Raw genomic sequence first — 57,671 nt, forward strand, 5'->3', positions numbered from 1 at the left:
CTCGCCGGCTCCCGCCGCGGTGCCGAGCGCCCCCGTCGCCCCGGTGCACGCGCCGGCCGTCGCCCGCCAGTGCGCCGCGGTCGTCGCCGACGCCCTCGACGACACCGTCGCCACCCTCGGCCGCACCCCGAGCGCGCAGTGGACCGGCGTCCTCGACGCGCGCGGCGACGCGCTGGCCGCGACCTACGGCGAGACCTCGCCCGAGCACCGCGCCTTCGAGCGCGGCGCCGACGACATCCTCGCCTGGATGCGCGCCGACACCTCGGAGGACTACGGCGCCGTCACCATGCGCGTCGCCCGCTCCGTCGCCGCGACCTGCGGCGCCTGACCCCATGTGAGCGGAATTCCCGGCTATAGCCGGGAATTTCGCTCACGTACGGGGCGGCGCGGGCGGACGATGCCCACCGCGGCCAGGAGGGCGGAGACGCCGCCGGTGGCGACGGCGACGTGCTGCAGCACGATCGGCAGGAACACCACACCCGTCGAGCCCTCGGAGATCAGGGCGCACCGCATCTCGCGGATGCCCGGCTTGCCGGCCGCCGCGTCGGCGGGCGGCGTGCCGCCGGCCGCGGAGGGGTCGGTGCCCTCCGCCGGCACCGGGTGGGTCGGCGCGTTGTCGGCGGGCGCCGTGTGCGGCGGGGCCGTGTCGGTCACGAGCATCTCGTGGTCCGAGTCGCTCCACGCGTCCTCGAAGGTCGCGCGCGGCACGACGGACACCGCGCCGCTGGGGTCGCCGGGGTCGGCGAGGTAGACGTTCTCGTCGTCGATGCCGGTCACGACCACCGCGTGGTTGGCGTCGGTGCCGCCGTCGGCGGCGTCGTCGTCCTGGTGGTACCAGATCTCGTCGGCGTCGACGTAGGCGATGATGTCGCGGTCCTGGTCGAGCAGGAGCTCGAGGTCCTTGAGGCTCCCGTGCGTCGTCGTCGCGGGGATGCCGTAGCTCTCCAGCAGCGCCTCGCCCTCGGACGAGGTCATCCCCGACGCGTCGTCGGGGCGCCCGTCGCCGTCGGCGTCGGTGGTGGTCAGCCAGCCGTGCGCGACGGCGCGGTCCACGACCTCCTGCTCGCCGACGTTGTGGCCCTGCCACTCGCCCACGACCTGGGCCACCGACGCCGGGACGCAGTAGCCGTTGGTCGACTGCGCGTACCAGTACGACGACGCCTGCGCCGGGTCGCCGTGCATCCCGTCGTCGCGGGCGGCGGAGGCGTCGGCCGGGAGGGCGCCGTCGCGGAAGTTGTCCTCGTGGCGGTACCAGTCGGTCGACCAGCCGCCGGTGATCGGGTGCACCTCGTCGTCGGTGACGAGCCCGTCGCCGTTCGCGTCGGTCCAGCCGAGGTCGAGCACGCCGTCACCGTCGGTGTCAACCGCGGTGACGTCGACGCGCCCGTCGCCGTCGAGATCGGTGAACAGGTCCATGGGCTCGGGGGCGTCCTCGGCGACCATCTCGGTGACGTCGTCCACGGCGCTCTCCCTCGTCGGCGACGCCGCGCCCCTCCGGCACCGGCGTCGGGCCTTCGACGCCGGGGCGGACCGGGATTGTTCCCGGCTCAGGCCTGCGAGATCAGGGCCTCGGTGCGCACGGCGTTGAGGTGCCGCTCACGCGCGGTGCGACGGGCCCGGTCGGCGGCCTGGTTCTGGGCGACGGTGACGCCCAGCAGCGCCCCACCCAGGAAGATCACACCGACGACGACCACGGCCACGATCACGAACATCCGACTCTCTCCTTCGTCCCCCGAGCGCCGGGAACGCCCCGCACTCACGGATCCAGACGGGTGTCGGGCCTTCCGGTTGGCGGTCACGCTGCGTCGGCAACGTCACGACCGCCGACCTGACCGGTGGACGCAACCTCACCGCCGTGACGCGCCCGTGACCGGACACCGGCCCGTAACACCCGCGAGCGCATCCCCACCGGCCGGCCGGGGTAGGCAGTGCCGTGATGGACAGCGAGCCCCGCACGCCTGCCGAGAGGGACCTCGACGCCGAGGAGGGCATGGACCGCCCCGAGCCCACCGACGACACGGCACCCGACGCCGACCCCGACGAGGTCGAGCCGGCGTTCGACATCGACCTGGAGCCCGACGAGCAGGGCACCGCCGAGGCCGGCGAGGAGCCGACCGGCTAGCTCACGAGCACACTCACCAACCCAGCAGCGCCGGGATCCGCTCGCCGACGACCGGCCCCATGGTCCGGCTGTACGTCGCCGAGACGTGGTTGTCGTCGAGGTAGACGAGCACGTTGCCGATCTCGGGCGGGCAGCTCACCGGGCCGCACAGCTCGTTCGAGAGGTCCAGGAACGCCACGTTGCCCGGCACGCCCGGCGTCGACGTCCAGGGCGGATCGTCGGCCAGGAGCTCCGCGCGCGGGATCGCACACTCGTCGGCGCCCCGCCCGTAGGACTCCAGGCACTCCGCGGGCTCGTGGTCGAAGCGCGGGTTGTCGCGCACGGCGAGCACCGGGACGCCGGCCTCGTCGAGGCGCTGCCACCCGGCGACGAACCCGTCGGGGGTCTGCTCGGTCAGCCCGGCCCGGACGTCGCGGGTGGCGCTGACGACCACGGCGTCCGGCGCGTCGGCCGCGAGGTGCTCGATCGCCGCCGCGTTCCAGTCGACGCACGTCGCGTCGGCCGGGTCGGTCTCCGACGTCGTCGCGAACGGGCACCGGGCGCGGACGAGGGTAGTGACCTCCCAGTTCTGCTCGCGGGCGACGGGCTCGAGCGCGGGCAGGAACTGCTGCATGTGGGAGTCGCCCACGACCGTGATCCGCCGCGCCGGCTCCCCCTCGGCACGCACGGGGACGCACTGCTCGAGGACGGGGTGGTCGGGCACCGGGGCGCAGCCGTCGCGGTACTGCGCCCAGTCGTCCTGGACGCGGGCCACCGACGGCTGCACCGGCACGCTCTCCTCGGTGTCAGCGACGTAGTCCGGGCCGAGCGCGACGGCCCCGGGGTGGCGCTGGTCGCCCACCTCCGGGTCCGGACCGGCCGCGACGACCGCCGACCACACACCCAGGGCGGCCAGCGCCGGCGCCAGGCACGCCGCCACGACGAGCGGCGCCCGGACCGGGCCGCCGAGACGCTCGCGGGGCAGGCGGCGCAGCGGCTCCTCGAGGACGTGGTGGGTGCCGACCGCGAGCGCCACCGAGATCGCGACGACCACCAGGCCGCCGGTCACCCCCGCCGTCGCGCTGCCGGTGAGCACGAGCAGGGTGACGAGCACCGGCCAGTGCCAGAGATAGAGCGGGTAGCTGATCCGGCCGAGGTACTGGGCGGTCGCGCCGGTCAGCAGCCGGTCGGCGACGCCCGCGCGCCCGGCCACGATGACCGCGACCGCCGAGAGCACCGGCCACAGCGCGAGGTAGCCGGGGAACGCAGCGCCGACGTCGAGCACCGCGCCGCACGTCACGAGCCCGGCGACACCGAGCACGCCGAGCACCGCGCGCGTCGCCCGGCCGAGCCGGATGCGGTCGGCGACGAGAGCGAGGACGCCGCCGAGCGCGAACTCCCACACGCGGGTGCGGGCGTCGAAGTAGGCGACGGCCTGGTCGGACGCCGTCGCGGCCACGGAGTACGCGAACGACGCGAGGCCGGCGCCGGTGAGGACGACGAGCAAGGCGGCGCGCACGTCGAACCCCCGCCAGCGCGCCCACCGCGCGACGAGCAGCACGAGGACCGGCGCCAGCAGGTAGAACTGCGCCTGGATCGACAGCGACCAGAAGTGCTGGGCGACGCTCGCCGAGCCGTGGTTCGCGTAGTAGTCGACGGCGTCGGCCGCCAGGCGCCAGTTCTCGACGAAGAACGCCGACGCCAGCAGCTCGTGGAGGTTCCGCGTCCACGTCGAGGCCGGCAGGAGCACGGCCGCGACGACCGCGCTCACCGCCAGGACCAGGCCGGCGGTCGGAACGAGGCGCCAGAACAGGCGCGTCCACGTCGCGGCGACCTCGACGCGCCGGCCCCGGATCGCCGTGCGGGAGAGCATCCCGAGCACGAAGAAGCCCGAGAGCAGGAAGAACACGTCGACGCCGCCGGAGACCCGCCCGACCCACACGTGGTAGACGACGACCAGGACGGCCGCGAGTCCCCGCAGACCCTCGATCTCTCCGCGGCGCTCGGTCCGCGAGGTCGCGCCGGAGGTGCCGGACGTGCCGGCCGTGCCGTGGTCGGCGGTCGCGAGCCGGCTCACGTCCCCTGGTCCTCCTCACGATCACGGATCTCCGCGGCCCCCAGCCTCCCCGACGGCCCCGAGCGGGCCGACGGCGGGCAGGTCGCCGGAGAGATCATCCAACCGGGACACTGGTCGGGTGAGCGTGACGCGGCGCCTCGTCGTCTGCTGCGACGGGACCTGGAACACGGCCACCGACCGCACCAACGTCCGGCGGCTCCACGACCGGCTCGCCGCGACCGACGACCAGGTGCCCCGGTACTTCCCCGGCGTCGGCACCGACGGCGGACCCGTCCGGCGGGTGCTCGACGGCGCGCTGGGCCTCGGCCTCGCCGCCCACATCGCCGAGGCCTACCGCTGGCTCGCCGAGACCTTCCGGCCCGGCGACGAGCTGGTGCTGCTCGGGTTCAGCCGCGGCGCGTTCACCGTGCGCAGCCTCGTCGGGATGCTCGCACGCTGCGGGCTCGTCGCCTTCACCGCCGACCAGGACGACGCGGCGCGGGACGCGCTCGTGGCGCGGATCTACGCCGAGGGCTACCGCGCGCGGCACGACCTCGACGGGCTCACCTTCCACCCGGGCTTCGGTCCCGACGACCGCGCGCCCGTCGCGTTCCTCGGCGTGTGGGACACGGTGGGCGCGCTCGGCGTCCCGAAGACCTTCGGGCTGGTGTCGTCGGTGGTCGGCGGCGAGCGCGTCCAGTTCCACGACCTCGAGCTCACCCCCGACGTCCGGCACGCCCGGCAGGCGCTGGCCCTCGAGGAGATGCGCGGACCGTACGTGCCGTCGGTGTGGCGGACGCCGCCCGAGGGCCGGCACGACTCGTTCGCCCAGGTCTGGTTCCCGGGCGGCCACGGTGACGTCGGCGGCGGCAAGCCCGACACCGACCTCTCCGACGGCGCGCTGCGCTGGATGATCGACGAGCTGGACGCGACGGTCGCGCCGCGCTGGGCACCGGACGCCCCGGCCCGCCCGGAGGGCCGTCCGTGCGGCGCGCTGGACGACGGCGTCGGCGGTGTCTGGCGGTTCCTGAGCCCACGACCCCGGTCGGCACCGCACGTCGTCGACGGCGCCGACGACGTCAGCGCCTCCGCCGCCGCCCGCCGCCGCTGCGACCTGACGCCGCCCTACCGCCCCGGGCGTGTGCCGTCCGACGACGGCGAGACCGTCGTGGTCGACGCCGTCGAGCCCTGGGTCGAGACCGGGCTCTACCTGCCGCCCGGCCGCTACGCGCTCGCGGCGTCGGGGTCGTGGCGCGACCACGGCGCCGCCTCGCCGGCGACCGGCGCCTCGCCCTGGCCGGTCACGTCGTGGCCGTCCTACGCGGTCGGGACGGTGCTCGACGGGGTGCGCGCGCTCGTCGAGCGGGTCACGGGCAACCCGCGCGCCGACGTCGTCGGCAGCCGCCGGGTGCCGGAGGCCCGGTGGCTCGAGCTGGTCGCCGCCGTGGCGAACGACGTCGTCGACCTCGACGGCACCGTGCACGAGGGCACGACCGTGCCCATCGGGGCCCGCGGCGAGCGCGGGCTGGCCCTCACCCGCGGCGGCTATCTCTACGCCTTCGCCAACGACGCCTGGACCGGCTACGGCTCCCATCGCGGCGCGGTGACGCTACGGGTCACGCGGCGCGGCTGACCCACCCCGTCCACCCGGTCGGCTCAGCCCCTGCTCCAGCGCACGTCACGGCGAGGTTGTCCCTCGGTCGTGTGAGTTCCGAGATCGGGCCGTTATCGAGTCGTGACATCACTCGTTGGTCGACTCAAGGGAACGCCGCGTCACGTTCCCGGACGTACAGGGTCTGCGACCCCGTGCGTCGACCACGCTTCCCACCCTGACGCGAGAGGTTCCCGAACATGGGCACGCACTCCGCCCGCCGCTCCGGCGGCGCCATGACCACCGTCGCGAGCCGTGGGCTCTTCACCGCCACTGCCGCGTTCGCGCTGGTCGGCGGCAGCGCCGGAATGGCGTTCGCCGGTGAGGCCCCGTCGCACGGGCACGAGAGCTCGAGCGACAGCGACCACGGCAGCGAGCACAAGAGCAGCGAGAACTGCGAGATCCGGATCGTCGACAAGGGCGGCGAGACGGTCGGCCACGTGGCCAACACCGCCACGGGCAACGCGACCGCCTCCACGCTCGAGACCGTCAACGCCGCGAGCAAGCCGGTGCACGACGCCGCCTGCCCGCCGGCCAAGGAGATCCTCGGCGCGGTCGACGGCAGCGTGCCCGGGGCCCACCAGGTCTCGAGCACCGCGCAGTCGACCCTCGACACCGTCGCGGGCTCCCTGCCCGGCGGGTCGGACGGCGGCGACTCCGAGGAGTAGGTCGCACCACACGCACGACCTTCACGGCCCGGGTGGCATCCCCGAAACGCCACCCGGGCCGTGTGCTGTCCGGGGCCGGTCGTGGGGCCGGTCGTTCGGGGCCGGTCGTCCGTCACCGGGGGCGGAACCGCGTCGGCCCCGGCCCGTCGGGGGATCGGGCCGGGGCCGTGCGGCGCTGGGGAGCGGGGTCTTCGTGCGGGTCTTTCCTGCGGGTCTCTCCTGGGGGCGAACGGAGGCCGCCCTCAGCGCACGCTGTGCGTGCGCCGGCTGCGGGTGTTCGCCTCGAGCTGCTGGCGCCAGAGCTCCCAGGTGTCGGGGTCCATCGACTGGCCCGACGGCGGGGTGTGCGGGGCGCGCGGACCGGGCAGCGCGAGCTGGCGCCCGGTGGTGATGGCCGGGAACTGGCCGGTGATCGGCTTCCAGGGCCAGGCGCTGCGGACCGCGCGGGACCGGTGGAAGCCCAGCCCCATGATGAAGCCGAAGATCAGGTGGCCGATCAGCGACAGCGTCAGCGTGACCCAGGTCAGCGGGAACATCATCGTCTGTCCCCGCGGCGCGATCGCGACCGTCCCGATGAGGCCCGCCCACACCGGGAACACCGAGAACGCGACGGCCGCACCCACGACGGCGCGGCGGGACCAGCTCTGCATGCCGACCGCGCAGGCGACGGCGAAGAACGTGATCCCGATGCCGCCGCCGTCGCCGATGTAGCGCCACAGGTAGCCGACCACGGCGCCCGAGGTCAGGTCGTCCGGGTTGCCCGTGATCCAGGTGCCCATGGTCGGGATGAAGTCGGCCCACCAGCCGAAGACGTGCACAGTGGTCAGGCGGAACCCGTCGTAGATCGCGCACCCGACGACGCCCCACCACATGCCGCTCGCGACCACGCGGTCCCCGCCGTGCGGGGCGAGGACGGTCAGCGCGACGATGGCGGTGGCCAGCGGGATCACGAGGATGCCGGCCGAGTACTGCATCTTGATCACGCCGAAGACGTGCGCGGAGATCGCGAGGAGCGGGAGCGCCGCCAGCAGGAGGTGCAGCCCGATCCGCACCAGTCCGGCACCGTCACGGAGCCCGGGGACACTCGTGGCGGCCGGACCCGGCCCCGTGGCGGGGCGCTCCGGTGTGGTCGTCGTGTTCATCGGCGGGAACGCTAGGGATGCGCCCGACCACGCAGGGCGAACCTGAGAAACCCTGAGGGCACCGACGCCCACGCGCCGCCGGGACGCGACGACCGGCCGGGTCGCTCACCCGTTCGGCCTACCTCACGCGACGACCGGGCCGAGGCCCTTTCAGGTCCCGATCCGCGCCGCGGACGCGGCGACGACCCGCACGGGGTGCGCGCCGAGCGGACCCGCGCAACGACTCCCCGGAGACCGGCCCGCCGCCCGTCGGACCGGTCGTCGACGCCGTGCCGACACCGGGCCGTGACCTCGCCGCGACCCGACCCGGACGTTCTGGACAGGGTGGGTGCGGACCCCGGGAACCCGGTTGGCCGCGTGCGCAGGCAGGATGGAGCAGCCATCCGCCGCTACGAGGACGCCGTTCGGCCCAAGGGGTCGCTCGGGAGCACGCTTCGGTCACGGTCGGGTGACAAACTGTTTGTGAACGAGCACGATCCGTACGGCCGCGCGACAGGTGGAGGGCTCACCGGTCCGGACCGACCCGGAGGACGCCCTCGATGACCGACGTGGTGACCCACGCCGACCCCTCGCCCGGCGACGGGCGCCGTCGCGCCCGCGGGCACCGGGCGCAGCGTGGCCTCCGCACGCCGGGTAGCGACCCTTCCGCCCATCGCGCGACAGGTCACCACGGCACGGAGACGCTGTCCAGCGACGGCGGGTCCTCGGCGCGTCACCGCCGGGCCGCGGAGCCGGTCGCGGCCGCCGAGCTCGTCGGGACCGGACGCCACGAGTCACCGGTCGGCCGGCTCGCGTTCGACCCGTCCACCGGCAGCTGGTCGTTCCGGGGGGACGGCGGCAGTGGGGACGGCGGGGACGCCGATGCCCCGACCGTCGAGACCCCGGTGAGCGCCCCGGCGGCCGTCCACCACGCCGCGGGACCACGGACGGGCGGCCACCGCGCCCCCGAGCCGTCCGCCGGCGACGCGTCGCGCACCGCGGGTCCCCGCACGGGCAGCCACCGGGCGCCGGAGACCGCCGAGACGGTCACGTCGACGGCCGCCCCGGTCGCGGTGTCGCCGGCCGGTCCCTGGTCCCCGGGCCCGCGCACCGGTGGCCACCGCGCCGTCGAGCCGCGTCACGGTGGTCACCGGGCGCCGGAGCCGCCGACCGCCGTGCGTGCCGCCCCCGCGGACGCCGCGACGACGACGGTCCGCGCCGCCTCCCACGAGGCCGCGACCACGACCGTCCGCGCCGCCTCCGACGAGACCGCGACCACCGCCGTCCGGGCCGCGGAGACGACGGGCACGAGCGTCGGGCGTTCCCGGGTGCACGGCCACCGGACCGGTCCCGGCACCGGCGCGACGGGCGTGGTCAGCAGCACGGGCGGCGGGCACGGCACGACCGGGCCCTCCCACGCCGCGGCGCGCCGCACGGGCCTGCCGCTGCGGGCGACGATCGGGCTGATCGGCGGGGGCGGGGTGGCCGCGCTCTTCGCGCTGACCTCGATCGGCTCGCCGCTGATCCCGAGCGCCCCGGCCGAGCAGATCCCGACGGCGTCGGCGCCCGCCGGGCTCTACGAGCCCGCGCCCGACGCCGCGACGGCGCCGCCGGCCCTGCCCGTGGCGCCGCCCGCGACCTCGACCGCGCCGGCGGCGCAGGGCCCGGCGCCGGTGATCGGCGCCCTGTTCGACCTCGCCGCGGGGAGCCTGAGCGAGCTGTTCGACAACAGCGGCGACAGCGGTCTCGTCGAGAACGGGAGCAAGCCCCGGATCGTCGACAACCCGGATGCCCCGGGCCGGCAGGCGTGGCAGTTCGCGCTCGGCCCCGGCGGCAAGCGCAGCGAGGTGCTGCCGCAGGGCCCGGGAACGGAACCACGGGACGGCGACGAGCAGTACGTCCGCTACACCGCCCGCCTCTCCGACGACTTCCCGACGAACACCGGCAGCTGGCAGCTCCTGCTGCAGTGGCACCACGCGCTGCCGAGCGGCTCGCCGCCCCTGGCCCTGCAGGTGACGCAGGGCCAGCTGATGATGGTGTCGGGCGGGGACGACATGCGCTCGATCGGCGCGATCGGTCCGGGCGACACGATCGACCTCACGATGCACATCAGGTTCTCCCAGGATCCGTCGCAGAGCTCGGTGACGGTCTGGCGCGGCGGTCAGGCCACCGGTGTCACCGACTGGAGCCCGCGCGCGGGCACGATGAGCACGGCCTCGGCCTACATGAAGATGGGCATGTACCGGGACCCGAACATCCGCCAGGGCGGCTCGGTGCTGGTCACCGACCTGAAGATCGGGCGCGACGCCCGCGGGATCGGCGGCCTCGGGCCGCGTCCGGTCGACTGACCCTCCTCACGCCCCACCGGCACCCGGCGACCTAGCCTGGCTCGATGCCCCACGTCCCCGACCTCGTCGCGGGACACCCGGATGCGGAGCTCGAGCCCCGCCGGTCGGGGCCGCGCCGGATCCTGCGGGTCGCCGGCGCGCTCGTGCCCGTGGTGCTGGCGGCCCTGGTGCTCCTCCCGGACCTGCTCGGCGGCCTCGACCACCACCTGCCCTTCGCGGTGTTCGCCGCCCTGCGGCCCGCGCTCACCGTCGGGGTCGCGGTGGTGGTGCTGGCCGTCGTCGTGGTGCGTCTGGTCCGCCGACGCCGGCCCCGTGGCGCGGCGGGGACCGTCGGCCTCGTGGGGGTCGCGCTCGTCGTCGCCGTGGCCGCGTCCTTCGTCGTGCCGCGGGCGGTGCCCGGCGAGGCGCCGCCGCCGGGCGGGACGCCGCTGACCGTCCTGGAGCTCAACGCCTTCGAGGGCCACGCCGACGTCGGTGCGCTCGCGGCCGTCGTCCGGCGGGAGCGCCCGGACATCGTGGTGCTGCCCGAGGCGGGCGAGCTGTTCCGCTCGCGGATCGCCGCGCTGCTGCCCGACTACCGGTCGTGGACGAACGTCCCGCCCCGGGCGGCCGACGTCCGGGGCATCACCGTGCTGACGGCACCGCGGGCGGGCGACGTCACCGCGCGCACGATCTCGGACGCGCCCGGGTCCCCCACCGACACGCGCTACCCGTGGGCCGAGCTCACCGGCGGCATCCTCGGTCCGGTGCACCTCGGCGCGGTGCACGTCGTGTCGATCGTCCCGGGCTGGATCTCCTACTGGCCCGAGGAACTCGAGCTGCTGTCGCGCTGGTGCTCCCGCGCCGAGGGGCCGGCCCTGGTGGTCGGCGACTTCAACGCGACCCCGGACCACTCCGCCTTCCGGTCGGGCACCCAGGGGTGCACCGACGCCGCGACCGCGCGCGGCGCGAGCCTCACCGGCACCTGGTTCTCCGGCGTGCCGCGGGCCCTCGGCGCCCAGATCGACCACGTCCTGGCCAGCGGCGGCCCGCAGGCCCGCGACGTCTCCGTGATCGACGTCCCCGGCTCCGACCACCGCGCGCTGCTGGTGCGCCTCCGCCTCACGTGAGCAGGTCGAGGTGCCCCAGCACTCCGAAGTGCTCACGAGCCCGCAGCGCACCTCACGACGCGCGGTAGGAGGGCGCCGGGAGGGCGTGGGCGTGCCGGGGGCGCACGGGGCGTCCGTGCAGGTCGTGATGGCCGCCGACGAGCCCGCACCACGAGCACGGCGGGCCGCTCGCCAGCACCACGACCGGCGCGGGGTCGGCCGCCGCGGCGGGAGCTCCCTCGCCGGCGGTCCGGCGGGCGCGGATCGCGCGCAGCAGCCGCCGGACCGCGAACCGCAGGACGCCGATCACCACGACGGCCGCGACCGCGACCAGCGCGAGCCACTTGAACAGGAGCACCGCGCAGAACGCGATGAGCAGGCCGACCACGGCCGTCGTCACGCGCGGGTCAGGCTCCACGCGGGCGAGGGTACGTCGGTCGAGGGACACCGGGCCGTCACATCCACCCCGCGTGTCCCTCCGTGATCATGGACCACTCGGAAGCGCGGCCAGCGCCGACCACGGAACGGTGAGGACCCCGGACACGAGAAAGCCCCGCGGGCCACCGGGTCGGGGGTCCGGTGGCCGCGCGGGGCACAGGGGATGTCGTCGGAGCCCGGATCGCTGTTACACGGCGGACGGAGAATTCCCGTCCGGGATCTCCGGCCAGGAGACGGTGCGGGTCAGGACGCGGACGCCGTCGGGCGTCCGGCCGCCGGCGAGCGACGCCGCCCGCACGCAGAACTCCACCCAGAGCAGGTACTGGATCTGCTTGGCCAGCCCCAGCCGGCTGTAGAGGACGTCGGCCACGACGTCGCCGGCCCGGGCCCAGGTGGTGATCACGAACTCGAGGTCGTCACCGAGGTCGCGGGCGGCGAACTCGATCTGCCCGGCCTCGAGGTGCCCGGTCAGCGTGCCGAGCCGGAACGCGGTCGGCTCCCGGGACAGCACGCGCACCGGCCCGTCCCACGGCCCGGGCATGCGGACCACCAGCTCCTCGCCGACCCGCATCGCCCCGCTCGCCGCGACGTAGTCGAACCGCGCGACGCCCGGCACGACCGCGCGGTTCATGTCCCGCGCGAGGGCGTCGATCAGCTCGGTCGCTCCGCGCTGCGCGCCGACCACCCGGACCCGGAACTCGCGGTGCAGCGCGGGCCCGTGCCCGGCCTCGAGGGGCTGGTCGCGCGGGGTGACGTCGACCAGGCGGGGCGGCAGGTCGCGGTGGTCGCCGACCTCCTCGACGACGTGCACCGCGACGTCCGGGCGCACGCAGCGCCACAGCATCCCGGCGACACCGCGCGGGAGCCGGGTCAGCATCAGCGCCTCGCGCAGCACCTGCCGGGGCCCCGGGACCCAGTGCGAGGTGCCGAGCGAGGGATCCGCGGACTCCATGCCGGTGGCATACCCGCCGGCCCGGCGAGATCACCGCGCGGCGCCCGTGACGGCCCTGACGTCCTCGCTCCCGGCGTCGCCGCCTCGGGCGGGTCTCAGCCGGTGGCGGCGGGCACCCCGGAGCGGCGGCGGGTCTCGCAGTGCTCCTTGAGGTCGCCGGCGAGCGTCTGCAGGTTGTCCTCGACGGTGCGGGCCGTGAGCCGCGCGACCGTGGTGCCCAGCCAGCCCGTGCGCTCGTGGGTCACGACGAGCCGGGTGCGGGCGCTCTCCCCGGCGGGGCTCAACGCGAAGCGCACCCGGGCCGTGCCGCGGACGCCCTCACCGTGCAGGGCGAACCGGTGCCGCCGGGGCTGGAACTCCCCCACCCGCCAGGTGCGCTCGGGCACCCGGGCGACGCGCAGGTGCACGACCCCGCCGAGCGTCAGGGACCCCCCGCCCATGAGCACCGACTCGCGCACCGCGGTGGTCCAGCGCGGCCACCGGTTGACGTCGGTGAGGACCGCCCAGACGTGGTCCGGGCAGGAGTCGATGTCGACCGCGATCTCGCAGCGCATGCCTCGCCTCTCCGATGAGACCTGACCCGCGGCGCACGCTGTGTCGACGGCCGCCCCGACGCCCACCCACGGTAGGCGGCCGTCGGTGCGCAGACCAGCCCGCCCCCGGATGGACGGCTCAGGCGGCCTCGCGCCGGCCGAGGCCGATGCCGGTCAGCCCGGCGCGGCGCAGGGTGGCGGGGTCGAGCAGGTTGCGGGTGTCGATGACGGTGGGCTGCTTCATCACCCCGGCCATCGCCGACCAGTCCAGCTGCCGGAACTGCGGCCACTCGGTGAGCACCACCAGCGCCTCCGCGCCCTGCGCGGCCTCCACCGGGTCCGACACCAGCGGCACCCCGTCGATCATGCCGTCGACCATCCCGGGCACCGTCTTGTCCGGGTTGTTCGGGTCCGCCACCAGCGCCGGGTCGTAGGCCACCAGCTCGGCGCCGGCCTGCCGCAGCAGCGCCGCGATCGCCAGCGCCGGCGAGTCCCGCAGGTCGTCGGTGCCCGCCTTGAACGTCAGCCCCAGCAACCCCAGCCGCACCCGGGTCAGCGACCCCGCCCGCCGCCCGGTCACCGCGTGCCGCACCTTGTCCACGATCCGCTGCCGCTGGCGGGTGTTGGTGTCGATCGTCGCGCGCAGCAACCGGAACTCGAAGTCCGCCGCGTCGGCCACCTGCAACAACGCGTGCGTGTCCTTGGGCAGGCACGACCCGCCCCACCCCGGACCCGGCGACAGGAACGCCTGCCCGATCCGCCGGTCGTAGCCGATCCCCTCGGTCACGTCGGAGATGTCCGCCCCGACCCGCTCGCACAGCTCGGCCATCGCGTTCACGTACGACAGCTTCATCGCCAGGAAGCAGTTCGCCGCGTACTTCATCAGCTCCGCCGACGCCGCGTCGGTCAGCACCGTCGGCGCACCCAGACGCGCGTACAGCGCCGCCACCCGCTCCGCGGCCTCCGCCGCGTCACACCCGACCACGATCCGGTCCGGGTTCAGGAAGTCGTGCACCGCCGAGCCCTCACGCAGGAACTCCGGGTTCGACACCACCGACACATCGGCCCGGTCCAGCAGCTCCGCGGTCCGCGCCGCCGTGCCCACCGGCACCGTCGACTTGTTCACCACCACCGTGCCCGCGGCCAGCAGGTGGCGGGTCTCCTCGACCACCGCCTCCACCGCCCGCAGATCGGCCACCCCGCCCACACCCATCGGCGTCGGCAGACACAGGAACACGATCTCCGCGTCCAGTTCGTCGGGGAAGTCGGTGACCGCGCTCGAGGCCCCCACCACGAACGACAACCGCCCCGCCGACACCTGCTCGGTGACCAGCTCCGCCAGCCCCGGCTCCACGATGTCCACCACACCCCGGCGCAGCCGCTCCACCTTCGCCGCGTCGATGTCCCCGCACACCACCTGGTGACCCAACGACGCCAGACACGCCCCCGTCGTCAGCCCCACATAACCGGTCCCCACCACAGCCACCCGGCGTGTGAACACGGCGATCCCCCTCGGGTCCTCGAGTGTCGGCTCTCGATCGCAACCGGCGCATACGCTGCCAGATCACGCTCCGCGCCCGGGTGACTGGTCCGGCAGCTCACAGGGCGGGCTGACAGGGTGCGCGCCATGGCGCCCGAGCCGGTGGACCTCCGCGGGTCGGAGGAGACGTTGCTGATCACGTTGTTCCTGCGCGAGCGGGACGCGGCGTCGGCACATCCGATCCTCGGCGACCCGTTCGCCGGCCCGGCCCTGGCCCGCGTGGAGTACGGCTCCGGGGCGTGGCAGTGGTTCAGCTCGGACACCGCGACGATCAACGCCCGCGCGAAGTGCCTGGACACCTGGGCCGCGGCGTTCCTCGCCGAGCACCCCGACGGGCAGGTCCTGCACCTCGGCTGCGGCCTGGACAGCCGCCCGCTGCGCCTCGAACGGCCGGCCGGGTCACGCTGGCTCGACGTCGACGTGCCCCGCGTCGCCGACCTGCGCCGCCGGGTCTACGACCTGCCCGACGATGTCGAGACCGTCGCGGCGTCGGTCGGCGACCCCGACTGGTGGGACCGCGTCGACGGCGACCGCCCCACGCTGGCGCTGGCCGAGGGCCTGGTCATGTACCTCACTCCTCCCGAGGTGCACGACGTCGTCGACCGCCTGCTGGCCCGCTGCGCGAGCGGGGTCCTCGCGTTCGACGCGGTGCCGGGCTGGATCGTGCCGGCGTCCAACGCGACGCTCGCGGCGTTCCGGCTCGACGCCCGCTTCCGGTGGGGCTACGACGGCTCCGCGTTCCGCGCCCGGTACCCGCAGCTGCGCGAGCGCGACGACGTCGCGGTCACCGAGCTCGCCGCGGCGGCCACCACCGGCCCGTGGCACGCGCTGTACCGCGCGGTCGACCTCGTGCCCCACCTGCGGGACGCGATGCGGCTGCACCGCTACACGTTCTGACGCCGGTGCCGCGTCAGTGGACGAGCAGCATGAGCGCCATCCCGATCCCGGTGACGGCTTGGCAGCCCAGCTGCACGGCGGAGGAGTCGACGGCGCGACCGAGGCGCGCCGCGGCCCCGGCGGCGCCGGGGCCGACGTCCGCAGCGACGGTGCCCACCGACGACCGCACCACCACGCCGACGGTGATCGCGGAGTGCACGAGCAGGTAGACCGCCAGCGCCGCGCCGAGCGCGGAGAGCGCGAGCGGCGGCGGGCCGGCGTGGGCGCTCATGTCCATGCCGGGCATGTCCGCCATCCCCGCCGTCGACCCGCCGGTCGGGATCATCGCGACGTACATGACGACCATCGCGGCGTTGGAGAGCAGCAGGTGCGTCGGGTGCGCGCCGCAGCGGCCACCCCCGACCGGCGCGCCGAGCGACCGGTCCTGCCGCCGCAGGACGACGAGACGGACGGCCCACGCGCCGCCCACCACGCCGAACGCCACCGCACCCCCCACCGGCGGCACCGCGCCCATCGTCGCCGGCAGCACCATGACCGCCATCCCGAGGCCCATCACCACGTGGTTGGCCTCGGCCGCCGCAGCGACCCCCTCGTGGCGGCCGCGCCGGCGCCAGAGGCTCACGGCGCAGAGCGCGGCCGCGGCGAGGAAGACGGCCGCGAGGAACCCGGCGAGGGGAGCGGGAAGGCTCATCGCGCGTCGGCGAGCAGCCCGTCGAGGACCCCGTTGCGGGAGTCGTCGACGATCACGGCGAGCTGCGCGACGCTCATGCGGATGGCCTGGCCGAAGTCGTCGGTGATGACGACGCGGCGGTCCTCGTCGGCGGCGGGGTCGAGGTAGAGCTCGGGGCAGCCGCAGGAGCACTGGCCGCAGAACGTGGTGACGTGCTGCAGGCCGGCGGTCGGGTCGGTGGTCATCGCGGTCCTCCGTGAGCTGTCGCGGGCGGGGCCGACGGTACGACGCGGAACCTCGCCGCAGCCTTCTCGCCTTGCCGCCCCGAGCGCCTCCGCCGGAAGGACCAGCGTTCTCAGGCGGACGCCCGTTCCTTCTCAGGCAGAGGTCGGAAGGCGCGGCACGGGTCGTCGTGGCGGTGTTCCTCGGGGGCTCCTCGGATCTCCCGTCGGGCGGGGGCCTACCGTCAGGGGCACGGTAGGGACCGCGGACACCGCGACCACCCCCGTTTGTCGGGACGGTCACGGGCGGGAACTCCGGGCCCCGCGGCGACGACGCGGTCTTCCGTCGGGCGCGGCCCGCCCGACGGCACGGACGAGGAGACACCGGTGGACGACGCCAGGATCACCGAGCTGGCGCTGCGGGCCCGTGACGGGCACCGGGACGCCGCCGGGGAGTTCGTGGCCGCCACCCAGCAGCAGGTGTGGCGCCTGCTCGTGCACCTCGCGGACGCTGCGGTCGCCGAGGAGCTCGCCCAGGAGACCTACGAGCGCGCGCTCGGGTCGCTGCGTCGCTACCGGGGCGAGGCGCCCGCCAGGAACTGGCTGCTCTCGATCGCCCGCCGGGTCGCCGCGGACCACCTGCGCCGCCGCGCCCGCCGCCCCGTGAGCCCGGCCGAGCCCGCCGAGGACGACCGCCCCGTCGGCCGCGCGCCGCGCCCGGATCCCGCCGAGTCGGTCGCGGTCCGGGACGCCCTCGACGCGCTCGACGGCGACCGGCGCGAGGCCTTCGTGCTCACCCAGGTCGTGGGCCTGAGCTACGAGGAGGCCGCGGCCGTGTGCGGGTGCCCGATCGGCACCATCCGCTCTCGAGTCGCCCGCGCCCGCGCCGACCTCGTCGACGCCCTCTCCGAGCCGCCCGCGGCCGAGCGCCCTCCTCGCTCCGGGTGACCGGGAACCACACGATCCCCGGCGACGACCAGCACGGCATGGACTGCGACCGGTGCCGGGAGGCGATGTCGGCCGCGCTGGACGGTGAGTCCGACGCCGCCGAGCAGGCCCGCGTCGACGCGCACCTCGACGGCTGCGCGGCGTGCCGGGCGTGGCGGCGCGACGCCGAGACGGTGACGCGGCGCGCCCGCACCGGCGTCGCCGAGCCCGGGCCCGACCTCGTGGCGCTCGTCCTCGACGCCGCCCCGGGCCCGCGGGCGCGGTGGCGGGGGACGGCCGCGCGGGCGGGGCTCGCCGTCGTCGGCGCCGTCCAGGCCGTCCTCGGGCTGACCTCGCTGCTCGGGGCGTCGATGCAGCACGACGCGATGGCCGACTCGATCGTGGTGCTCGGCGCCGGCATGGCCCACGCGACCCACGAGAGCGCGGCGTGGAACCTCGCGCTCGGCGTCGCGTTCCTCGCCGGGGCGCTGTGGACCCGCCACCTCGCCGGCCTGCTGCCCGCGCTCGGCGCCTTCATCGCGGTGCTCGCGGTGCTCAGCGGCATCGACCTGCTCGCAGGGCGCGTCGAACCCGCCCGCGTCGTCTCGCACGTCGTCCTCGTCGTCGGGTTCGTGCTCGGGATCGCCGTGGTCCGCGCCGCCCCGCGCTCCGGTCCCGCGCCGACCCCCGGCGGGCGGTGGTGGGCCCGTGGTGAGGGTCCCGTCGCCCCGCACGGCGCACCGGCGCCCGACGCCGCACGCTGGGAGCGTGAGTCCGACGTCGCGTGAGCACTCGCCCGTCGAGGGCCCGCCAGCTGAGAGTGCGCCGGGTGGGAGCTCGCCGGGTGGGAGCTCGCCGGGTGGAGCGAAGGACGCCCTCGCCGCGTCCGGCGCAGCGAAGGACGCCCTCGCTCCCGGCCGGGCGCGCGTGCTCCTCGCCGGGACGGTCGTGCTCGCCGCGGGGGCCGTCGTCGCCGTCGTGCTCGCCCGCGGCGGCGCGCCGTTCGCCGCGCTCGGGATCGGCGAGCCGTCGGCGACGGTGCGGGTGGTCACGCCGCTGGCGCGGCTCGCGGTGCTGCTCGGCAGCGGCCTGTGCCTCGGCGGGCTGGTCGGCGGGCTGGTCGCGCGGCCCTCGACGGGCGGCGCGCGGGCCCTCGGCGCGCAGGGCTACCGCGCGGTGCGCCTCGCCGGGGCCGCGGCGGGAGTGTGGGCGGTCGGCGCGCTGGTCGCGGCCGCGGGCACGGTGCTCGCGGGTACCGGCGGCGACCCGCGCGTCCTCGTCACCCCGGACGCCTTCCTGGAGGCGGCCGGCGCCCTCGAGGAGCCCGCCGGGTTCCTCGTCGCCGGCGTGACCGCCGCCGTCGTCGCCGTCATGTGCCGGGTGACGCTGTCCTGGCGGACGGCCGCCGGCGCGGTGCCCCTGGCGGCCTTCGCCATCGTGGCGCCCGTGGTCACCGGTGCGGTGGCGAGCGCCGGCGCCGGGCACGACATCGCCACCGACACGGCGACCCTCGGGGCCGTCGCCGCCGCGGTCTGGTTCGGCCTGTCCGCCCTCGAGATGCTCGCGCCGGGACCGGACCGGGCGTGCGCGGCGCGGGCCCGCCCGGTCGCGCTGGTGGCCGCCGCGGTCGCCGTCGTGGGCGCCGCGGTCACCGAGGTGGTCCTCGTCCGCGGGCAGTGGCTCACCGTGCACGGCGTGCTGGCGCTCGTCGCGCTCGCCCTGCTCGTGGTCGCGGTGGTGACGACGTCCCGCGCGCGGGTGCCGGGTCCGACCGTCGCGCTCCCCCTGGTCCTCGCGGCCGGCGCCGGGGCGCTGCTGGCGAGCGAGCCGGCGCCCGCGCTCGCGGCACCGACGACGATCCAGCAGACGCTGCTCGGCTACACCCTCGACCCGCCGACGGTGCTCGGCCTGCTCGGACCCGGGCGCCTCAACGTCCTCTGGGCCGTCGTCGCCGTCACGCTCGCGGGTGCCTACCTCGCCGGCGTACGGCGGCTGCGCGCCCGCGGCGACGCCTGGCCGCCCGGGCGGACGACGGCGTGGCTGCTCGGGTGCGCGCTGCTGGTCTGGTCGACGAGCTCCGGGCTCGGCGCGCACGCGATGGCGACGTTCAGCGTGCACATGGGTGTGCACATGATGCTGTCGATGCTCGTGCCCGTGCTGCTCGTGCTCGGCGGGCCCGTGACGCTCGCGCTGCGGGCGCTGCCGGCCGGGGAGCGCGTGGACGGGCCGCGGGCCTGGCTCGTGTCGCTGGTGGAGGCGCCGTTCCCCCGGCTCCTGACCCACCCGGTCGTCGCGCTCGTGCTGTTCGTCGGGTCGTTCTACGCGTTGTACTTCTCGCCGCTCTACGCGGCGGCGCTGCCCTACCACTGGGCGCACCAGGCGATGTTCGTGCACTTCCTGCTGACCGGCTACCTGTTCTTCTGGCCGATCATCGGGGTCGACCGCGCGCCGCGCCCGCTGCCCCACCTCGGCCGGCTGGCGATGCTGCTGGCGTCGATGCCCTTCCACGCGTTCTTCGGCGTCGCGCTGATGAGCGCGGACACCCTCATCGGCGAGCAGTTCTTCCGTCAGCTCGCCCTGCCGTGGGTGCCGGACCTGCTCGCCGACCAGAGCCTCGCCGGCGGCATCGCCTGGGCCTCGGGCGAGATGCCCCTGCTCGTCGTGCTCATCGCCCTGCTCGTGCAGTGGTCGCGGGCCGACCAGCGCGACGCCGCCCGCCGCGACCGCCACGCCGACCGCGACGGCGACGCCGAGCTCGAGGCGTGGAACGCGATGCTCGCCGACCTCTCCCGCGGGCGCCGATAACCGACCCGCGGGAACCGGGCGGCCCCCTCGGACGACAGGAACAACCGGGCGAGCACACTCGGTGCGTCCCGGACACGAGGAGGATCCCCAGGATGGCCACGCGCTCGAAGCGCCCCACGACAACATCGCAGCGCAGCAAGTCCACCATGCCCACGATCGTCGGCATCGCGGTCGTCGTGCTGGTCGCGGTCGTGGTCATCGGCGGCGTCCTGCTCTCCGGCAACGGCTCGGACAGCTCGGGCGGCCAGGCGATCCCCGTGACGCCCGCCCCGGCGCAGTACCAGACGTCCGTCGCGGGCGGCGTCATCACGGCCGGCGGGCCCGCCCCCCACACCGTGGACGTCTACGAGGACGCCCTCTGCCCGGCCTGCCAGGCCTTCGAGCAGAGCTACGGCGAGCGCATCGCGCAGGGGATCGCGTCCGGGAAGGTGCAGGTCCGCTACCACATGGTGAACCTGCTCGAGCAGCGCTCCAGCCCGCCCGGCTACTCCTCGGCCGCGGGCGGCGCCCTGATGTGCGCCGCCGAGAACAACGCCTTCCCTGCCCTGCACGCGAGCCTCTACGCCGCCCAGCCGACCGAGGGCGGCAAGGCCTACGACACCGGCCAGCTCGTCGACCTCGGCCAGCGCGCCGGCGCCGGCCCGGGCTACGCCGACTGTGTCACCAGCGGCCGGCACGTCGCGGAGGTCAACCAGAACTTCCAGGCGGCCTCGACCGACCCGGCGCTCCAGCGCCAGGGCTCCTTCGGCACGCCGACGATCGTCGTCGACGGCAAGCTCCTCCAGCAGCAGAACACCGGGGACCTCGACACCGCCCTGGGCTGAGCGCGCCCGCCCGTTCCGAGCGAAGGGCCCCTCCGGTCGATCCCGTCGACCGGCGGGACCCTTGCTTCTTGCGGGCGCCGACACGAGTGGCACGTTCCGCAGGTCGGCGAGCGGTTCGATCATGCGCGACGTGCCCCTCGCGACGTCGCGTCGAGCCGGCGCGGGACCCGTCGGAGATCACGAGCACCTCATGCGCGCGGGCCCTGCCCGCGACGTGGACGACGCGCTCCTGATCACCGCGCCACGCACCGCCACCACCCCCGCGCCCGCCCGTTCTGAGCGACGGGCACGTTCGGCAGGCCGGCGAGCGGTTCGATCATGCGCAACGTGCCCCTCGCGCCTCCCCCGTGACCCCGGCAACGCGCCCTACCGGCCCCGCAACCGCATGCTCGACGACACGACGAGGAGCGACGACAGCGCCATCGCCAGTCCCGCGAGCAGCGGGTTCAGCAGGCCGGCGACGGCGAGGGGCACGGCGGCGACGTTGTAGCCGAACGCCCAGCCCAGGTTCACGCGGATCGTGCGGTGGGTGGCGCGGGCGAGCGCGAGGGCCTCGGGGACGGCGGTGAGGTCGTCGCGGACGAGGATCACGTCGGCGGCCTCGAGGGCCACGTCGGTGCCGGTGCCGACGGCGAGGCCCAGGTCGGCGGCGGCGAGCGCGGGGCCGTCGTTGACGCCGTCGCCGACCATCGCCACCACGGCCCCCGACGCGCGCCGTGCCGCGAGGAACGCCAGCTTCCCCTCGGGCAGCACGCCCGCGACGACGTCGTCGATCCCCACGGCGTCGGCGACGGTGCGGGCGGCGCGCTCGTGGTCGCCCGTGAGCAGGACGGGGTGCAGGCCGGCCTGCTTGAGCGCGGCGACGGCCGGGGCGGCGCTGGGCTTGACGTCGTCGGCGAGCACCACCGCGCCCTGTACCGCGTCGTCCCAGCCCACGGCGACCACCGTGTGCCCCGCCTCCTCGGCAGCCGCCCACGCGTCGATCAACGACGACGGCACCCCGGACGCGAACAGGTCCGGGCGGCCCACGGTCACGGTCACCCCGTCGACGACCGCCCGCGCGCCCAGGCCGGGCAGCGCCACGAAGTCGTCGGGCTCGGACGGCACCCCGGACGACAGCTCGGACGCCTCGGCGACGATCGCCGCCGCGATCGCGTGCTCCGAGCCCCGCTCGACCGCCGCCGCGCGCTCCAGGAGCGGCACGGAACCGAGCACCGACACCACGGCCATCCGCCCGGTGGTCAGCGTCCCGGTCTTGTCGAGCACGACGGTGTCGACGCGGCGGCTGGTCTCCAGCGCGTGGTGGCCCTTGAGGAAGATGCCGCGCCGGGCGCCGCGGCCGGACGCGACGACCATCGCCATCGGCGTCGCCAGACCGAGCGCGCAGGGGCACGCGATGACGAGCACGGCCAGGGCCGGCGAGAACGCCCCCGCCACCCCGGCGCCCGCGAGCCACCAGCCCAGCGCCGTCAGCACGGCGAGCACCACGACCGCGGGCACGAACCAGGCGGAGATGCGGTCGACGAGGCGCTGGACGTCGGCCTTGTCGGCGCGGGCCTCGCGCACCAGCCGCACCATGCCGGCCAGGGCGGTGGCCTCGCCGACCGCCGTGGCCTCCACCACCAGGCGCCCCGACGTCGCGACGGTGCCGCCGACCACCGCGTCGCCCACGCCGGCGTCGGACGGCACCGGTTCGCCGGTGAGCATGCTGCGGTCCACCACCGAGGAGCCGCCGACGACCCGCCCGTCGGCCGCGATCTTCTCGCCGGGCCGCACCACGAACCGCATCCCGACCGCGAGCGACGCGACCGGAACGCGCGTCTCGATCCCGTCGTCGGCGAGCACCGCCACGTCGCGCGCCGCCAGCCGCGCCAGCGCGGCCAGCGCGTCCCCCGACGCCCGGCGGGCGCGCCGCTCGACGTAGCGCCCGGCGAGCACGAACGTCGTCACCCCGGCCGCGACCTCGAGGTACACCGGCCCGGACGGGTGCAGCAGGAGCTCCCAGGTGCTCCCGGCCGGCGCCGGCGGCGCCCCGAGCAGCACCGCGCCCAGCGACCACACCGTCGCCGCGACGATCCCGAGCGAGACCAGGGTGTCCATGGACGTCGTCCACTGCCGCAGCCCCGCGAGCGCGCGGCGGTGCAGCGGCCAGGCCGACCACAGGACGACCGGGGCCGCGAGCGCCGCGAGCACCCACGCCCAGCCGGGGAAGCGCAGCGAGGGCACCGCGGTCATCGCCAGGGCCAGGTCGGCGACGGGCACGAACAGCGCGGCGGCCACGACCAGCCGCCGCCACAGGTCGCGCAGCTCGCCGTCGTCCGCGGGCTCGTCGAGCTCCTCCGACGGGGGCCGCGCCGGGCGGGCCGTGTAGCCGAGCCGCCCGACGGTCTCGACGACGGTCGCGGAGGTGATGTCGGGGCCCAGCACCACGCGGGCGCCCTCGCCGGCGAAGTCGACCGACGCGCTCACGCCCTCGAGCCGGTTGAGCCGGCGCTCGATCCGCGCCGCGCACGCCGCGCAGGTCATGCCGCCGATGTCGAGGTCGAGGACGGCGGTCTCCGGGCGGCCGTCGGCGACGGGACCGGCCACCGCGGGGGACGAGGTCACCGCTGGGAACTCCCATCGAAGTCGTCGGAGGACGCGCTACGACCTCCTGTCGTACACCCGCGCACCGGGCGGCGCGCGGCGGACCGTCAGCCCAGCCCCACCAGCCCGGCGGCCCAGGCGGGGAAGGTGGCGACGATCGCGACGACGATCGCCAGGTACCAGGCCGCGAGCCCCCAGCCGTGGCGGCGCAGCCCCGCCGGGGCGCCGCCGAGGAGCCCGGCGCGCAGGTTGTGCACGGTGGTGAACCAGAACATGGCGATGGTCGCGACCCAGGCGACCATGCACCACGGGCAGAGCGCGCCGATCACCACGAGGCTCTGGACGATCAGCCAGTGGATGAGCAGCAGGCCGAGCGTGGTGCCCGCCTGCAGGCTCCACCAGGCCCACCGCGGGAGCGCGACGCCGCCGAGCGCGAGGGCGCCCATCGCCGCGGCGACCGGGAAGGTCAGCAGGCCCAGCACGGGGTTGGGGAACCCGAGTAGCGACGCCTGCCAGGTCTTCATGATCGTGCCGCAGGACAGCACCGGGTCGATGCTGCACGACGGGACGAAGGCCGGGTTCTCCAGCAGGGCGATCTTGTCGAGCAGCAGCACCAGCGCGACCACGGCGCCGACCAGGCCGCCGACGAGCAGCACCGCGCCGGCCGCGCGCGTCGGCGCCGCGACCTCGGCGTCGGGAGCCTCCGGGGCATCGGAGCCCAGGTCGGGGCCCACGGCGGAGCGGGTCTCGGTCAGGTCCACACCCTCATGGTCCCCCTGCCGGGCGGCGGGGGAGACGACGGGGAGGACGTCGGTGGGCTGCCCGCTCACGGGGACAGACGGGGTCGTGGCCATCGCCCGTGCAGGTCGTCGGCGACCCTCCCGGAGTTCCCGGCCGACCACATCACGGCCTCGAGGTGGCGATGGCGTCGACGTAGTCGGCGAGGGTCACCCCGGAGCGATCGGTGCGCAGGTCCTCCTCGAAGGCGAGGAAGAAGGTCGCGAGCCCGCAGTCGCGGGCGTAGCCGGGCGAGCGTCGGACCTGCTCGATCTCGGGGTCGGAGTCCGGGGACCCGCCGGTGGTGTCGGCGGGCGGACCGCCCGCGTTCTCCCCGACCACCGGCAGGCCGGCCCGGGGCCGTCCGGGCGCGCGCGAAGCGTCAGGCGTTCTGCACCCCCAAGGAATCGACCACACAGCCCAACACTCAACTTGTATGCCTCGCGGCCGTTCGGTGGTGGCTCGAGCGTTGAAATCCCTGGTCGAACGGTGGGCGTCCTCCGATCGAGATGCATCGACAGGCCGCACTTTCCGCCCCTTCGGGTGAGGCTCCGAGCGGCGTGTCGTCCCGCGGACGATCACGGGCGTTTCGTGGTGCGGACACACACCCGTCGGCCGGCAGCGTCGGGATCTCCGCGCCCGTCCTAGACTCGGGCCGGGAGGACGTCCCGTCCCGGGACGACGCGGGAGGACCCAGCAGGTGGAACGGCACGCGCCACGAGGCACCCCGTGAGGCCTCGATGACCCAGCCCACGGGACCGGCCGGTCCGTCGTCCGGCGCCACCGGCTCGCCCATGCCGCCGTACTCGGCCCTCGCCCGCGCCCGCGACTGGTGGCAGGCGCGCACGGACGCGCGCGCCGGACTGCCGAGCCTGGAGCCGGGCCGGCCCGTCGGGACGCCGGCGCTGGAGGAGTACCACCAGGACTTCCTCGCCCGCTCCCACCGCGAGCGGGTCCGCCTCGACGTCGAGGTCGCGCCCCTGGCCCAGTCGCGCGCCGCGCTGGCCGCCCGCCTCCCCGCCGCCGAGCACGACCTGGTGCGGGTCCGCGCCCGGCTGGACGCCATCCCGGTGCTGCTGGAGGACGGGCAGCTGGTCGTCCGCCGCGGTGGCGAGGCCGACACCCCCGACGACGTCGTCGCCTCCCGCCGCGCGCGCGAGCACGAGGCCACCCGCCGTCCGCTGGTCGACGAGGCGGGTCGGCTGCACGCCCAGCTCACGCAGATGCGGGTGGAGTACGCCCGGCTCGGCAGCACGATCCGGGCGTGCGAGGTCGTCGGCGCCACCCGCGTCCGGCGGCTGCACGCGCAGGTCATGCGCCGCATCAGCGCCTACGAGCGCCACCTCGTGCGGCGCCACCCCGCGGGCGACCGCATCGGTCCGGCCCTGGCCGCCCAGCACCCGGTCGTGCCCGACTGGGTCGTCGCGGTCGAGACCACGGAGCAGCGTGCGGACGAGCCTGAAACATCCGCGCCCGAGCCCACGATCCCCTCCCCGACCCCGCCGCCCTCGTCCCGCGCGACGACCCCTCAGGAGTAGCCATGGCCACCCGCAGGTTCTGGCCCGGGCGCCGCGCGGACACCGCCCGTCCCCCGACACCGACCGCCCCGTCCGGCGGCGCGGCGCCGCCCGGGACGCCGTTGTCGAGCCTGCCCGGCCTGTCCGGGGCGTCCGGCTCGCCGGAGGAGCACCGGTTCCAGCAGGTCTACGCCGCCGACCGCGTCGGGCCGATGCCCTACCCGAACCAGGCCACGCCCGACGTGAGCGCCGCCCGCGGCCGGGTGCGGACGCTGGTCGGGGAGCTGCTCGACGGCGTCGACGAGGGCACGGGCGCGGCGCTCGACCCCCTCATCGCGTCGTGGGCGTCGGGCTGGCTGTCCCGGATCGACTCGCAGCACGCCGACCACCAGGCCGTCATCGACCGCCTCGTCGGCGGCGCGCGCCAGCAGCTGGCCGACGCGGAGGCCGCCCACGACCGGGACCGCCGCGCGCTCGCCATCGCCCGCCACGACTACGAGGAGGCCCGCGAGCGGCTGAGCGAGCCGGTCGGCTCGCCCGCCGCCGAGGAGCCGCCGGCCGGGCGTCACCGCACGGCCCGCACAGAGCCACCGCCCGAGCCCCCGACCGAGCCCCCCGCCGATCCGCCGACCGGCCCGATGCCGCGCCCCACGGTCGACACCGCTCCCGCCCCCGACCGCGGTGGACCCATGACCACGGACCCGCGCCGATGAGCGCCGGCACCGGCGGCCTGCGGGGGCGGTTCGGACGCGACCGCGACGCCGGGGAGGACCGCGGGCGCGACGACGGTCCCGACCGTTCCGGCGGCCCGCGCCCGCGCTCGTACCGCGACGCGACACTGATGATCAACCGCTCGCGCGAGGACCTCCTCGCGCTCGTGATCATCCTGCTCGCGATCGGCGGCGACATCGCCGCCTTCTACGTCGTCCTCGCGCGGGTCTTCCGCGGCTCGCCCTTCCTCATCGTCATCGGCACGGTCGGCTTCGCCGCGGCCGCGGTCGGGCTCGCCCACCTCGTCGGCCAGGGCCTCGCCCGGCGGCGCTGCGGCGACCCGCGGTCCTCGGTGACGCTCACCGTGCTCGCCGCGCTGACGTGGCTGACCCTCGGCGCGGCCGCCTTCTACACGCGGCTGCTGACCCCGAGCAGCACGTCGTCCGGCGGGTTCGGCTCGGGCTCCGGGGGCGGGTTCGGGTCCGGTGGCTCCGGCGGCGGCGGGTTCGGTTCCGGCGGTGGGGGGTTCGGCTCCGGCTCGGGCGGCGGGGGCTTCGGCGGCTCGTCGTCGGGCGTCGAGCTCTCCGCGCTGCTGCCCGCCCTGCTGTTCGGCGCGCTCTTCCTCGCGAGCGGGATGGCCGCCCTGGTCGCGACGTTCGTGTCGTTCAACCCGGTCGCCTCGGCGCTGCGCCGGGCCGAGAAGCGGATGCAGCAGGCCACCGAGCGCGAGCGGGCCAGCCGCGCGGAGCTCGAGCGCGCCCGCGAGGCGCTGCGCCAGCAGGAGAACGAGCGCGAGCGCGAGGACCAGCGCTGGCGCGCCGCCCGCCAGCAGGTCGTGGCCGAGATGCTCGAGCTGCAGAACTACGCGCGCACGCTCATGGCCTCGAAGAAGGGCAACCCCTCGGTCACCGACGGGCTCACCGGCTCGTCGTTCTACCCCCTCTTCACGCCGGCGAGCGACGTCGTGCCCGGCGAGGAGGCGCCGCCGGAGATGCGCCCGTTCATCCCGACCGCCCCCGACCCCAGCCCGAACGGAGACCATCGTTGATCCCTGCGGCACGCAGCGGAGCGGAGCTGCCGCGTCGAGGGTGGGTCCGCGGGGCGGGCCTGCTCCCCCTCGCCCTCGCCGGCGTGCTCCTGGCGGGGTGCTCGAGCTCCGACGACGCCGCGGGCGGCGGGTTCGCGGGCGGGGGCGGCGGCGCCCTCTCGTGCCCCGTGCCCGTGGGGCCGATGGCCTTCGCGGTCTCCGGGCGCGCGAACAGCCCCTCGCCGGGACTGCCGCAGGCCGTGCAGGACGCGACGGTCTCGGTGCTCTCGCGGTCGGTCGACCAGGACTACCGGCCGCGGATCACGCTGATCGACGTCGACGGGCGGCCCACCACCGCAGGCAGCGACACGTACTCCAGCGACGCCGGCAACGGCATCGCCGCCGAGGACGACCGCACCACCTTCCTCAACGGCTTCGGCGACGCCCTGACCGGTGTGCGCGCGCAGCAGCCCGAGGTCGACGTGCTCAGCGCGCTCGACCTCGCCGGGCGCTCCGCCGGCGGTCAGCGGCCCGGGACGGTCGTGCTCGTCGACTCCGGCCTCTCGACGGTGAACCCGCTGGACTTCCGCCAGCGCGGGCTGCTCGACGCCCCGCCCGCCGAGACCGTCGAGGCGCTGCGCGCCGCGAACGCCCTGCCGGGGCTGCAGGGCGAGACGGTCGTGCTGGCGGGCCTCGGGGACGTCGCCGAGCCGCAGGCGGCGCTGAGCCCCGCCCAGCGCTCGTCGCTGGTCGCCCTGTGGACGGCGATCGCCCGGGCGGGCGGGGCGTCGTGCGTCGCCGTCGTCGACGAGCCGCGCGGCGGCGACGCCCCCGACGACGTCCCGCCGGTGAGCACGGTCGACGTGCCGCCGCCGCCGACGATCACGCCCGGACAGGCCACCGCGCTGCCCGACGACAATTCCGTGGGGTTCCAGCCCGACACCGCCGAGTTCCGCGACCGGAATGCGGCGCGGGCGGTGCTCACCCCGTTCGCGCAGTTCGTGACGGCCGCGCCGAACAATCGGCTCGCCCTCACCGGCACGAGCGCCCGCGCCGGCACCCTCCCGGGCCAGATCGACCTCTCGACACGGCGCGCGGAGGCGGTGAAGTCGCTGCTCGTGGAACTGGGCGCCCCCGCCGACCGGGTCACCACCCGCGGCGTGGGCAGCCAGTTCCCGGGCTACGTCAACGACGTCGGCCCGGACGGCCGCCAGCTGCCTGGTCCGGCCAGCGCGAACCGGACCGTCATCGTGGAGCCGTCCGGGTAACCGGACGGTGACGGACGGTCGACGGACCGCCCGACCGGTATTCCGGGCGAAACGTGGCTGCCATCACAGCACGATGTGGTCACGGAGATCCGGGCTCGTGCACACACGGTCGGAGCAGCCCTGATGGATCGTTCTGCCGATCGCGACACAGTGGCGCTGTATCGATTCTGTCGACCGTACAGCCCCGGGGGGTGGTTCCGGGACGGCGCCGGACTGCCTAGCGTCGTCTCTCCGGAAGCGTCACCGACGTCCGGAGGACACATGACCGCAGCCGCAGACCGGAGCCCCGACACCGCGGCTGGCCTCGACGAGTACACCGAGGCCGACGTTCACCAGGAGTTCGGCGAGAACCCGAACGAAGTCCGAGACACGAACCACTACCAAGAGGAATACATCAAGGGGTTCGTGGACAAGTGGGACGACTACATCGGCTGGGACGACCGGGCCGCCAGTGAGGGCTCGTTCTTCATCGATCAGCTCTCGGCCCGCGGGGTCGAGAAGGTGCTCGACGTCGCCACCGGCACGGGCTTCAACTCGCTCCAGCTCCTGAAGGCCGGCTTCGAGACGGTCTCCGCCGACGGCAGCGCGGAGATGCTCGCGAAGGCGTTCGAGAACGGCCGCCAGCACGGGCACGTGCTGCGAGTGGTCCAGGCGGACTGGCGCTGGCTCAACCGTGACGTCCACGGCGAGTACGACGCGATCATCTGCCTGGGCAATTCCTTCACGCATCTGTTCAACGAGCGCGACCGGCGCAAGGCGTTGGCCGAGTTCTACGCGATGCTGAAGCACGACGGCGTGCTGATCCTCGATCAGCGCAACTACGACGAGATCCTCGACCACGGGTTCTCGTCGAAGCACAAGTACTTCTACTGCGGCGACACGGTGACCGCCGAGCCGGAGTACATCGACGACGGCCTCGCCCGTTTCCGGTACACGTTCCACGACGACGGTTCCGTGTACCACCTCAACATGTTCCCGTTGCGCAAGGACTACGTGCGCCGGCTCATGCGCGAGGTCGGGTTCCAGAAGGTCGACACGTACGGGGACTTCCAGGAGACCTACGGCGACGAGACGCCGGACTTCTGGATCCACGTGGCCGAGAAGACCTACCGACCGGACGATGAATTGACTGAGAGCTACTCGACCGCGGTCCACACCGCGCGCGACTACTACAACTCGACCGACGCCGACACCTTCTACCACGAGGTCTGGGGCGGCGAGGACATCCACGTCGGGCTGTACGACAGCCCCGACGAGGCGATCGCTCCCGCGTCCCAGCGCACGGTCGAGCGGATGGCCCAGGACCTGGGCATCACCGACAAGACCCGCATCCTCGACATGGGTGCCGGCTACGGCGGCTCGGCCCGCTGGCTCGCGAAGACGTTCGGCTGCCACGTCACGTGCCTCAACCTCTCCGAGGTCGAGAACGAGCGGAACCGCGAGAAGAACCGCGCCCAGGGCCTCGACCACCTCGTCGACGTCGTCGACGGGTCGTTCGAGAGCATGCCGGTGCAGGACAACTACTACGACCTCGTCTGGTCGCAGGACGCCTTCCTGCACTCCGGCGAGCGCCGGCAGGTGATCGCCGAGATCGAGCGCGTGCTCACCCCCAAGGGGCAGGTCGTGTTCACCGACCCGATGGCCGACGACAACGCCGACACCTCGGCGCTCTCGCCGATCCTGGCCCGGCTGCACCTCGACACGCTCGGCTCGCCGGGCTTCTACCGCGAGGAGTTCTCGAAGCACGGCTTCAACAACTTCTCGTTCGAGGACCACACCCAGCAGCTCACGACCCACTACGGGCGCGTCCTCGCTGAGCTCGAGGCCGCGGAGCCGAAGTTCAAGGACACGATCTCCGACGAGTACATCTCGAACATGAAGACGGGCCTGAAGAACTGGGTGAACGGCGGCAAGAGCGGCCAGCTCGCCTGGGGCATCTTCCGCATCCGCCGCTGACGCTCCCAGCTCGCCCCGCACGACGCGCACGGGGCCGGTCGGATCTCCTCCGACCGGCCCCGTGCCGTGTCTGCGAAGCCCGGGGTGTTCGAGCAATGCGGCTTTCCTGGCGTCTGACGCCAGAATCGCCACACGCTCGCTGATGCGACACGCCGTCGGGGTGCCAGCCTGGCGTCCACAGGCGGCACGCAGCGAAGCGGAGCCGCCGCGCCGGAGGCGAAACACCCTCGTTCATTGTCAGGACATCCGCCCGCTCGCGGCGTCGAGGGCCGCGGCGAGGGCGTCGGCGACCGCGTCCCGACGCTCGGGGTCGCGGCGCAGGGACCGGGACAGCTCGAGGTGCACGAACGCCGCCCCGGCCCGCGCGGCCGCGCGGCCCTGGACGTTGCGCCGCCCGAGGAGGTCCGCCCAACGCGGGTCGTCGCCGGTGCTGATGCGCTCACCCGCGGCCGCCAGCCCGGCGCGCACGGCGTCGACGAGGGCCCCGTGCGCCGCCGCCCCGGGCGAGAGCACGACGTCGACGTCGCCCCGGTCCGCGAAACCGTGCAGCTGGACCTGCGGGAGCCCTCGCCCCGCGAGGACCGCGGCGATCCGGGCGAACGGGCTGTCCTCGCGGACGACGACGTCGGCGGGGCAGTCGACGCGGTCGGTGGCCGTGCGCGGTGCGCCGGCGATCCGGTGGGCGCCGGCCTGCAGGACCAGCGTGGCGGGACGTCGCTCGTGGACGGCGAATGCGATCCGCTCGGTGTCGAGGTCGGCGTTGGGGTGCGGCACCTCGACCACCGCGTCCGGCGCCACCCCGGGCCGGAACACGAGGACGAGCCACGCGCGCTCGGCCGTCGGGTCCGACGACAGCACGAGCTCGCCGTCGATCTTCTCGGCCGCGAGGCCCAGGCGCTCCCCCGTCCGGCACGCCCGGACGACGTCCGCGGCGGCGAGCGCGTCGGCCAGGTCGGCGAGGTCGTCCACCTCGGCGCCGACGGGCGCCCGGTACGGGCCGCGGCGGCTCATGGCGGCAGCGAGGTCGACGATCCGCGCCGTCACCTCCGCGTCGCCCACCGCCCGGACTCTGCCAGGTGCGGAGCACCGCGATCGTCCGGACGCCGCCAGGCCCGAGACATGAACGGCGCGTTCGCTGCATCGCACGCAGCGAGAGCGCCGTTCGTTCGTCTCCGGGGCCGGGGCGGGCTCAGCGCGCGGGCTGCGGCGGGCCCCAGACCGGCCGCGACCCGGCGACCGGCGTGCCAGGCACGGGCTCGCGCCGGATCGGCGCCCGCCGGCGACCCGAGGACGCCGTCCCGCCCGGGGCCGGCGGCTCCCCCTCGGTGCCGCCGGGCGGCGGCGGGACGGTCGGCGGCGCCGTGAGGGTGCGGGGCTGCGAGGGCGGCGAGACCGCCGTGCGCACGGGTGGCTCCGCGGGCGCCGACGCCGACGGGCCCCGGCCGGGTGCGGGCGGGCCCGACGGCGCCGGCCCGGCCGACGGAGGAGGCACCGGCCCGAGACCAGGACCGGACGCAGCCCCGGCCGGTGGCGCGACGGGACCGCGGGACGGCGCGGGGCCGGGAGTCACGGCAGGCGCCCCGGCCCCCGCGGACGCACGAGGTCCCGCGGGCGCGCCAGGCCCGGTCGGCGGAACGGGGCCGACCAGTGGCACGGCGCCGGCCGACGGCACGGGTCCCGCAGGCGCAGCAGGCCCAGACGGTGCACCGGGGCCCGCCGCAGGCCCCGGCCCGGCCTGAGGTCCGGGCCCCGCCTGGGGCACGGGCCCGGCGCCCGGCGGCGGCACCGGACGCAGGCCCGCGACGCCGGCGTGGGCCGTGGGGGCGGCCGGCGACCCGGGCAGGAGCGTGGTGGTGCTGCCGGGCCCGTCAGGTCCGGCCGGCACCGAGGTCAGGCGCCGGGATCCGAGCACCGAGGTCGGCGCCACGGCGGTGACGGCGTCGTCGCCGGGCGGGGCGGACGGCACCGCGGCGAGGACCGGGGACGACGGTCCGGAAGACGGCACGGCCGCCAACGCGTCCGAGGACGCCGCGAGGGGCCAGGGCTCGCGCACGACGGTGTCGGTGTCGGCACCCCCACTCGGCACCGCCACGGCTCGGTCCGGCTCGGATCCTCGCGCCGGTGCCACCGGACCGGGCGACGCCCCGTGCCGCCCGCCGGCAGAGGACACCCCGCCCCGGGCCACCTCGCCCGGCGACCCGTGCCGCTCCGACGCCTCCGACGCCTCCGACGCACCGTGGCTCCCACGCGGCTCGGCGTCGCCCGGGACGGCATCACCCGCGACCGCGAGCTCCTCGTCGGCCGGGGCCGCGTGCCGTGGACCCAACGCCGGGCGGGCGCCGTCACGCCGCGCGTGGCGCCCGTTCGGCCCGCGAGCTCCTGCTCCGGGGGGTTCGGCCGGTGCTGCCATGCGGACCAGTGTGTCGCGTCCACGCAGCGCGTCCTGTCCGGGGGACCGCTGCTGGGCCGTCGGAGTGGCGGGAGCCCGTGCGGGAGACTCCTCCCGTGACGCCACGCAGCGTGTCAAGCTGGCTACGTTCCGCACCGGGTGACGCTCGTCCCTCCCGGAGCAACGCAGCGCTCACCCCGGACGTCGAATGATCGGGCCCGACGCCGAGGACGCCGCCGACCACCGCCCGACCCCGCCCGACCCCCGCGCGGCCAGCACGCGTCGACCAGGGAAGCTGAGGCCCATGACGTCCGTGTCGTATCCGTCCGGTCCGGAGACCGACATCGAGCTCACCGAGTCGAACCGCCTGCAGTCCCGCCTGCACGACCTCGTGCCCGGCGGGGCGCACACCTACGCGCGCGGCTCGGACCAGTACCCCGAGCACATGACCCCGGTCCTCGAGCGCGGTCGCGGGGCGCGGGTCTGGGACGTGGACGGGAACGAATACGTCGAGTACGGCATGGGGCTGCGCGCCGTGACGCTGGGCCACGCGTACGAGCCGGTGAACGCCGCGGTCCGGGCAGCGCTCGACGACGGCATCAGCTTCTCCCGCCCCCACCGCCTGGAGCTGCAGGCCGCCGAGGACTTCCTGGGCCTCGTGTCGGGCGCGGACATGGTCAAGTTCGCCAAGAACGGGTCCGACGCGACCACCGCCGCGCTGAAGCTGGCCCGCGCGGCCACGGGGCGGGACATGGTCGCCGTGGCCGACCAGCCGTTCTTCTCGACCGACGACTGGTTCATCGGCCACACGCCGATGAACGCCGGCATCCCCGAGACGACGCGCCACGAGACCGTCCGCTTCGCCTACAACGACGTCGCGTCGCTGCGCGCGCTCTTCGACGCCTACCCGGGCCGCATCGCCGCCGTGTTCATGGAGGCCGCCACGGGGCTGCTCGAGCCCGCGCCGGGCTTCCTCGAGGGCGTCCGCGAGCTGTGCACGGCGCAGGGCGCGGTCCTGGTGTTCGACGAGATGATCACCGGGTTCCGCTGGTCGGAGCACGGGGCCCAGGGCGTCTACGGCGTCACGCCGGACCTCTCGACGTGGGGCAAGGCGATGGGCAACGGCTTCCCGGTGTCCGCGCTGGCCGGGCGGCGCGAGCTCATGGAGCTGGGTGGCCTGCGCACGGACCGCGAGCGCGTGTTCCTGCTCTCGACCACCCACGGCCCCGAGACCGCCGGGCTCACCGCGTTCCGGGCCGTCGTCGAGGCCTACCGCCGCGAGGACCCGGTCGCGACGATGCGCCGCCAGGGCACGACGCTCGCCGAGGCCGCCAACGAGGTGATCGCGGCGGCCGGCATGAGCGAGTACGTCGACGTCGCGGGCCACCCGTCGTGCCTGGTGTTCCGCACCCGGGACGCCGAGGGCAGGCCGTCGCAGGAGATGCGCACGGTCTTCCTCGCCGAGCTGCTGCGCCGCGGGGTGCTCGGGCAGTCGTTCGTCATCTCCGCGGCGCACACCGACGCCGACGTCGAGCAGACCGTGGCCGCCGTGGCCGGCGCGCTCCCGGCCTACGAACGGGCGCTGGCCGAGGGCGCCGGGTCGGTGCTCGACGGCCGCCCCGTCGCGCCGGCCCTGCGTCCGATGGCGGCGCCCCGACGGCTCACGTAGGCGACGGCGGTCCCGCGGCGGCCCACCCGGGAGCCGCCGCGGGGAGCGGTCAGGCCATCACCACCGGCACCGCGGCGCCGTCGTAGGCCGCCGCGAGCTCCTCGGGCATCGGCGCGAGGTCGGACGCCCGCACGAAGTCGCGCAGCGTCGTGCCCGTGCACCGGCAGTCGAGGTTCGGCGAGCCCCGCCGCGCCGCCACGTCGTCGATGTCGACGACCCGGAAGTCGATCGAGAAACGGGTGCGCCCCGAGGTGTTCGGCACCGAGGAGTGGAGCTGGTTGCCCGAGAAGACCATCATCCCGCCGACCTCGGGCACGACGCGCACCTGCGGGTCGAGCTCGATCGGCTCCTCGGGGGTGGGCTGGTCGCGGGTGTCGGTGCCGACGTGCTTCGCGGCGTCCTTGCGGCTCGTCCGGTTCCACTCGACGTAGTCGTAGCGGTAGGAGCCGTTCGCGATCCCCTGCGTCATGTACTTCGGGTGGAAGGCCATGACGTTGTCGCTCGTCGCGGGGTAGACCGGCATCCACCAGTTGGTCTGGCACAGGGGCGCGGAGTACCAGGTGTCGCGGTGCGGGTGGAACGCGAACGCGATGCCGGTGGTCAGGTAGTCGTCCGACGTCGACGTGCGCAGCCGCGGCACGTCGAAGTAGGTGCGCTCCAGGTCGCACCCGCGCTCGGAGAGGATCTGCGGGAGCAGCTCCTTGCACCGCGGGTGGTGGATGAACCGCGGCTTGAGCTCGGCGAGCAGCGCCGCGTACTCGTGCACGTCCATGGTGTGCTGCGCGAGCTCGGGATCGAGATCCCCGAACGCCTCCTGCACGAGGTCGCGGGTGAACTCGACGAGCGCGAGCGTGCTGGGTCCCGCCCCGTAGACGAGGACGTCACCGCGGTAGAGGTACGCGCGGCGGGTCGCGTCGTCGAACGGCGGGTTCGACAGCACGTTGGTCATGTCCTACCTCCTCGGCCCCCGGCCTCCCTCCCCCGGCCGCGACATCGGACCTCGCAGGGAGACACCGGATCGGTGGTTCTGCACTGGTGGTGTCGGTCTCGTTCAACGATTCGTTTCTCCATCTGTCACTCGTTCGTGGTAATGCGACAATTCGGACGGGGCATTGTGTGACGATCTCAGTCACGCTCCGCGCACATCACGGGACGATCAAGCGGCTGTCCGCGGGTGCCTCGTAACCTCCTCGCCCGGGAACTCGTCCGGTGACACGCGAGGGGAGCGGCGAGGTGGAGCAGCGGTGGCTGGTGACCGGGGGTGCGGGCTACATCGGCGCGCACACCGTGCGGGCGCTGCGGGCGCGCGGCGACGACGTCGTGGTGCTCGACGACCTCACGAGCGGCCTCGCCGAGCGCGTCGACGACGACGTGCCGCTGGTGCGCGCGACCGTCCTGGACACCGACGCCGTCGCCGGGGCGATCACCGGGCACCGCCTCGACGGCGTCATGCACTTCGCCGCGCGCAAGAGCGTCCCGGAGTCCGTGGCCCACCCGCTCTGGTACTGGCACGAGAACATCGAGGGCCTGCGCTCGGTGCTCGAGGCCGCCACCCGCACCGGCGTCGATCGCGTCGTCTACTCCTCGAGCGCGGCGGTCTACGGCGCGACCTCCGGCGCCGCGGTCGCCGAGGACGCCCCCTGCGCGCCGGTGAACGCCTACGGCAGCACCAAGCTCGCCGGGGAGTGGATGCTCGCCGACGTCCACCGCTCCACCGGCCTGCGCTACGTCGCACTGCGCTACTTCAACGTCGCCGGCGCCCGCGACGCCCGCCTCGCCGACCGCGGGCAGGCCAACCTCGTGCCGATCGCGCTCGACGCCGTCGCCCGCGGCGCGGCGCCGGCGGTGTTCGGCACCGATTACGACACCCCGGACGGCAGCTGCGTGCGCGACTTCGTCCACGTCGACGACCTCGCCGACGCCCACGTCGCCGCGACCGCGCTGCTCGAGGAGCCCGGCGCCGAGACGCTCAACGTCGGCGTCGGGCGCGGCTACTCGGTGCTCGAGGTCGTCGCGGCCATCGCCCGCGCCACCGGCCGGTCCGTTGAGCCCGCGGTGGCCGACCGCCGCCCCGGCGACCCGCCCGCGGTCGTCGCCGACGTCACCCGCATCCGCGAACGCCTCGGCTGGACCGCGACCCGCGACCTCGACGACATCGTCACCAGTGCGCTGCGCGCTCGTGAGCAGTTCGGCACGCTATAGCGCGCCCAGGTGCTCACGTGCGCGGAGCGCACCTGTCCGCGACGGTCGTCGCCAGGCCCACGCCGCGGCGCACCACCGCGCCGGCGAGCTTCGTCGACTTCCGGCCGACCTTGCCCATCAGCTCGCCCAGATCGGTGTGCGGCGTCACGAGGATGCGGCGCATCGCGAACGGCGAGGCGTCCGGACTGGCCAGGCCGGCGCGGGTCGTGATCGCGGCGCGGTAGCCCGCCCGTTCGGCGAAGTCCATCGTCCGCTCGTCGTAGTCACCCTTGTTGCCGTTCGGGTAGGCGAGCAGGTCCACGGTCTGGCCGAGCCCGTCCTCGAGCGCGCGCCGGGAGTCGGTGAGCTCGGCGAGCTGGGTGTCGGGCTCCTCCCGCGCGAGGATGGGGTGCGTCACCGTGTGGGACCCCACGCCGTGCCCCGTGGCGGCCAGGGCGCGGGCGCCGTCCCAGTCGAGGAACAGCGACGGGGAGGCCGCGGGCGCGGAGGGGGCGATGCGGGCGGCGATCGCGTCGACGGCGGCGACGCGGGTGGCCCGGTCGACGAGCTTGAGCTCGCTCTTGAGCGCCTCCTGCGTGGCGTGGCGGGCCTGCGGCGTCGACAGGTCGTGGGTCCGCCCGGCCCACTCGAGGTGGGCGACCTCGGCGCGGTCGAACGCGGCCGCGAGGTCCTCCCACCAGGCGCCCACCTCGCGGCTCAGGATGTCCGAGACCAGGAAGAACGTGCCGTGCACGCCGTGGCGGTCGAGCGCGGGCACCGCCGCGTCGAGCCAGTCCGCGTAGCCGTCGTCGAACGTCAGCGCGACCGACCGCGGCGGCAGCGAGCCGCCCGCGGCGAGGATGTCCACGGCGTCGGAGAGCGGGACCACCGTGGCCAGCCGGTCGAGCAGCGCGAGCTGCCGCTCGAAGCCCCGGCGACCCGTCTCGGGATCGGCCGGCGCGTACGGCGTGGGGTCGATGTTGTGCCAACCCAGCACCAGCAGCCGACGGCTCATGGCGGCCGATCCTAGGAGCCGCCGGTCGCGCGCCCGACGACGGTGCGGCGTCGTCGTGTGTCCGGATCCGCGGCAACGACGGGGGGTGCCCGGACGTCCTAGAACGGGAGGGGAGCGGGAGGACGGCCCTCCTCCGGCCGCTGATAGCTTCGCGCAGCGACCATGTCGACCACCGTCGGTGGTCGGCAGGCGACATGGAGGACCAGGTGATGGAGCGCGGTGAGCACGACATCCGACGGGGAATCGCCCACGGAGGGGAGTGTTGTGACCGGTAGGGCGCTGATCCTCGTCGAGAACCTGTCGGTCCCGGCGGACCGCCGGGTCTGGCAGGAGTGCATGACGCTGCGCGACCACGGCTGGGACGTCGAGGTCATCTGCCCGCAGGGCGACGACCGCGACACCGATCCCGAGGCGGTCGTCGACGGCGTCCACATCCAGCGCTACCCGCTGGACGCCGCGACCGGGGGGCCCGCGGGCTACCTCCGCGAGTACGGGCAGGCGCTCTGGCGGACCTACCGGGCGACGCGCAATGTCCGCCGCCGCGGCCCGATCGACGTCGTGCACCTGTGCAACCCGCCGGACCTGTTCTTCGTCATCGCGCTGGTCCTCAAGCTCGGCGGCACGCGGGTCATCTTCGACCAGCACGACCTGATCCCCGAGCTCTACCTCTCCCGCTTCCGCCCGAAGCGCGACGCCCTGTACTGGGCGATGCGCCTCGTCGAGTTCCTCACCTACCGCACCGCCGACGTCGTCGTCTCGACCAACGAGAGCTACCGCGAGCTCGCTGTGCGGCGCGGGCGCGTGCGTCCCGAGCGCACCTTCACCGTGCGCAGCGCCCCGGCCGGCGAGCGGTTCCACGAGGTGCCCGTCGAGCCCGCACTCCGGCAGGGCAAGAAGCACCTGCTCGCCTACCTCGGCGTCATGGGCCCGCAGGACGGCGTCGACTACGCGGTGCGCGCGCTGGCGCACCTGCGCGCCGAGCACCGCGACGACTGGCACGCCGTGTTCATGGGCAACGGCGACGCGCTCGACGACGTGCGGGCGCTCGCCCACTCGATGGGCCTCGCGGACTGCACCACGTTCACCGGGTGGACGAACACCCCGGACATCCTGCGCTACCTCTCGACGGCGTCGGTCGGGCTCGCCCCCGACCCCCGCAATCCCCTCAACGACCTCTCCACGATGAACAAGATCGTGGAGTACATGGCGATGGGGATCCCGGTCGTCTCGTTCGACCTGCGCGAGTCGCGGGTCTCCGCCGACGAGGCCGCCGTGTACGCGAGCGACAACTCCGAGGAGGAGTTCGCCGGACTGATCTCCGAGCTGCTCGACGACCCCGAGCGCCGCCGGCGCATGGGTGAGATCGGCCGCGACCGGGTCACCGGCCCGCTGTCGTGGAAGCAGTCGGAGCAGGCCCTCGTCGCGGCGTACGACCTCGCCCACAGAGCCCACCGACCCCGGACACGATGACCGCATCCCGACGCCTGCAGGTCCTCGTCGCCGGCTCGTCCGCCCGCACCTACGGCGGCATCCCGGCGATGCAGCGGCTCCTGGAGAAGTGGGTCCCCGACGACGTCGAGCTGCACGTCCACGCGACCTTCACCGAGGGCGGCGCCGCGACGCGGCTGCGCCAGTCGGTGGTCGGCGTCGGCGGCGCGGTCCTGAGCCTGCTGACGCGGCGCATCGACGTCGTGCACGTCAACCTCTCGAAGAAGGCGAGCGTCCTGCGCAAGGGCGTGATCCTCGCGGTGGCGCGCGCCCGCGGCGCCGCGACCGTCGTGCACGCGCACGCCGGGCTCTTCCTCGACTGGTTCGACGGGCTGCCCCGCCCCGCCCAGCGGCTCGTGCGCCGCCTGCTCGTGGCCGACCGCGTGATCGTGCTCAACGAGGAGGTCCGCGACGGCTACGCGCGGCGCCTCGGCGTGCCGGCCGAGCGGATGGTCATGATGACCAACCCCGTCGAGTGGCCGGCGACGGTCCCCGCCCGCGACGGCGACGGCCCGGTGGTCGCGGCGTTCCTCGGTGCCCTGCGCGAGAAGAAGGGCGTCTTCGACATCGTGCGCGCCGTGGCGCTCCTGCCCGCCGAGCAGCGCGAGCGCCTGCGCGTCGTCGCCGCGGGACACGAGGACCCCGCGCCGCTGCGGGCGGCGATCCGCGAGGCCGGCGTCGGCGACGCGATCGAGGTCTCGGGCTACCTGGGGCCCGACGAGCGCGACGCGCTCCTGGCCCGGGCCCAGATCCTGCTGCTGCCCAGCCACGCCGAGGGCCTGCCGATGTCGGTGCTCGAGGCCATGGCCTGGGGGCTGACGCCGGTGGTGACGCCGGTCGGCGGCCTCCCGGCGCTGATCCGTGACGGCGACACCGGCGTGCTGGTGCCCGTCGCCGACGCGGAGGCCCTCGCCACCGCGCTCGGCAAGCTCCTCGTCGACGACACCTGCCGGCACGCGATCGGCGCCCGCGCCCGCGAGGACGTCCGCGGCTACGCCGCCGACGCGTGGGCGGCCCGGCTCGCCGACCTGTGGCGCTCGCTCGCGGGGGTGACGGTGTGAGCGGCATCCGGGCACTGGAACGGCGCGACCTCGACGCCGTCGCCGGGCTCTTCGACCAGGTCATGGGCACCGGCTCGAGCAGCACCACCGAGGTCGCCCGGTACTTCGGGCGGATCCTGCTCGACGACCCGTGGGCCGACCCGGACATCCCGTCGCTGGTGCACGAGACCGGCGACGGGGAGATCGTCGGGTTCATCGGCGCGAGCACGCGGCGGGTGCGCGTCGACGGGCGCGCCGCGCGCGTGGCGGTCAGCAGCAACCTCGTCGTGCGGCCCGACCAGCGCCCCCGCGGCGTCGGCGCGCTGCTCCTGCGCAAGCTCATGGGGGGCCCGCAGGACCTCACCCTCGCCGACCGCTCCAACGACGACTCGCTGCGCATGTGGCGCGAGCTCGGCGGCCAGGAGCTCGTGCACGCCAGCGTCGGCTGGTACCGCGTGCTGCGCCCCGGTCGCGCGGCCGGCGCCCTCATGGACTCCCGCGAGCGCGAGGGCCTGCTGCGCCGCGCCGCGCGCGCCGTCGGCGGCCCGGTGGACGCGCTCGCCGGGCGGGTGCCGCGGCTCGCGACGGAGCCCCCGGAGCCCGCGGGCAGCCGCGAGCCGCTGACGCTCTCGGAGCTGCTCGAGCAGATGAGCAGCATCGGGCGCCGGATGCGGCTCTACCCGGACTACGACGCGGCGTTCCTCAAGTGGGCGTTCGACGAGGTCGACGCCGTGCCCCGCGTCGGGCGGCCGGTCGCGCGCCTCGTGCGCGGCGCGAGCGGCCGCGTGCTGGGCTGGTTCGTCTACGTGCTGCCCCCGGGCGGCGTGGCGCAGGTCCTGCAGGTCGGCGTCCCGGGCAACGACCCGGACCCGGTGATCGACCACCTGTTCCGGTCGGCGTGGGACGAGGGCGCCGCGGTGGTCCACGGCCGTCTCGAGCCCGTGCTGTCCGGCGTCCTGTCCCGACCGGGTGTGATCGTGCGGCGCTCGGCGCGCGCGCTCGTCGCGTCCCAGGACTCCACGGCACTGTCGCTGCTGGGCTCCACGCGTTCGCTGCTGAGCCACCTCGACGGCGAGTGGCTCGTGTCCCACGCCCGCCGTCTGTGACGGGCGACCCCGGGCCCGCCCGGGACGACCGCCGCGTCGTGCCACCATCGACGCGGCCCGAGAAGCCACAGGAGGACGTGCGGGTGGGTGCCAGCGAGGAAGCGGTCGGCGGCTCGGCACGGGGACTGGCCGTCCTCATCGTCTCCCCGGCCCGCGCGGACCTGCTGGAACGTGCCCTCGCGAGCGTCGACAAGTGGCTGCCCGAGGCCCGGGTCCACGTGTGGGACAACCGGGACGCGGCGACGCCGGCGATCGCCGAGCTGGCCGAGCACCGCCGCGACGTCACGTGGACGTTCTGGGACGCCGACCTCGGCCCCGTGACCGCGACCAATCGCCTGATGGCCCAGGCCGGCGACGACGACGCCCTGCTGCTCGACCCTGCGGTCGAGCTCCTCGGTCCGCTGACCGGGGCGCGCGAGGTGCTCGCCGAGCCCGGCGTCGCGGCCGTCTCCCCCGCGGTCGTCGATGCCGACGGCGCGTGGCTGCCGTGGGACGTCGCCCGGCGCCCGCAGACGGTGGTCCGCAACCTCGTCGGCGTCGCCGGATGGTCGGACGCCCTGCGCGGACGCGGCGCGAGCGAGCTCTACGCCACCGCGCCGGACACCGTCGACGGCTACCTGCTGCGGCGCTGCCTGCTGATCTCCCGCGACGCGTGGGACGCGGTCGGGACGTTCGACGAGCGCTTCTTCGACGGCGGCGAGGAGGCGGCCTGGCAGCGCGCCGCGCGGGCGGCCGGGTGGTCGCTGCGCCTGGTGTCCGAGCCCGAGCCGCAGGCCCGCGTGGCCGCCCCCGACGGGCTCCTGCGCCCGGTGGCCGGGGACGTCCCGAGCGACGAGCGCACGGTCCAGCGCCCCGACGACCTGCGGCGCGCGTCCCGCACGATGGTGCTGGGCATCCGCAACAACGGCGGCCGCGGGGCCCTGTTCTCCGCCGGCGCCGCGGTGCTCGACCGCGTCCGGCCCGCTCCGCGCGCCCGGCGGCGGCGCGAGCGGACGGCGGCGGCGCAGCGGTCGGGCGGCCGGCCCGCGATCGTCGTCATCTCGAACGGCCTCGAGCTCGGCGGCGCCGAGCGCCAGCGGGTGATGCTCGCCAACGAGCTGCTCGAGCGCGGCCACCCGGTGACGGTCGTCGCCCTGCAGAAGCTCGGCCCGTACACCGCCGAGCTGGACCCGCGCGTGCGCCTGCTCCTGCAGCCGTGGTGGCAGCCGCTGGTCGACGTCGGGACCGACGAGGCGATCCTCGTCGGCGGCGTCACCAACACCGAGATCGGCTTCGCGCTCGGCTGGCGGGCCCAGGGCCGGCTGCACGGGCAGCGGCGCCTGTGGATGCCGGCGAGCCACGACCCCGCGGAGCTCGACCACGCCACCTACAGCGAGCACCAGGCGCGGGCCCTGCGCTCGGCCGACGCGCTGCTCGTGCTCGCGCGCCAGCACCACGTCGACCTCACCCGGTTCCAGACGCTGACCGACACGGTGATGATCGCGCCCAACGGCATCCCGGCAGCCCCGGAGCGGCCCTACCGGCCCGCGGCCGACGGCGGACCGGTGCGCTTCGGGATGATGACCCGGATCGTCGAGTACAAGAACCCGCTGCTGCTCGCCGAGGCGCTCGACGCCCTCGACCGGCCCGGGGACTGGACGCTCGACATCTTCGGCGAGGGTCCCGACCGCGCCGACCTCGAGCGCCGCACCCCCGAGCACCTGCGCGACCGCGTGCGCTGGCGGGGCCGGGCGTTCGGGCCCGACGAGGCCTTCGAGCAGATGGACGTCCTCTGCGTCCCCAGCGGGTTCGAGGCGTTCCCGCTGGTCATGGTCGAGGCGATGATGCGCGGCGTACCCGTCATGGCGTCGATCTCCGGCGCGGTGCCCGAGATGCTCGACGACGGCCGCGCCGGGATCATGGTCGACCCGCTGACGCGCGAGCGGTGGACCTCCGAGCTGCGGACGGTGATCGACGACCCCGCCGGCACCGCCGCGCTGGCTGCCGCGGGCCGCGAGCGGGCGCTGTCGCACTACACGGTGGCCGCGATGGTGGACGACTACCAGCGCGCCTTCGCCCGCCTGCTCGGCCACCCGATCCCCGGGGCGCCCACCGACCCCGCCCTCGTGCTGTGAGGCGCGCCGTGCCGGACCGCCCCGCGCGCCTGTGCCTCGTGCTCAACGCCGCGCTCGTCGGCGGCGCCGAGGTCGTGCTCCTCGAGATGTTCCGGCACCTCGACCCGGAGAAGGTGCGCCCGGAGCTGGTGTGCCTGCGCGAGGGCGGCACGCTCGCCGACGACTTCCGCGCCTCGGGCTTCGACGTCACGGTCTTCGACCGCCACGGCTGGTCCGACGTGCGGGAGACCGCGAAGCTGTTCACGCACTTCCGGCGCACGCGGCCCGACGTCGTGCTGGTGCCCCACTTCCAGCGCGCCCCGCTCGTGCTCGGGCCGTGGTTCGCGAAGCTCGCCCGGGTGCCGGCGAACGTCATCGCCGTCCACAACATGGACCTCCATCACGTCGGCGACCGGGCGCTGCCGCCCTACGTCGTCGAGACCCTCAAGGTCACCGACGGGCTGGCGCTGCTGGTGCCCAGCCAGAGCGCGTACCTGCGCGAGCACGAGGGCGTCGGCCGGTTCCCGTGGCGTCGGGTCCCCGAGTACGTGGTGCCCAACGGCATCCGGATCCCCGAGCTGCCGACGCCGGCACAGCGCGCGGAGGTGCGCGCGGAGCTCGGGTTCGCCGACGACGACGTGGTCGCGGTCATCGTCGCGCGGATCACGCCGATCAAGGGCCACGACCTCCTGCTGCAGGCCCTCGCGCGCCTGGCGCCGGACCACCCGCGTCTCAAGGTCCTCGTCGTCGGCGAGGGGCCGCTGGCCGGGGAGCGGGCCGCATTGGCCGAGCAGCTCGGTGTGGCCGACCGGGTGGTGTTCACCGGCCTGCGCCGCGACGTCCCGCGCCTGCTCGCCGGTGCCGATCTCGGCGTGCTGCCCTCGAAGCACGAGGGCGTGCCGATGTCGGTGATCGAGCAGATGGCGGCGGGCCTGCCCGTCGTCGCCTCGGCCGTCGGCGGCCTGCCCGACATCATCGGCGACGGCGCGGAGGGCTACCTGCTGCCCGCGGGTGATCTCGACGCACTCGCCCGACGCCTCGGCGAGCTGGCCGGCGACGACGAGCTGCGCCGGTCGTTCGGCAAGGCGGCCCGCTCGCGCGCCGAGCGGGACTTCAGCATCGAGACGACCGCACGCTGCTGCGAACGGATGATCTCCGACCTGCTCTCGCGCTGAGGACAACCGGCAACGGGGCCGGACGTCTCACGGAGGAACGGCGCGGAACCGCACCACGCCCGGCCGCCCGCCGGACGAGACGGGGTGGTCGGTTCGCTACCGTTCGGGGTGCCGTGCAGGCTTGACTCGGGCCTGGAGCAACAGCCCGTCACACTACGATGTGCCGGCGCACCATCCTCGGGCGGCGCGCCGGAGGCGATCGGACGAAAGGCACGTAATGAGCCCGCTCCTGATCCAGTGGGACCGCATCCGCCGCCGGTGGGTGCTGATCCTCGTCATCGGTCTCCTGGCCGCCGGGGGTGCGTTGGGAGCGGCCCTGCTCCAGGGCACGACCTACACCGGGCGCGCCGCGCTGACGATCGTCTCCGTGGACCGTGCGCCCGAGCAGGACACCGTGCTGGCCCAGGGCTACGCCGACTACTTCAACCAGGCGTCGTCTCAGGAAGTTCTCCGCCAGTCGGCCGGAGTGCCGACGACGGTGACCCTCAACGCCCGCATCGCCGCAGCGAGCCCCATCGTCTACGTCGAGGCCACCGCCGACACGGCAGACGTGGCGCAGGATTCCGCCACGAAGATGGCTGTGGCGCTCCGCAATGACGTCAACCAGGGCCTGCAGAGCAACAGCGCCGCGCAGATCCAGCAGCTCACCGGCCAGCTGAACGCGGCGCGGGCACAGAACAACTCCGACGAGGTCGGTCGGCTCCAGGATGCGATCTCGAACCTGCAGAGCGGCACCAACCAGCTCCAGGACCTCCAGCTCAATGCCGGCGTCTCGTCGAACCCGTCGAACGCACTGCGCAATGCGGGCGCCGCGGCACTCGGCGGTGTGCTTCTCGGAGCATTGCTCGCCATCGCGCTGGGCCGATTCGAGAACCGGATCGTCACCCCGAACGAGGTCCGTGATCGCCTCGGGCTTGCGGTGCTCGCGGTCGTGGGCGGTCGCCGCCGCAGCGGTGAGGACGGTCGCGGGCAGCTCCTGCGTTCTCTCACGGGGCTCACCAATCCGTACGGCATGCCCACTCCCGGCGCGCTCGCACTCACCGGGCCGTACACCAGTCGGGCGTCGAAGTCCCGGGTCGCCGTCGCCCTTGCCGGTCTCCGGGCTCTCCAGGGACAGACCACCCTGCTCCTGCAGACGGACCTCGAAGCCGACCCGCTGCCCTCCGAGCTCTCCACGCTCTCCGGTGTCGCCGACTTCCTGGCCGAGCGCGGTGGCAGCCGGGTCGACGGCAAGATCTTCACCAATGGCCGAGCCCTGCTCGTATCCCCTCCGGGAAGCAAGCGGGACGACCTGTTCGCGCTCTTCTCCAAGACGCACGTGCAGCGCCTCGTCACCCAGGGCATCGCGCTCGCCGATCTCGTCATCATCGACGCGCCGCCGGTCGAGTCGGTCGAGGGCCAGGTCGTCTGCGCCGTCGCCGACCGCGCGCTCCTGGTGCTCGAGGAGGGCGAGACCCGCGCCAAGGACGCCTCGTCGGCGCTCGATGCCCTCGGCCGTACGGGCTCGACGGCGTTGGGCGTCGTCCTCGTCCGCAACCCGAACCAGATGGTCGATCCCGGTTTTCTGTCGGAGCGAAATTGGGCTCCGGTGCAACTCCCGGCAGGCCCACCTCCGCCCCGGCCCGTCCCCTCGCCGCAGAGCGGGCCCGGTGGCTCGGGGGGTTCGGGCCCGCGTCCCGGCGGCCAGCAGGTCCCGCCGGCCGATCGCACGGCGCCGATCTCGGCCAAGAAGCTCGAGGAAGCTCGCGAGTCCTTCAGCCGTGAGGGAGTCGTCGGCGGCGTCACCACGACGGCGAGCGCCGCACCGACCGGCGCGGCGAACGGCACGAACGGCTCGCACCGCCCGACTCCCCCGGATCAGGGCGTGCGTGGCGTCAACGGGACGGCGGCTGCGCCGGACGTGAAGGCCTCGGGTGGGGCCGCTCCCGGGCAGCGTTCTGAGAAGGATGAGCCTGTGGCCGGAGGTGGTGCCCTCGGGAACCGCCCGAGCCCGGGCGGCGCGGGTCGGTCCCCGAACGCGTCGTCGGCCGCCCAGGCGCCGGGAGGTGCGGCGCCTGGATCGAAGCCCGCTCCCGGGGGCCAGCAGCCCGGTCCGGACGCCGTCCCCGGACCGTCCGCCCGGGTGGTGCGTCGCACCGGCTCCGAGGGGGTCAAGCCGTCGCCCCAGCCGAAGCCGGGAGGCGAGCCGCCGAACGGCGGCGGCCCCCAGGGGGCACGGCCCGGCGGGGTGAACACGCCGACACCCACCCCGAAGCCATCGCCGGGTACACCCTCACCTTCTGCACCGAAGAAGCCGACGCCGGCAGATGCGGCCTCGCCCGCCGCGGCACCCAAGCCGACGACGAAGCCCGGCACGTCCGGGACCGTTCCGCCCGGCGGCGCTCCGTCGGGTGACAACAGCCCGCCCGCCACGCCGAAGGCGTCCTCGCCCGCTACCACTCCCGGCTCACCCGAGGGCGCCAAGAGGATCGGGACGGCCCGTTTCACCAGCTCACGGCCGGCGGGCGGTAACGGGAACGCCGGGAAGCCGGGACCGGCGCCCCGACCGACGCCCCAACCCACCGGTGCGACTTCGGGCAAGGGTGACCAGCCCAGCAAGCGGTCGGACTCGCTGTCCGCGCCGACCGTGACCATGCGTAGGGAGAAGTGAGCATCCTCCCCCGGGGTCGGCGCGCCGTGACACGAGCCGAGTCCCTCGTGATCGGCGCGGTCTGTCTCGTCGTCATCGGGTTGGCTGCCACTGCGCCCGGGGACGTCGGGACGCTTCTCGCCGGCGCGGCCGTCGGGGCGGTCGTCGCCTACGTCGTGCTCAGCGATCCGCTGCTCGCGTTGTTGCTCGTCCTGGCGGCGTCGTTCTTCCGGCTGGCGCAGAGGGAGATCGTCTCCACCGAGGCCCTCACCCCGGCGGTCATCCTCCTGCTCGTCTCGCTCACCCTCGCGATCGCGCGACATGCCAAGATGCCGCCGAAGCTCGGAGCGGTCGAGTGGCTGATGGCGGTCTATCTGGCCTGGAACATCTTGTCCTGGCTGCTCCCGCACCCCGTCGAGGCGATCGAGCCGGTCACTGGCGCCCCCATCCTTGTCTACCGCTGGATTTATACGGGTGTCCTTCTGCCGTTCCTCGTCTACGTCATCGCGAAAAGCGTGATCGACGACGAGCGGGGTGCGCGGTGGCTCCTCTGGACCACGGTCGCCATGGCGGCGTACTCGTCCTGGGTCAGCATCCTGCAGTTCCACGGTCCGAAGTCGCTGGTGTGGCCGCGTTACATCGTGGATGCCCCGAACTGGGAAGGTCGCGCGAACGGCATCTTCAACCAGCCGGTTGTTAACGGCGTGATCCTCGTGATCGGGTTCGTCGTGTGTCTCTTCCTGGCGAGTAGGCCAGGAGTGAAGCGGTCCGTCCAAGTCGTCCTGTACGGACTCGCGGCCGCGAACGCGTACTCGGTGTACCTGACCCACACCCGTGCGGCGTTGCTGGCTCTGATCGTCGTGCTCGGTATGGGGATCCTGCTCGCCCCCGGGTGGCGTCGCGGATTTGTTGCGTTCACCGTCCTGGGCATGATCGGCGTCGCCGCCAACGCGTCGAGCATCTTCTCGAGCGATCGGTCCGACGGCGGTGTGGGGTCATCGACCGAGGTGTACGACCGCCTCAACCTGATGGCGACGGCGATGCGCGCCATGGGTGAGCACCCGTTCGTCGGCATCGGCCTGGCCCGTTTCCAGTTCTACAACACCGACCACCACGTCGCGTGGTCGCAGGATGTGCCGTGGGATGCCGGCTACGCCATCATCTCCCACGAGAACGAGTTCGGGATCGGCGCGGAGCTCGGCATCCCGGGTGTGTTGATGTGGCTCGCTGTGATCGTGGCGGTCGTCTGGATGCTCTGGCGGGCGATGCGCGAGCTGCCGCGCGACACCTACCTCGGCAGCGCCTTCGCCTTCGTCGGTGCGTCCGCGATGGTGACCATGATCGTCAATGGTCTGACCGTGGACCTCCGCATCCTCGACTTCGCCATGATCCTCCCCTTCATGTTCGCCGGGATGGTCGCCGGTGCCCTCGAGCGCCATCGGGACGACCAGGCGACCCGCCGCCCTCGACCGGGCGTGGTGGGAGGCGGACTGCCGACAGGAATGTCGCTGGACGACCAACAGCGCTGGCTCGACGACCACCCTGCCGGCGAGCCTGCCCGTGCGGCTGCCCGTCCCGTCGCCGCCTCCCCCCATCCGGTCCGGTGAGCGATCACCCCGACCTGTCAGCACTCAACGGGCGGCACCCACACCGGCTCACCGTGAAGGCCGGTGATCACTCCCGACCCGCCCGAGCGGATCGGTCGCCCGGGCGGGTCGTTACCCTGGGGGAAGGCGCCCACCCGGCGGGCGGGCCGGGCGTCAGAGGGTTCCGGTACTCCACGCCCGCGACCTGGGACCGATGAGCTTGCCACCGCCGAACGAGCCGGTCGACGGGCCCCCGGCGGGCGTCCCGTCGTCCGCCGACCCGGGGTCCGCGACGACGACGGCCGTCGCGGACTCCGCCGCAGCGCGGTCATCGGTGCCTGACAGCGAGCACGACCCTTCCCTCGAGGGCCTCGAATCCAAACTGCGACGCGGTGCGTCGTTCGCGGCGGTCGCCCTCGTCTTCACCCAGCTCATCTCGCTGACGCAGACGATCGTCGTGGCGCGCATCCTGAGCCCCGTCGAGATCGGCACGTTCACCTTGGGGACGCTGTTCGCCAACTTCCTCACGACGCTGTCCGACGGGGGAATGAGGGCAGCGCTGATCCAGCGTGAGCGCGAGGTCGAGGACGCCGCGAACACGGCCTTCTGGATCAGTCTGGTGACCGGCACCCTGATGTCGCTCAGCGCCCTGGCCGCCGCGCCTGTCCTCGCGCTGTACTTCGACGATCGTCTCGTCGGACTGATCTGCGCGGCGACGTGCGGGACGCTCCTCATCCACTCTCTGCTCAACGTGCCCGAGGCGTTGATGCAGCGGCGGTTCAACTTCAAGCGGCGCCTGATCGTCGACCCGACGACGGCCGGCACCTTCGCCATCGTCGCCGTCACCGCCGTCCTGTTGGGATTCGGCGTCTGGGGCATGGTCATCGGTCTGTACGCCTCGCAGTTCGCGACGTTGATCGCCTGCTGGGCCCTGGCCAAGTGGCGACCGGGGAGGGGCACGTTCACCTTCCGCATCTGGCGGGAGATGGCCCGCTACGCGGCACCACTGATCTTGTCGAGCATCGTCGAGGACCTCCGCGACCTCGTCCAGCAGGCGCTCGTCGGCCGTCGACTCGACATCGCTTCTGCCGGGCAATACCGCTACGGCCGCCGCATCGGCATCCTCCCGGGCCAGGCCATCATCCAGGTCGCGTCCTACGTCCTCTTCCCCGCGTTCGCGCGCATCGCGTCCGACATCACCCGGTTCAAGCACGGATTCCTCCGTTCGCTCCGGATGTTGTGGGCCGGCTCGGTACCGTTCGCAGCCGTCCTCATCGCGCTCGGGGAACCACTCATCGTCGTCCTCCTCGGCGAGGAGTGGCGACCCGCCGGCCTCTTCGTAGCTGCCATGGCGGGATACGGTCCCGGCACCGCCATGAGCGCGATCGGCTTCGAGTCGATCAAGGGGGCCGGTCAGAGCGCGAAGCTCAACTGGCTGACCGGCATCACCTTGGTGGTGGGCCTCGGCGGCCTCCTCGCCCTCATCCCTCTCGGTCTGCTCGGCGTCGGTCTCGCGGCGTCGATCGAGGGCATCGTCGCCGGTCTCGCCGGATTGATGCTGGCGCGACGCCTCGCGGCGGTGAGCGTGCGGGACCTCGCGACGGTCCTGGTTCCCCCGCTCGTCGCCGCAGCCGTCGCCGGCACCCTCGTGGGGCTCGTGGAACACTGGTTCGTCCATGCCGACGAGCGACCCATCGTCCTGGCACTTCTCCTCCTCGCGGGCGAGGGCCTGCTCCTGCTCGGCATCTTCGTCGGACTTCTCTATCTGATGGCTCCGGAGGCCGTTCGGGAGGTGCGCGACGCCCTCGTGCGGCGCGCGGGCCGCGGAGGAGCCGACGACGGGGACGACGACGGGGACGACGACGGGGCCGCGAGCAGGGGCGGCGATCCCGACGGCCCGCTGCCCGATGCCGGCAGCGGGTTCTACGACGCACCGACCGTCGTGCTCCCGATGTTCGGACTGGACGGGCCCACTGAACAGGTCTACACACCCCTGCGCCGGATCCCGCGCCGGCCCCTTCCCGTCACACCGGACCCGGTCGGCTCCGTGTCGCCGACGACTCCGGTCCCGTCCGCGACCGCACCCGTCCGCACGCCGGGAGACGGATCGGCCACGAGCACTCCCGCCGAGCGTGCCGAGCGATTCGTCAAGGCGGGGCTCGACGCTCCGACGACCGCTCTTCCCCCGAACCCCCGTCCCGGGCCGATCGGATCGGACGCGACCCGGGAGATCCGGGCGTCAGACGTCGCCCCTGACGACGAGCCTCCTGCAGAGAGCCCTCCCAACGGTCGATCCGAGAACGGACGCCCTGAGGAGGAGAGTGGCCCCGCGCGGCGCATCGTGCCGATGGTGCGAGTGCAACCGGCCCGCCGTGACAGCGACCCGGACCGACCCGTTCCTCCCGACCCAGACGAGTAGGACGAAGCGGGCGTCACCGGTCAGCATCCCGAGGGTGCGCCACCGGTGCCATCGGCGAACGGGCCAGCGCAACCCGCCAGCCGCGGGGTGCCGAGAGCGCCTCCGCCGGGCGTGGCCGGCGCGCTGTTCGTCACCACCGCCAGCTTCTTCAGCATGTCGAGCATCTGCTCGGAGCTGATGTTCGGGAACTCGTCGAGAGCGGTGGACTGCACGTCGAACGAGCCGGACGGGGCGCCGCCGGTCTCGTCGACCACGTAGCCTCCGTAGGTCTTGAGGGCCTCGGCGACCTTCCGGACGTCGGGTTCGGTGATCCCGGACAGGTCGGTGTCCGCTGGTAGCGCGAGCAGGGAGCCCATGCGCACCTCGGGGTCCGCGCCGCCGTACTTGCCCTCGTAGCCGGAGTCCGCCTTCACGGCGGGCCAGCGGAAGCCGCCGCCCTCGGTGGAGCAGCTCGTGGTGCAGGGCAGGCTGAACTTGAGCGCGTGCTGGAGTGGCGCGGCCCCCGAGAGCTCGCCCTCCCGGATGGTGCCTCCGATCCCCGACATCCCGGACCCGCCGTGGCAGCCCTCGATCCCGTCCCCGGTCAGCGACTGCGGCTTCCAGCCGTGATCCCACGACGGGTCGCCCCCGGCTTCGAGAGTCATCGGCTGGCCCTGGACCACGGTCATGCGGTCCGGTGTGTCGGCCAGGAGGGTCGAGCAGTTGTTCCAGCTACCGTCCGCGGCGAGCTCCGGGTCGACGAGCACGCGCCCTCCGGGCTCACCATTGAGCTCCCGGGGCGGCGCCTGGGGGTCGACCGAGATGTTCTCCACGTCGGCGTACATGTCACCGAACTTCGCGTCGAACGGCTTGTACTGCGCGCTACGGGCGAGCGGGAGGTTCCAGACGGAGTTCCAGGCGAAGGGGCGCTGGTAGACGTCGCGTGTCGATGAGCCGGACGGCGCCGCCACGGCGGTGCTCGTCGCCGTCACGAGGGGGACGAGCAAGCACACCAAGGGCACGACCAGACGCGCGAGGCGGCTCACGGGAGGGCCGTCCCCGGCGCCGTCACCCGGAGGCCGTCGATGCGTACCGACGTCGCGGGACCGCTGTCGCGGTAGATCCCCTGCTTGAGGTAGTTGGAGTCGCTGGTCATCGACGCGCGACTCGTGCGCGGCACCGTTTGCTGCCCGTTCTCCCATGCTTCGACGAAGCCGGCGTCGTGATCGCGGGAGAACTTCACGTGGAGCGTGTAGTCGACCCACTCTCCGCGACGGACCGGCCCGATCGTGGGCCGAGGCTCACCCTTGAGACCGTCGCCCCCGATGTCGACGGTCCCCTCGTCGCTGATGTTGATGGCGAGAGGCGGGGAGCCGGATCCGGCGTGCCACTGCATCACGATGAACCACACGCCGGTGGGGTTCTGGAAGTCCGCCGGGAACTTCATCGACCACTGGTACCAACGCTCGTCGCCGTCCTTGACGACTGCGCCGCCCGCATCGGACTGCACCTCGGCGCGCTCCCCGCCGCCGAAGTCGGGGACGTCGCCGGGCTTCAGGTCGAACTCCGCGGCATACCGGCCTTGGCGGACGTCGTCCGTGACGATCCGCATCGTTCGGTCGCCCTGCCCGAATCCTCCGCACTCGCCGTTGACGGTCGCCGTCTGGCACGTCGTCCACTGCGCGAAGTTCCCGGTCTCGTAGTCGCCCACGAACACCTCGGGACCCGTGACCGGGATACCGGGCGCGGCTGTCGCCGCCGGCACTCCCCCGACCCCGCCGGCGAGTCCGAGGACGGCCCACCCCAGTGCCACCCCAGCCACGCGCCATCCCCGGCGAACCGAATCCCCAGAGCACACGTCCCCTCGACCGCTTCTCGCCATCGCGTGCCTCTCATCTCACCGCTCATCGCATCACCAGCCGCAGCGGACAACACGAGCAACATTGATCTACCGTTCGGCGCGCAGGATTGACCGCTGATCGAGAGCGCCGCAAGAGCCACGTTCCGGCGACGGGCGGGCCGCTGACGACGGCGGCCGTGGGCAGCATCGGAGATGCGCAGGTCGTGACGGGTGCCCTCAGACCGAAACCTGCTGCTCGCCACACGACTTCGCGATCCCCGGACGGGCTACTTCCATCCGTCCGTGAACGCGCCGACGAGCCCGTCACGGACGGACGGTGCGTGTCTCGCGACCACCGGCGGAAGAGAACGGACGGGAGGTGACACCGACGGCGGGACGGCGGGAGGCTCGCCGCTATAGTCGTGACGGGGCTCCTGCCCCGCCGAACCGACAGGCCAGTCTTGTCTCGGAGAGGACCTGTGACGACATCATCCGGCTCCACCGCAACGTCGGTGGGCACGGCGACGGATGAGGAGCCGATGGGCGACAGGGAGTCGAGCGCATCGACTCCGCTCTTCACGTTCCTGATCCCGGCCTACCGCACGGAGCCCTGGATCAGCGAGACCCTCGATTCGCTGATCGCTCAAACGCGACCCGACTGGGAAGCCGTCGTCGTGGACAACGGCAACGTCGATGCGATGGCCGCCATCGTGGCGCCCTACACGGACGACCCACGAATCCGGCTCATCCGTCAGGAGAACAGTGGGTACGGAGGCGGCATCAACGCCGCGGCCGACGCTGCCCACGGTCGTTGGTTCGTCCCCCTCTGCAGCGACGATCTCGTCGTCGAGAACTACTGCGAGGACATGGCCAAGGCGATCGAGTCGAGCCCCGAGGTCGATGTCCTCAGCCCGGACGCCGAGATGTTCGAGGACGGCACCCTGCGGCTGTTCGCCCAGACCTTCGTCCAGAACTCCGGTGTCGCTCGACGCAACGTTCCCACGGGCGACCTGACGCTCCCCGACATCATGGAGCAGCAGTTCCTGTACTACGGGGGCGCCTTCCGCCGCGAGGCCTGGCGCGGTGTCGGCGGCCATGACTCCGACACGCCACGAGTCGAAGACCTGGACCTCTGGCTGCGCCTCGTGGCCGGTGGCTGGTCGGTCCGCGCGATCCCGGACGTGCTCGGCCGATACCGGGTCCGAGCTGACTCCATGTCCCACGCTCCGGGGAGCGTCGACGTGTTCGAGGACGAGGCGGTCCATGCCTTCACACGGGCCGCCCGTTCCTCGGGGCGCCCCGAGGATCTCGCGGCTCTGGATGTCGCCGTACGTCGGCTGCGCTACGTGTCGTCGATTCGGCGAGCGCGGTGGGCCTTCCTCGACGGCGACATCCCAGCCGCTCGCCAGGCCGCCCGCGCCGCTCTCGCGCAGCGACGCACACCGCGTGCCGCGGCGATCGCCCTCGGCCTTGCCCTCGCGCCCGGCGTCCTCCGTCGTCTCCGGCCGTGGAAGCAGGAGATCACCCGGCGCGTGCTCGACGTCATCGCGGCCCGCAAGTGGGGCCGATCCCACCTCTGAGGCTCAGCGAGGTTCGGGCGAACCTCCGCTGGCGGTCGGGATCCGCTTGACGACGGGGTCGACGACGACCCAGCTCCCGCCGTTCGCCTCGACCTCGGGCATCGTCCGGCGCATCTCGGCGAGCATGTCGGTCACGAACAGCACGACCTCGTCGGGACGGCGTTCGGCGACCGCGGACGGCGGGAGGATCGGCACGGGCACGCCCGGGAACCGCCGGCCCTGCTTGCCCGGCGAGGCGTCCGCGACAGCTGGCAGCAGGTCGGGCCCGATGCCGGCGCGGTTGAGCAACGGCACCGCCCGCGACGCGGCCGCGTAGCCCAGGACCGCGTGCCCGGCGGCGCGGGAGGACTCGAGGTGCGCACGCAGCTCCTCGGCGCTGCGGCCCGCGGCCTCCTCGAGGGCGCCGACCGCGCCGGGATCGGTGACGCCGAGGGCCGCCTCGCGCTCCAGGAGGGCGTCGACGCCGGCCTGGTCGCGCGGGCCGTCGTCGTCGCGGCGACGGGCGGCGAGCAGCACCGTGCCGCCGTAGAGGTCGAACAGGAAGCCGTGGGTGACGTCGAGACCCAGCTCCCCGAGCATCCCGAGGAGCACGGGCGTCGCGTAGTAGGCGAAGTGCCCGTGGCGCAGGGCGTTCCAGCCGCCGTCGCTGACGATCGCGGCGAGCGTGTGGAACTGCAGCAGCAGCACCCCGCCGGGCGCCGTCGCCGCGAAGCGCTCGGCGAGACCCGCCCGCTGGTCGGCGGCGTGCATGAGCCCGAAGCAGTCGATCACCACGTCGGCGGGCTCGTCGGGGCTCTCCTTGAGGCCGGCCGCGCCGAGGAGGTCGAGCCACGAGCCGCCGTGCGGGCTGCCGAACTCGCGCACCGTCCCGCCCTCGGGCAGCAGGCCGGCGGCCTGCACCCGCGCGACGGCGTCCCGTGCCTGGGCGACGAGGGCGTCCGGCTCGGCGCCGCGCGGCTCCTCGGGCGTCGTCGGGTCCTCGGCGAGCTGGGCGAGGCCGCAGCCGGCGCACAGCCACATGCGCAGGGGATGCACCGGGTCGGGGCCCGGGTCGTCGACGGCCGGGAAGTGGTCCGCGGCGGGCTGGTCGCCGAGGTCGAGCACGATCGTGCCGTCGGCGCCGCCGCACCAGCGGCAGGTGGGGTCCGGGACGCGGTGACTCACGCCGCCGATCCTGTCAGGAGCGCTCGCGGCGGGGATGAGAGGCTCCGGGGTGTGGAGGTACGCACAGCAGGCATCGACGGGGTGCGGGTGCTCGTCCCGATGCCGCACCGCGACGACCGGGGACTGTTCACCCGCACGTTCGACACGGCGATCGCCGCGGAGCACGGCATCGACCTGGGCCCGGAGGCACAGGACAGCCAGTCCCGCTCGCGGCAGGGCACGATCCGCGGTATGCACGGGCGCCGGGGCCGCGGCGAGGCGAAGCTGGTCCGCGTGGCGCACGGGGCGGTGCTCGACGTCCTCGTCGACGCCCGACCGGACTCGCCGACGTTCGGGACGGTGGAGTCGTTCCGGCTCGACGACGAGGAGTTCTGGCACCTCTACGTACCGCCGGGCCTGCTGCACGGCTTTCAGGCGTTGTCCGACGTCGCCGACGTCTGCTATCGCATCGATCGCCCTCATACGCCTGGCGAGGATCTCGGCGTGGCGTACGACGATCCGGATCTCGCGATCGCCTGGCCCCAGGAGGTCACGGCGATCTCCGAGCGAGACCTCGGCGCCCCGTCCTGGGCGGACCTCGTCGCGTCCCTCTGAGCTGGAGCTGCTGTGGCTGCGGCGGCAGCCGACGTTGTCACACCTCTCGGTGGTTTGTCGGTCCCGATCACGGGTATCGGCCCCCGTCACGCTCTCTGACCTGCGGATTCGCGTGACATGACAGCACACCCCGTCATGATTCGACTACGCAGCGCTCGCTATGGTCCGGCATCCCACGACCCGACCCCGAGCGAGGCACGATGCGGTTCCTGATCCTCACGTCGCGCCGTATCGAGTCGCGATTGAGTGGCTACGACCTGCGGGTCGCCAACCTGTGCACCTTCCTGCCCGGCGAGGTCCACCTCGTGATCGCGCCGCTCGAGCCTCTCGACCGGGACGCAGGTGGCCTCGATCCCGACGACGTGTTCGACAGCGTCGAGGAGCTCGAGCCGCTCGCGACGGAGCGACGCCTGCTGCGGCGCCACGTCCGGACATCGAACACCCACTACGTCGAGCTCACCCATCCCACCGGGTTCGCTCGTGCGCGCGCGAGGCTGCACGGGATCGTTCGCACACTGGGGATCACTCACGTCGTGGTGTTCGGCGGCGAGGCCGCCGAACTCGCCGCCACCCTGAGTGGACCGGTCCTCGCCCTCGACGTGTGCGACAGCGCCACGCTGACCGCTGAGCGCGCACGCGCCGGCGCGCAGCACCGTCGGTGTGCGCTCGAGCGGCTGCACAGCGTCCTGGACATCGCACGCAAGCGTCGGACCGAACGGCTGTTCGCTCGTCGATTCGATCTCGTCACCACGATCAACGACGCCGACTCGCGCGCGGTGGGCGGCGCGCGGCACCGTGAGGTGCTGACGGTTCCCAATGGCCTCGACGAGGCGTACGTCCGCCCGCTCCCCGCGCCCGGGTCGCGCCGGGGTGTCGTGTTCTGGGGGAACCAGGCATTCGATCCCAACCGCGACGCTCTGCGGTTCTTCGTCGAGGATGTCTACCTGCCAAGGCTCCGGGACTCCGACGTTGAACTCTGCGTGGTCGGGTCCGATCCCCCCGCATGGCTCGAGTCGCTCGCGGCCGATGAGCCATCGATCGT

Annotated in this window: 49 protein-coding genes (2 of these 49 cut by a window edge); 29 read left to right on the plus strand and 20 right to left on the minus strand. The window is 74.3% G+C overall.

Features of this window, described 5'->3' with window-relative positions; all coding sequences use genetic code 11:
• Positions 1–328 carry the final stretch of a hypothetical protein gene (locus QSK03_RS23275; protein ID WP_285657226.1) on the plus strand. The gene continues 359 nt to the left of window position 1, outside the view, so only the last 328 of its 687 coding nucleotides appear in the window; its start codon lies off the left edge, out of view; the stop codon is at positions 326–328.
• A gap of 23 nt (positions 329–351) precedes the next feature.
• Here the strand turns inward: QSK03_RS23275 and QSK03_RS23280 are convergent, their stop codons facing one another.
• Positions 352–1,461, minus strand: a complete 1,110-nt coding sequence (locus QSK03_RS23280) for a C39 family peptidase (RefSeq protein WP_285657228.1) — start codon at positions 1,459–1,461, stop codon at positions 352–354.
• 86 nt (positions 1,462–1,547) lie between these two features.
• On the minus strand, positions 1,548–1,712 hold the full coding sequence (locus QSK03_RS23285) for a hypothetical protein (protein ID WP_285657230.1): 165 nt from the start codon (positions 1,710–1,712) through the stop codon (positions 1,548–1,550).
• A 224-nt stretch (positions 1,713–1,936) separates the two neighbouring features.
• Between QSK03_RS23285 and QSK03_RS23290 the strand changes: the two genes are divergently transcribed.
• Positions 1,937–2,122 carry a hypothetical protein gene (locus tag QSK03_RS23290; protein ID WP_285657232.1) on the plus strand — a complete coding sequence of 62 codons (186 nt, stop codon included), beginning with the start codon at positions 1,937–1,939 and terminating at the stop codon, positions 2,120–2,122.
• 13 nt (positions 2,123–2,135) lie between these two features.
• Here the strand turns inward: QSK03_RS23290 and QSK03_RS23295 are convergent, their stop codons facing one another.
• A complete protein-coding gene (locus QSK03_RS23295; protein ID WP_285657234.1) occupies positions 2,136–4,178 on the minus strand; it encodes an acyltransferase family protein in 2,043 nt (680 codons plus the stop codon).
• A gap of 118 nt (positions 4,179–4,296) precedes the next feature.
• Between QSK03_RS23295 and QSK03_RS23300 the strand changes: the two genes are divergently transcribed.
• Together QSK03_RS23300 and QSK03_RS23305 are read left to right on the plus strand one after the other, a co-directional pair.
• Positions 4,297–5,790 carry a T6SS phospholipase effector Tle1-like catalytic domain-containing protein gene (locus QSK03_RS23300; RefSeq protein ID WP_285657236.1) on the plus strand — a complete coding sequence of 498 codons (1,494 nt, stop codon included), beginning with the start codon at positions 4,297–4,299 and terminating at the stop codon, positions 5,788–5,790.
• Positions 5,791–6,008: 218 nt separating this feature from the next.
• Entirely contained in the window at positions 6,009–6,476 is a 468-nt protein-coding gene (locus tag QSK03_RS23305; RefSeq protein WP_285657238.1) for a hypothetical protein, read from the plus strand.
• 242 nt (positions 6,477–6,718) lie between these two features.
• On the opposite strand, the gene QSK03_RS23310 is transcribed toward QSK03_RS23305, so the two are convergent.
• Positions 6,719–7,618 (minus strand): hypothetical protein, encoded by a 900-nt coding sequence (locus tag QSK03_RS23310; RefSeq protein ID WP_285657240.1) that lies wholly within the window; start codon positions 7,616–7,618, stop codon positions 6,719–6,721.
• Positions 7,619–8,157: 539 nt separating this feature from the next.
• On the opposite strand from QSK03_RS23310, the gene QSK03_RS23315 reads away from it, so the two are divergent.
• The gene (locus tag QSK03_RS23315) at positions 8,158–9,945 is read left to right on the plus strand and encodes a heparin lyase I family protein (protein WP_285657242.1); all 1,788 of its coding nucleotides are present in this window, start codon (positions 8,158–8,160) and stop codon (positions 9,943–9,945) included.
• A gap of 44 nt (positions 9,946–9,989) precedes the next feature.
• Positions 9,990–11,054 carry an endonuclease/exonuclease/phosphatase family protein gene (locus QSK03_RS23320; protein WP_285657244.1) on the plus strand — a complete coding sequence of 355 codons (1,065 nt, stop codon included), beginning with the start codon at positions 9,990–9,992 and terminating at the stop codon, positions 11,052–11,054.
• A 52-nt stretch (positions 11,055–11,106) separates the two neighbouring features.
• Here QSK03_RS23320 and QSK03_RS23325 read toward each other — a convergent pair whose 3' ends face one another.
• From QSK03_RS23325 to QSK03_RS23340, 4 genes are all read right to left on the minus strand, one after another.
• The gene (locus QSK03_RS23325) at positions 11,107–11,451 is read right to left on the minus strand and encodes a hypothetical protein (protein WP_285657246.1); all 345 of its coding nucleotides are present in this window, start codon (positions 11,449–11,451) and stop codon (positions 11,107–11,109) included.
• A 207-nt stretch (positions 11,452–11,658) separates the two neighbouring features.
• Complete coding sequence (locus QSK03_RS23330; protein WP_285657247.1) at positions 11,659–12,423, minus strand: DUF1990 family protein; 765 nt, start codon at positions 12,421–12,423, stop codon at positions 11,659–11,661.
• A 95-nt stretch (positions 12,424–12,518) separates the two neighbouring features.
• Positions 12,519–12,977: an SRPBCC family protein gene (locus QSK03_RS23335; protein ID WP_285657248.1), complete on the minus strand. Its 459-nt coding sequence runs from the start codon at positions 12,975–12,977 to the stop codon at positions 12,519–12,521.
• 118 nt (positions 12,978–13,095) lie between these two features.
• Positions 13,096–14,457 carry a UDP-glucose dehydrogenase family protein gene (locus tag QSK03_RS23340; protein ID WP_285657250.1) on the minus strand — a complete coding sequence of 454 codons (1,362 nt, stop codon included), beginning with the start codon at positions 14,455–14,457 and terminating at the stop codon, positions 13,096–13,098.
• Between the two features lie 126 nt (positions 14,458–14,583).
• Between QSK03_RS23340 and QSK03_RS23345 the strand changes: the two genes are divergently transcribed.
• Positions 14,584–15,393 carry a class I SAM-dependent methyltransferase gene (locus QSK03_RS23345; RefSeq protein WP_285657252.1) on the plus strand — a complete coding sequence of 270 codons (810 nt, stop codon included), beginning with the start codon at positions 14,584–14,586 and terminating at the stop codon, positions 15,391–15,393.
• A gap of 13 nt (positions 15,394–15,406) precedes the next feature.
• Here QSK03_RS23345 and QSK03_RS23350 read toward each other — a convergent pair whose 3' ends face one another.
• Positions 15,407–16,084 carry a DUF5134 domain-containing protein gene (locus QSK03_RS23350; protein ID WP_285657253.1) on the minus strand — a complete coding sequence of 226 codons (678 nt, stop codon included), beginning with the start codon at positions 16,082–16,084 and terminating at the stop codon, positions 15,407–15,409.
• Positions 16,081–16,308, minus strand: a complete 228-nt coding sequence (locus tag QSK03_RS23355) for a hypothetical protein (RefSeq protein ID WP_285657254.1) — start codon at positions 16,306–16,308, stop codon at positions 16,081–16,083. The genes QSK03_RS23350 and QSK03_RS23355 overlap by 4 nt, the downstream gene beginning before the upstream one ends.
• A 363-nt stretch (positions 16,309–16,671) precedes the next feature.
• On the opposite strand from QSK03_RS23355, the gene QSK03_RS23360 reads away from it, so the two are divergent.
• The 4 genes from QSK03_RS23360 to QSK03_RS23375 all read left to right on the plus strand — a co-directional run bounded on the left by QSK03_RS23360 (position 16,672) and on the right by QSK03_RS23375 (position 20,840).
• On the plus strand, positions 16,672–17,232 hold the full coding sequence (locus tag QSK03_RS23360; protein WP_285657255.1) for a sigma-70 family RNA polymerase sigma factor: 561 nt from the start codon (positions 16,672–16,674) through the stop codon (positions 17,230–17,232).
• On the plus strand, positions 17,229–17,999 hold the full coding sequence (locus QSK03_RS23365; RefSeq protein WP_285657256.1) for a zf-HC2 domain-containing protein: 771 nt from the start codon (positions 17,229–17,231) through the stop codon (positions 17,997–17,999). The genes QSK03_RS23360 and QSK03_RS23365 overlap by 4 nt, the downstream gene beginning before the upstream one ends.
• Positions 17,980–20,016 carry a cytochrome c oxidase assembly protein gene (locus QSK03_RS23370; RefSeq protein WP_285657257.1) on the plus strand — a complete coding sequence of 679 codons (2,037 nt, stop codon included), beginning with the start codon at positions 17,980–17,982 and terminating at the stop codon, positions 20,014–20,016. The genes QSK03_RS23365 and QSK03_RS23370 overlap by 20 nt, the downstream gene beginning before the upstream one ends.
• Before the next feature lie 92 nt (positions 20,017–20,108).
• On the plus strand, positions 20,109–20,840 hold the full coding sequence (locus tag QSK03_RS23375; RefSeq protein ID WP_285657259.1) for a DsbA family protein: 732 nt from the start codon (positions 20,109–20,111) through the stop codon (positions 20,838–20,840).
• A gap of 366 nt (positions 20,841–21,206) precedes the next feature.
• Here the strand turns inward: QSK03_RS23375 and QSK03_RS23380 are convergent, their stop codons facing one another.
• The 3 genes from QSK03_RS23380 to QSK03_RS23390 form a co-directional block, all read right to left on the minus strand.
• A complete protein-coding gene (locus QSK03_RS23380) occupies positions 21,207–23,447 on the minus strand; it encodes a heavy metal translocating P-type ATPase (protein ID WP_285657261.1) in 2,241 nt (746 codons plus the stop codon).
• A gap of 86 nt (positions 23,448–23,533) precedes the next feature.
• The gene (locus QSK03_RS23385) at positions 23,534–24,187 is read right to left on the minus strand and encodes a vitamin K epoxide reductase family protein (protein ID WP_285657263.1); all 654 of its coding nucleotides are present in this window, start codon (positions 24,185–24,187) and stop codon (positions 23,534–23,536) included.
• 142 nt (positions 24,188–24,329) lie between these two features.
• Positions 24,330–24,545, minus strand: a complete 216-nt coding sequence (locus tag QSK03_RS23390) for a hypothetical protein (protein WP_285657264.1) — start codon at positions 24,543–24,545, stop codon at positions 24,330–24,332.
• Positions 24,546–24,943: 398 nt separating this feature from the next.
• On the opposite strand from QSK03_RS23390, the gene QSK03_RS23395 reads away from it, so the two are divergent.
• From QSK03_RS23395 to QSK03_RS23415, 5 genes are all read left to right on the plus strand, one after another.
• Entirely contained in the window at positions 24,944–25,741 is a 798-nt protein-coding gene (locus tag QSK03_RS23395) for a hypothetical protein (protein ID WP_285657265.1), read from the plus strand.
• Between the two features lie 2 nt (positions 25,742–25,743).
• Positions 25,744–26,433: a hypothetical protein gene (locus QSK03_RS23400; RefSeq protein ID WP_285657266.1), complete on the plus strand. Its 690-nt coding sequence runs from the start codon at positions 25,744–25,746 to the stop codon at positions 26,431–26,433.
• Positions 26,430–27,479: a hypothetical protein gene (locus QSK03_RS23405; protein WP_285657268.1), complete on the plus strand. Its 1,050-nt coding sequence runs from the start codon at positions 26,430–26,432 to the stop codon at positions 27,477–27,479. Before QSK03_RS23400 ends, QSK03_RS23405 begins: the two co-directional genes overlap by 4 nt.
• Positions 27,476–28,726, plus strand: coding sequence for an OmpA family protein (locus QSK03_RS23410; protein ID WP_285657270.1), 1,251 nt, complete (start codon positions 27,476–27,478; stop codon positions 28,724–28,726). Before QSK03_RS23405 ends, QSK03_RS23410 begins: the two co-directional genes overlap by 4 nt.
• Before the next feature lie 261 nt (positions 28,727–28,987).
• The gene (locus QSK03_RS23415; RefSeq protein WP_285657272.1) at positions 28,988–30,682 is read left to right on the plus strand and encodes a glycine/sarcosine N-methyltransferase; all 1,695 of its coding nucleotides are present in this window, start codon (positions 28,988–28,990) and stop codon (positions 30,680–30,682) included.
• 237 nt (positions 30,683–30,919) lie between these two features.
• Here QSK03_RS23415 and QSK03_RS23420 read toward each other — a convergent pair whose 3' ends face one another.
• Both QSK03_RS23420 and QSK03_RS23425 read right to left on the minus strand, forming a co-directional pair.
• Entirely contained in the window at positions 30,920–31,741 is an 822-nt protein-coding gene (locus QSK03_RS23420) for a hypothetical protein (RefSeq protein WP_285657274.1), read from the minus strand.
• A 130-nt stretch (positions 31,742–31,871) separates the two neighbouring features.
• On the minus strand, positions 31,872–32,087 hold the full coding sequence (locus QSK03_RS23425; RefSeq protein ID WP_285657276.1) for a hypothetical protein: 216 nt from the start codon (positions 32,085–32,087) through the stop codon (positions 31,872–31,874).
• Positions 32,088–33,375: 1,288 nt separating this feature from the next.
• Here QSK03_RS23425 and QSK03_RS23430 point away from each other — a divergent pair.
• Positions 33,376–34,740, plus strand: coding sequence for a glutamate-1-semialdehyde 2,1-aminomutase (locus QSK03_RS23430; protein WP_285657277.1), 1,365 nt, complete (start codon positions 33,376–33,378; stop codon positions 34,738–34,740).
• 49 nt (positions 34,741–34,789) lie between these two features.
• Here the strand turns inward: QSK03_RS23430 and QSK03_RS23435 are convergent, their stop codons facing one another.
• Positions 34,790–35,689 carry a phytanoyl-CoA dioxygenase family protein gene (locus QSK03_RS23435; protein WP_285657278.1) on the minus strand — a complete coding sequence of 300 codons (900 nt, stop codon included), beginning with the start codon at positions 35,687–35,689 and terminating at the stop codon, positions 34,790–34,792.
• 260 nt (positions 35,690–35,949) lie between these two features.
• Between QSK03_RS23435 and galE the strand changes: the two genes are divergently transcribed.
• Positions 35,950–36,942 carry a UDP-glucose 4-epimerase GalE gene (gene galE / locus QSK03_RS23440; protein WP_285657279.1) on the plus strand — a complete coding sequence of 331 codons (993 nt, stop codon included), beginning with the start codon at positions 35,950–35,952 and terminating at the stop codon, positions 36,940–36,942.
• Between the two features lie 13 nt (positions 36,943–36,955).
• Here galE and QSK03_RS23445 read toward each other — a convergent pair whose 3' ends face one another.
• Entirely contained in the window at positions 36,956–37,936 is a 981-nt protein-coding gene (locus tag QSK03_RS23445; protein WP_285657280.1) for a polysaccharide deacetylase family protein, read from the minus strand.
• A 264-nt stretch (positions 37,937–38,200) separates the two neighbouring features.
• Between QSK03_RS23445 and QSK03_RS23450 the strand changes: the two genes are divergently transcribed.
• The 8 genes from QSK03_RS23450 (at position 38,201) to QSK03_RS23485 (ending at position 51,472) form a co-directional block, all read left to right on the plus strand.
• Positions 38,201–39,406 carry a glycosyltransferase family 4 protein gene (locus QSK03_RS23450; protein ID WP_285657282.1) on the plus strand — a complete coding sequence of 402 codons (1,206 nt, stop codon included), beginning with the start codon at positions 38,201–38,203 and terminating at the stop codon, positions 39,404–39,406.
• Positions 39,403–40,485 carry a glycosyltransferase family 4 protein gene (locus QSK03_RS23455; RefSeq protein WP_285657283.1) on the plus strand — a complete coding sequence of 361 codons (1,083 nt, stop codon included), beginning with the start codon at positions 39,403–39,405 and terminating at the stop codon, positions 40,483–40,485. Before QSK03_RS23450 ends, QSK03_RS23455 begins: the two co-directional genes overlap by 4 nt.
• Entirely contained in the window at positions 40,482–41,570 is a 1,089-nt protein-coding gene (locus QSK03_RS23460) for a GNAT family N-acetyltransferase (protein WP_285657285.1), read from the plus strand. Before QSK03_RS23455 ends, QSK03_RS23460 begins: the two co-directional genes overlap by 4 nt.
• Before the next feature lie 83 nt (positions 41,571–41,653).
• The gene (locus tag QSK03_RS23465; protein ID WP_285657287.1) at positions 41,654–43,684 is read left to right on the plus strand and encodes a glycosyltransferase; all 2,031 of its coding nucleotides are present in this window, start codon (positions 41,654–41,656) and stop codon (positions 43,682–43,684) included.
• 8 nt (positions 43,685–43,692) lie between these two features.
• Positions 43,693–44,838, plus strand: coding sequence for a glycosyltransferase (locus tag QSK03_RS23470; protein WP_285657288.1), 1,146 nt, complete (start codon positions 43,693–43,695; stop codon positions 44,836–44,838).
• Between the two features lie 217 nt (positions 44,839–45,055).
• Positions 45,056–47,488, plus strand: a complete 2,433-nt coding sequence (locus QSK03_RS23475) for a hypothetical protein (protein ID WP_285657289.1) — start codon at positions 45,056–45,058, stop codon at positions 47,486–47,488.
• Between the two features lie 47 nt (positions 47,489–47,535).
• Positions 47,536–49,074 (plus strand): O-antigen ligase family protein, encoded by a 1,539-nt coding sequence (locus QSK03_RS23480; RefSeq protein ID WP_285657291.1) that lies wholly within the window; start codon positions 47,536–47,538, stop codon positions 49,072–49,074.
• 313 nt (positions 49,075–49,387) lie between these two features.
• Complete coding sequence (locus tag QSK03_RS23485) at positions 49,388–51,472, plus strand: lipopolysaccharide biosynthesis protein (RefSeq protein ID WP_285657293.1); 2,085 nt, start codon at positions 49,388–49,390, stop codon at positions 51,470–51,472.
• Positions 51,473–51,492: 20 nt separating this feature from the next.
• Here QSK03_RS23485 and QSK03_RS23490 read toward each other — a convergent pair whose 3' ends face one another.
• Both QSK03_RS23490 and QSK03_RS23495 read right to left on the minus strand, forming a co-directional pair.
• Entirely contained in the window at positions 51,493–52,497 is a 1,005-nt protein-coding gene (locus QSK03_RS23490; protein WP_285657295.1) for a hypothetical protein, read from the minus strand.
• Positions 52,494–53,333: a polysaccharide lyase family 20 protein gene (locus tag QSK03_RS23495; protein ID WP_285657296.1), complete on the minus strand. Its 840-nt coding sequence runs from the start codon at positions 53,331–53,333 to the stop codon at positions 52,494–52,496. The genes QSK03_RS23490 and QSK03_RS23495 overlap by 4 nt, the downstream gene beginning before the upstream one ends.
• Before the next feature lie 470 nt (positions 53,334–53,803).
• Between QSK03_RS23495 and QSK03_RS23500 the strand changes: the two genes are divergently transcribed.
• Positions 53,804–54,871: a glycosyltransferase family 2 protein gene (locus QSK03_RS23500; RefSeq protein ID WP_285657298.1), complete on the plus strand. Its 1,068-nt coding sequence runs from the start codon at positions 53,804–53,806 to the stop codon at positions 54,869–54,871.
• A gap of 3 nt (positions 54,872–54,874) precedes the next feature.
• Here the strand turns inward: QSK03_RS23500 and QSK03_RS23505 are convergent, their stop codons facing one another.
• Positions 54,875–56,035, minus strand: a complete 1,161-nt coding sequence (locus tag QSK03_RS23505; RefSeq protein ID WP_285657299.1) for a methyltransferase C-terminal domain-containing protein — start codon at positions 56,033–56,035, stop codon at positions 54,875–54,877.
• 51 nt (positions 56,036–56,086) lie between these two features.
• On the opposite strand from QSK03_RS23505, the gene QSK03_RS23510 reads away from it, so the two are divergent.
• Complete coding sequence (locus tag QSK03_RS23510; protein ID WP_285657301.1) at positions 56,087–56,629, plus strand: dTDP-4-dehydrorhamnose 3,5-epimerase family protein; 543 nt, start codon at positions 56,087–56,089, stop codon at positions 56,627–56,629.
• A gap of 200 nt (positions 56,630–56,829) precedes the next feature.
• On the plus strand, positions 56,830–57,671 hold the 5' portion of the coding sequence (locus tag QSK03_RS23515) for a glycosyltransferase family 4 protein (RefSeq protein ID WP_285657303.1). It continues 469 nt past the right edge of the window; 842 of the gene's 1,311 nt are visible here — the first part of the coding sequence; the start codon lies at positions 56,830–56,832; its stop codon lies beyond the right edge, outside the window.

It is taken from the genome of Actinomycetospora sp. NBRC 106375 (genome assembly GCF_030269665.1).
Taxonomy (GTDB): Bacteria; Actinomycetota; Actinomycetes; order Mycobacteriales; family Pseudonocardiaceae; genus Actinomycetospora.

Bases quoted from the DNA above. Each gene is read 5' to 3' on its own strand.
- QSK03_RS23285 (WP_285657230.1), bottom strand. From the start codon at position 1,712: ATGTTCGTGATCGTGGCCGTGGTCGTCGTCGGTGTGATCTTCCTGGGT.
- QSK03_RS23290 (WP_285657232.1), top strand. From the start codon at position 1,937: ATGGACAGCGAGCCCCGCACGCCTGCCGAGAGGGACCTCGACGCCGAG.
- QSK03_RS23305 (WP_285657238.1), top strand. From the start codon at position 6,009: ATGGGCACGCACTCCGCCCGCCGCTCCGGCGGCGCCATGACCACCGTC.
- QSK03_RS23310 (WP_285657240.1), bottom strand. From the start codon at position 7,618: ATGAACACGACGACCACACCGGAGCGCCCCGCCACGGGGCCGGGTCCG.
- QSK03_RS23315 (WP_285657242.1), top strand. From the start codon at position 8,158: ATGACCGACGTGGTGACCCACGCCGACCCCTCGCCCGGCGACGGGCGC.
- QSK03_RS23320 (WP_285657244.1), top strand. From the start codon at position 9,990: ATGCCCCACGTCCCCGACCTCGTCGCGGGACACCCGGATGCGGAGCTC.
- QSK03_RS23330 (WP_285657247.1), bottom strand. From the start codon at position 12,423: ATGGAGTCCGCGGATCCCTCGCTCGGCACCTCGCACTGGGTCCCGGGG.
- QSK03_RS23335 (WP_285657248.1), bottom strand. From the start codon at position 12,977: ATGCGCTGCGAGATCGCGGTCGACATCGACTCCTGCCCGGACCACGTC.
- QSK03_RS23345 (WP_285657252.1), top strand. From the start codon at position 14,584: ATGGCGCCCGAGCCGGTGGACCTCCGCGGGTCGGAGGAGACGTTGCTG.
- QSK03_RS23350 (WP_285657253.1), bottom strand. From the start codon at position 16,084: ATGAGCCTTCCCGCTCCCCTCGCCGGGTTCCTCGCGGCCGTCTTCCTC.
- QSK03_RS23355 (WP_285657254.1), bottom strand. From the start codon at position 16,308: ATGACCACCGACCCGACCGCCGGCCTGCAGCACGTCACCACGTTCTGC.
- QSK03_RS23375 (WP_285657259.1), top strand. From the start codon at position 20,109: ATGGCCACGCGCTCGAAGCGCCCCACGACAACATCGCAGCGCAGCAAG.
- QSK03_RS23395 (WP_285657265.1), top strand. From the start codon at position 24,944: ATGACCCAGCCCACGGGACCGGCCGGTCCGTCGTCCGGCGCCACCGGC.
- QSK03_RS23400 (WP_285657266.1), top strand. From the start codon at position 25,744: ATGGCCACCCGCAGGTTCTGGCCCGGGCGCCGCGCGGACACCGCCCGT.
- QSK03_RS23405 (WP_285657268.1), top strand. From the start codon at position 26,430: ATGAGCGCCGGCACCGGCGGCCTGCGGGGGCGGTTCGGACGCGACCGC.
- QSK03_RS23415 (WP_285657272.1), top strand. From the start codon at position 28,988: ATGACCGCAGCCGCAGACCGGAGCCCCGACACCGCGGCTGGCCTCGAC.
- QSK03_RS23430 (WP_285657277.1), top strand. From the start codon at position 33,376: ATGACGTCCGTGTCGTATCCGTCCGGTCCGGAGACCGACATCGAGCTC.
- QSK03_RS23435 (WP_285657278.1), bottom strand. From the start codon at position 35,689: ATGACCAACGTGCTGTCGAACCCGCCGTTCGACGACGCGACCCGCCGC.
- QSK03_RS23445 (WP_285657280.1), bottom strand. From the start codon at position 37,936: ATGAGCCGTCGGCTGCTGGTGCTGGGTTGGCACAACATCGACCCCACG.
- QSK03_RS23455 (WP_285657283.1), top strand. From the start codon at position 39,403: ATGACCGCATCCCGACGCCTGCAGGTCCTCGTCGCCGGCTCGTCCGCC.
- QSK03_RS23475 (WP_285657289.1), top strand. From the start codon at position 45,056: ATGAGCCCGCTCCTGATCCAGTGGGACCGCATCCGCCGCCGGTGGGTG.
- QSK03_RS23495 (WP_285657296.1), bottom strand. From the start codon at position 53,333: ATGGCGAGAAGCGGTCGAGGGGACGTGTGCTCTGGGGATTCGGTTCGC.